This is a genomic window from Pantoea sp. A4, from assembly GCF_000295955.2.
GTDB lineage: Bacteria > Pseudomonadota > Gammaproteobacteria > Enterobacterales > Enterobacteriaceae > Pantoea > Pantoea multigeneris.
The window spans coordinates 1-57,671 of sequence record NZ_ALXE01000019.1; the positions used below are offsets into that span (position 1 = coordinate 1).

The window sequence follows — 57,671 nt, forward strand, 5'->3', positions numbered from 1 at the left end:
GTAGCTCAGAAAGCTCAGGCTGCTAAAAAACACCACAAAGCGAAAAAAGCTGTAGCTCAGAAAGCGCAGGCTGCTAAAAAGCACCACAAAAAAGCAGCTAAAAAATAAGGTCGACTTACCGTCCTTAGCGTTAATGTTAAAACACCCGGTTCTGCCGGGTGTTTGCTTACTGGAGTGACCTAAATGGTGCGTCGCTATCGCTTCGAAATTATTCTGATTGTGATGATCCTTTGTGGCATTATTGCAGCGTGCTTTTTTCTCTAGTCGTTGTGTAGCGTGCTGATTTCCCATGTCAAACTCCCTTTTTTACCGCACACCGACTATAGTTATCGCTCAAGCATAATGGCAATAACCTCTTCCCTTTCTCACCATTGAGAGCACTATGCGTCTGGCTATTCTGTTACTTTTAGGTCTGTTCAGTCTTTCTACTGTGGTACACGCCGACGACGATGACGATTCACCGACGCCCGCGGAGATTAAAGCGCTGTTCTTTGGTCAGGATCATCGCAAAGCGATTACCGATGTCAGTGCTGCACCCTGGGATGCCATTGGCCAGTTGGAAACGGAAAGCGGCAACCTGTGTACCGCAACACTGATCTCTGAACACATTGCGCTCACCGCTGGGCACTGCCTGCTGGCACCTCCCGGCAAATTTGACCCGCCGGTCGCACTGCGCTTCATGTCTGGCCCGAAAGGCTGGCGTTATGAACTGCATGATATCGATGCCCGGGTAGAACCAAGTCTCGCGCGCAGGCTAAAAGCCGATGGTGAAGGTTGGATTGTGCCGCCAGGTGCTGCACCTTACGACTACGGCATTGTCATCTTACGTAACCCACCTTCGGCGATAACGCCGATCCCGCTATATGCCGGTACACGTGATGACTTAACAGCCGATCTTAAGGCAGCAAAACGGTTGATCACCCAGGCGGGCTATCCGGCAGACCATCTGGATAACCTTTACGCACACACCGACTGCCTGATCACCGGCTGGGCACAAAATGCCGTATTGTCACATCAGTGTGACACCCTACCCGGGGACAGCGGATCACCTCTGCTGTTAAACAACGACAAAGGGTGGCAACTGATCGCCGTGCAAAGCTCAGCCCCGGCGGCTAAAGATCGTTATCGCGCCGACAACCGCGCCATCGCGGTGACCTCATTCCATGACAATCTGGAAGCGCTGGCACAAAAATAGTGCTGATACATGGGCTGTTATCACGACAACAGCCCATCGCCTACTTTTTACTGACCGGTTTCAACCCCTTATACAGATCCTGAATACGCCGCATCGACTTCACGGTACGCTGGGCGACCGCCGAAGCCATTGAAAGAATCAACATTTCCAGACACACCAGCACCGAACCATGCAGCGGCATCATGCCATTCTCCTCGCCACGCGGGACGTTAATCACCACATCCGCCTCTTTGACAAACCAGGAGTCTGACGCGTGCGTGAGTAAAATAATCGGAATGTTCAGCCGCTTCGCTTCACGCACAGTGGTCACGCCTTCGCGATGCGCTGACTTTTGCGCCATGATAATCAACACATCACCCCGTTGTAGCGCAAGCAGCTGCTCGGCCAAACCAATGCCGGTGCGGTTCAACGCCACCCCCGGCACGCCAATCCGGCTAAACTGGCGCGCACTGTAATCCGCCAGAATGCCCGAAGCACTGATGCCAAACACCGCCACCTGGCGCGCTTCAATCAACAATGCCGTTGCTTTGGCCACCGCCAGTCGATTCTGCGGCTGGGCAAGATTTTCACAGGCGCGTTTATGCCCTTCGAGCACAAAATCGATCGAGGCATCAACATCACAGCTCATCCCTGTTAGCGTGGTGTTCATCTTCTCTTCCGAGCTCAATGCCGGGCCAAACCACTTCTCCAGCGTTTGCTTGAGATCGCGCAACCCGGCAAAGCCCAGCGCCTGCACGGTACGCACCACCGTTGCATCGGAAGTGCCGGTCGCCGCAGCTATCTCGAGCGCGGTGGATTCCAGCACGGCTTCACGCTGCTCATGTAAATAGCGGGCTACACTCTGTAACCTCGGTGAGAGCTGATGCGCCCGCGCGCGATAACGATCACCCAGAATATCGGTGCGATTCTTCTGCTGCTGCCGTGAAATCATGGTTTAGTTTCCGTTGGCTGTGGCTGGACACTGAGGTGTGACTGCACCACAGCGGCCATCAGTCCCAATGCCGCATAGGTGTTGGAAATCGCCTCCTCGCGCGTCACCAGGATGTAATGGCCACGCATACAGGCATGCAGGAAATCACACCAGCCGGGTAACACCGCATCCATCGCTGCGATTTCATCCTGCGGCTTCCCACCGTTATCGCCACGCCAGGTATCAAAGATAAAATCGGCATCCAGCTCGGGTAACCGTTCAGCGCCGACATCCATTCGTCCATCGGGTGGAATATTTTCAATCAGCGGCGGGAAGCGAAACCCGGCATCACGCAGTACCTGGCCCAGCGCATGGTAACTGTGCATCAGGTTGATTTTGCCATTATTCGCCTGCATCACCGCAACGGTGATATGGCGCGTATCCACCGCTTGTTGTAGCTGATGGATCTGTTCCTGATAGCGGGCTTGCAGCAGAGCCAGTCGCGCCTGGGTCCCGGTTAATGCGGCAAGCTTGCTATAAATACGCGCAGGACCCCCTTTCAGGTGATCAATGCTGACGGTGGGTGCGATCTTTTCCAGCTGTTCTACCGGTACGCTGCGGCCGGGCTCGGTAATAATCAGGTCGGGTTTTGCCGCAACGATTGCCTCAACGTCAATATCTGCCGTGCCTAAATAGGCAATGGAAGAGTTATCAAAATCTACCCCGGTTAACAGCTTGCTGGAACGAAGCGTGTGTGTGCCATCAGCCCGCGTTCGGCCATGGCTGGCAACCGGTAACACGCCCAGCTCAATCAAGGGGATAGTGATATCTAAATCGTGCAGAGAAACAATACGTTGCGGATGTACCGGCACGCTCACCGTACGCCCTAAATCATCGGTAAATGTCTGCATCGCCTCAGCATGAGCTGCACTGCTTAACAACGAAATGACTAACAGGAAAATACGCATACCGCCCTCAAAGCCTCAAAAATGGTCACGCCGCTGCCACAGCAGCAGCAAAAAGAAGGGTGCACCCACCAGGGCAATCACGATCCCGGCAGGTAACTGCAACGGAGCAAAGGCCAGTCGCCCAATACTGTCTGCCATCAGGACCAGGATAGCGCCGATACAGGCACTGCCAAGCCACTGCCCTAATAGTCCAGAACGTAAGACCAGACGTGTCATATGTGGGGCCATCAGCCCGACAAACCCGAGGCTCCCTACGCAGGAGACGGCGGTCGCACTCAGCATCACCGAGGCCACAAAACGCAGCAGAGAAAGCTGCCCCACCCGCACCCCAAGCCCACGCGCTGAGGTTTCCCCCAGCGCCACCACCTCTCCGGCCCGGTGCGTCCACAGCAGAATAACCACTGCCGGTAAACTCCACCCCAAGGCAATGGCTGCCAGCAGCCAACTGCTCCCGCTCAGGCTGCCCGCCATCCACAGCAACGCAGTCTGCACGGTGCGGATATTGGCCGTAGAGATAAAGACACCCAGCCCAGCGGCCAACAGCCAGCTAAACCCAATACCAGTGAGCAGAAAACGCGGGCGCGCAGGGTCTCGTGCAATCAACAACACGCTGAAAGCCACCAGCAATCCCCCCAACGTCCCTACCACTGGACGCCACAGCAGGCTCATTGACGGATACATCAGCATCACTATCAGTACCACCACCGTGGCACCCTCTTTGACCCCGATCAGGCCAGGATCGGCCAGCCCGTTACGGGTATTAGCCTGCATTGCAGCCCCCGCCATGCCGAGCAATGCACCGCACAGCAGTGCCAGCGCAATCCGGGGCAGGCGAATATCCCACAGCACATAATGCTGCGAAGTCGAGAGATGTTCCGGCTGAAAAAGTGCGGTAATCAACGTGGCTTCTGGCATTGCGAGTGTGCCCTGCACCAACGATCCCACCGCGATCGCGCACGCCAGCAATACCATGCCAGTGAGGATCACAACTGCGCTAAGCCGCACGATCAACGCCAGTGGTCCTATCCGCCACACACGCAAACCAACAGCGGGTAACATTGAGCTCATGAACGCCCCCGGCTGGCAAGAAAGATAAACACCGGTGCGCCGATAAAAGCGGTCATCAAGCCCGTTGCCAGTTCCTGCGGTGCCAGCAAGGTACGGGCAACACAATCTGCCAGCAGCAAGATCAACGCCCCCAGCGAGGCGCACAGCGGCATGGCATAACGCATATCCTGTACCACCAGGCGCACCAGGTTTGGCACCACCAGACCAATAAACCCTATCGGTCCGGCAATGGAGACCGCAGCACCGCAAAGCAAGGCCACGGCAATCACGCCTGATAGTCTGACCCGAACCAGATTTAACCCCAGTCCCAGAGCCAGGCGGTCTCCCAGAGCCAGAACGTTAAGTGAAGGCGTTAATCCCAGCGCGATTAACAACCCACCACTCACTGGCCAAAGCGCCGCTTTGATCAGCGTCCAGTTAACACCGGCTAAATCACCCACCAACCAGGTTCGCACGGCGAGCAGCGTCTGTTCATTCAGCAGCAACGTGGCGGCGGTGAGCGCAGAAGCAAAGGCTGAGAGGGCGACGCCACACAGGGTCACCTTTAACGGGGTCAACCCGCCGCGTCCAGCAGAAGAGACGGCGACCACCAGACCAAACAGCAGCGCCCCACCGAGGCAAGCAACCAGCGGGCGTGGGAGGAATACGCCCGTTGTGCTGGTCAGCACTACCGCCAACGCAGCCCCTGCATTCAGGCCCAAAATGTGCGGTTCGCCGATGGGGTTACGAATGATGTTCTGCAACAGTAAGCCCGCCACACCCAGTGCAGCACCGGTCAACAGGGCAGCACACAGGCGAGGTAGGCGAATATCGACAAATATACGCTGGCTAAAGTTTCCGGCATCGTAATGCAGCACCAGCTGGAGTACCTGATGCAACGGCATCGCTCTGGCCCCCAATGACACATGCAACCATGCTGCCGCCAGTAAGCTCACCGCCAGCACCGCTTGCCACATCAGATAGCACGTTCCCGGATGACGAGTACTGGTTGATAGCAGCGACATCAGTGCTGCCCTTCCGTCGTGCGGAAAGGCAAAAATACCGCTTTACCACTCACTGGATTCACCAGCTTTTGCACCGGTGTATCAAATACATGGGTGATCAGTTCCGCGCTGCACTCCTCACCCTCATTCACCACGCCCTGGAGTTTACCCTGCTTGAGAAACACCAGCACATCACCGTAGTGCAGGGCAAAATTGAGATCGTGCAGCACCACGACCACCGTTCGCTGATGCTCACGCGTCAGGCGATGTAGCAGCTCCATGATCTCAACCTGATAGCGGATATCCAGAAAGGTGGTGGGTTCATCCAGCAGGATAATCGGCGTACACTGCGCCAGCGCCATGGCGATCCAACAGCGTTGTCGCTGGCCGCCAGAGAGTGTCGCTACCGGTTGGGTCGCCAGCGCCGTTAATCCCGTCAGCTCCAGCGCTTCCGCGACGATCTGTTCATCCTGTTCCGACCACTGTCGCAGCCATCCTTGCCAGGGAAAACGTCCGCGAGCCACCAGTTCAGTCACGGTTACCCCTTCCGGCAACAGCGGAGACTGCGGCAGAATACCTAACTGCCGGGCGATAGCTTTGGTTGGATGTTGATGGATAACTTTGCCATCCAGCGTGGCGCATCCCGCCATCGGCGGCTGCATCCGGGCAATGGTATTGAGCAGTGTCGATTTGCCACAGCCGTTAGCACCAATCAACACGGTCATTTTATGGGGGGTGATGTTCAGGCTGACGCCATCCACAATCAGCTGCTTTTCGTAGCCGGCACTCAGGTTATTCAGCGCCAGCTGCGGATGTTTTTCCGCACTGTTAACAGGCTGCACGATTTACTCCTCTACGGCAGACCCGCTACCGCTGTGCATGATGCACAGTAAATAAAAATACGTATCATTCGTTGTTCGTGATCTTGCGGGGGATGGCTGTAGTAGTCAAGTGAATCAGGGTTGCTGAAACCCGCGACAAAGCTGCATTTACCCGTCGCATTTAAATCGCAGAGAAAATAATTTAATTCATTAATAAATAAAAGATTATTCGATATTTTAATCTTGCCACTAGTCGATGATCAGATGGCAAAGAGTCTGTAGTGCTCAGCTAATTTTTAGATTTTACTACTACATACCTCATGCCAGAATAAGTCTCAATTGTACAGGCAGATCTACTTTCCGCGTTCGACGTTCGCCAGCCAGACGACTGATTGCCGATATCCGGCGAAGCCGGTCTGACACATCCTGACGAGTAATTCAGGGGAGGATGGTGGAGAAGTCATCGGGAGTTAAGCACCAGTGTAGAATTTTAATCTCTCCCCCTACGGCCTTGTATTGTGCCTCCCCTCACCCAAACTTCCCTGAGTCTTCAATACGTTATCCTGAAAAACACCACCAGACTTGACCTGTAATCCCCCATATTTTTTATGACATTAGCGTTTTGTTTAACAGTTGTTTAACCTTGTGATATAAAACTATCACTCAGGTTACAAACAAAACCCAAAAAACATAATTAATTAACCGAAGTAACCACTCTCAAGTGCCTTGTTTCTCAACCGGGGCGCTTTTTTTTGTGAGCTTTTTAAGACATCAGGATACGAAAACATGCTTCACCATGACGATCCTCCCGCCGGGCAGGTTCTTCTTTCACGCCGCAAAGTTTTACTCAGCGGTGCGATTATCCTTGCCAGTGGTTTAGTAACCTCCTCGCTGCCCGCTTTCGCACTACCGGGTACGCAACCCGCATTCAGCGCCTTTATGCAGATCTCGCGCTTACTGGTCAACCATCAGTTAGATGAGTCCATGGGACAGCGTATGTTGCCGATACTGGCGGCAGAAGAACCTCAGCTCACCGAACAGATCCAACAGTTGATTGCCATAGCGCAGACCCATCAGGCAAACGTGGTGGAAGACTTCTTCCCGGCAATTCCTGAAGGCGCACTGCAGGCGTTGGCCTACAAAATTATCTTTGGCTGGTACACCGGCAGTCTGCAACCTACGCGCACTGCCAAGACCTTTGCGTTTGAACAAGCTATGACGTGGCACACCACCTTAGACGCGATCACCATCCCGTCTTACGGTTTCAGTGGCCCAAATAACTGGCAGCGCAGCAACACACCGGTTCTTCCCGTACCGCAATTCTAACTCTCGCTAAAGAAGATAATTATGGCAACCTCTTCACAATCTCCTGTGGTGATTGTTGGCACCGGCGTGGTCGGTGTGGTCATTGCAGAACAACTGCTGGATGCCGGTATTCCGGTCCTGATGCTGGAAGCAGGTCCGCGCGTGCCGCGCGCTGAAATCGTCGAAAACTACCGTAATCTGCCGCTGGCAGCCAAAGGGAACCCGATTGAGTGTTACCCCTCGCGTGAGTGGGCACCGCATCCTGAACCCGCCGGTCCCGGTAAAGGCTATTTGCAGCTCAGCGGCCCAGACTCCTACGCACAAAGCTATGTGCGCTACGCCGGAGGATCAACCTGGCACTGGGCGGGCACCTGCTGGCGCTTAACGCCAGACGATATGCGTTTGAAGTCGCTGTATGGCGTGGGCCGCGACTGGGCCTTTGACTACGACACACTGGAACCTTTTTATGCCCGCGCCGAGCAGCATCTGGGTATCTGCGGCCCAAGCGATCCCGCGTTGCAGTGGCCTGCACGCCGCTCCACCGCCTATCCCATGCCCGCACTGCCCTTCGGGCCCGGTGAGGCACGTTTCACCGAAGTGGTGAAACAGCACCTGGGGCTGAACAATATTCCCACCGCGCAGGCCCGCAACAGCGGCATGCCTTATGACGACCGCCCAGCCTGCTGTGCCAACAATAACTGCGTACCCGTTTGCCCGGTCGCAGCGAAATATGATGCTTCAACCGCACTGGCACGACTGGAGGTCAAAGGGGCCACCATTCTCTGTAATGCGGTGGTCTGGCGCATTGAAACCAATGCGCAGAATCACATTGAAGCGGTGCACTATTACGACCAGAAACGTGAAACCCATCGCGTCAGTGGCAAGCTGTTTATCATTGCCTGTAACGGGCTGGAAACGCCGAAGCTGCTGTTAATGTCAGCGGATAGCCGTAACCCACAGGGCATTGCCAATAGCTCCGATCAGGTGGGTCGCAACATGATGGACCATCCGCAGATCACCATGACCGTGACGCTGGAAGATCCTTACTGGGCGGGCGTCGGTCCGGTGGTGAACAGCGGCATTATGGAAACCTCGCAGGGGGATTTCCGTTCCCGGCATGCGGGTGCCTATTTCCGCTTTAACAATTTCGCCCGCAATCGCTTTGTCACCTTCGCAGCGTTGAAAAAAGGGCTGGTGGGGAAAGCACTGGATGAAGAGATCCGCCGCATGACCGCCTGCACGGCGGATATCGTGTTGGCACATGAGATCCTGCCGGATGCCAACAACCGCCTGACCTTGTCAGACAAAAAAGACTGGCTCGGCCTGCCAAAACCCGCCATCCATTACGATGTGGGCGAGTATGTGCGCCGTTCTGCGCGCGAATACTCGCTGCCGCTGGCGCATAAAATTGCCGATGCCATGGGCGCCACTGAGAAGAAATTCTCCACCCAGTTTAACCAGAGCAAGCACATCATGGGCGGTTTGGTGATGGGGCATGATGCGGGGAATTCGGTGGTTGACGTTGAGTGTCGTTCTCACGATCACCCTAACCTGTTCCTGCCCGGTGGCGGCAACATGGCCAGCACCGCCTGCGGTAACAGCACCCTGACCATGACCGCGCTGGCGTTCAAGGCCGCTGACGCCATCGTGCAACAAGCGAAGGGGGTGTGAAGATGAATTTCCGTCTGAGCCTGTTTGCCGCCCTGCTGTTTACTGCTGCCGCGAGTGCCGCCCCTGATGCCCCATCCCTGATTAAACAGGGTGAGTATCTGGCCGTGGCGGCGGACTGTACGGCCTGCCATACAACATCAGAACAGCAGCCGTTTGCCGGAGGCAAAGCCATTGCCTCGCCGGTGGGTGAGATCATTGCCACCAATATTACCCCTTCGAAGCGCGACGGGATTGGCAACTACAGTGAGCAGCAGTTCGCGGATGCCCTGCGAAAAGGGGTGCGGGCCGATGGCGCGCAGCTCTACCCGGCGATGCCCTACACGGCCTACGCCACCTTTACCGACAGCGATATCCATGCGCTCTACGCCTACTTCATGCAGGGCGTGATGCCCGTGGATCGTGCCAGTCCGGAGACCCATCTGCCGTTCCCGCTGAGCATCCGCTTCTCGATGCGCTTCTGGAATATGCTGTTCCTGAACCCGCCAGGCTATCAGCCAGACAGCAGCCGATCCGCCAGTTGGAACCGTGGGCGCTATCTGGTCGAGGGCGCAGCCCACTGTAGCACCTGCCATACGCCCCGTGGTTTCCTGATGCAAGAGCAGCAGGCAGATGCGTTTACCGGTGCCGTAGTCGGCTCATGGTATGCGCCGAACGTTACCGGCAATCCTGTCACTGGGATCGGCAGTTGGTCACAGCAGGATTTAGCCACCTATTTGCGTACTGGTCATCTGGCCGGTAAAGCCCAGGCGGCAGGCAGTATGGCCGAAGCCATCAGCCACAGTTTCCAGCATTTGACGGATGACGATATTAACGCCATGGCGGAGTACATCCTCAGCGTGCCGGATCGTCACGCGCCAGCAACCGGCACTTCTCGTTTCGGTCAGGGCCAGCCATACCAGAACTTGTCGGCTTTCCGTGGCGAGGCGTTCACAACTCCCGTCGCGGACGAAGGTGCACGCCTCTACTCCGCTAACTGTGCCTCATGCCACGGCAGCAGCGGCCAGGGTAGCAAAGACGGCTACTATCCGAGCCTGTTTAATAACAGCGCCACGGCACTGGCACATCCGCAAAATACCATCGCAACTATACTGTTTGGTGTGGAGCGCAACACAGCGGCAGGTAAGGTCTTTATGCCGCCATTTGGCACCCAACCCAACGCGATTAACTCACTCAATGACCAGCAGGTAGCAACCTTGTCCAACTGGTTATTACAGCACTACGGCAACAACACAGCAGCGGTAACACCGGAACAGGTGGCTGAAGTGCGCCGTGGTGGCCCGGTATCACCGCTGGTGATGCTGGCTCAAGTGGGTGTTGCTGGCGGCGTCGTGCTGCTACTGGTCGTGCTGGGTGTGGTGCTGTATCGCCGTCGTACCCGGTAAGTATTCCCCTCTGTCGCCCGCCGGTGGGCGACAGGTTGCGTAAAAAGAGAAAATCATGAAGCACTATTCACGCCGACGCGTTTTACAGGTGGCTGGGCTGGTGGCACTGAGCAATGCCGCAGGCCAACTGTTATCTGTACCGCGCGTTTTTGCCGCGCAGCTTACCCCAGCAGCCCCATCGCTGGCGGTGTTTTTGCGCGTGTCACAACAGCTGACGCAGCAGAGTCAGCTTAACCCGACGGTGGCTCAGGCGCTGGTACAGGCACTGAACCTGACGCAAAAGGATTTCCCGGCAGGGTTGGCACAGCTGGATGCACTGTTATCCAGCCAGCCTGCCCTCTTACAGCAGGATAAGCTGGTCTTGCCCGAACAAAATGCCGCCAGTGAAAAACTGGCTAAAAGCATTCTCGGGGGTTGGTACAACGGGGTCGTCGGCAAAGGCAACAATGCCCTCTACGTCACCTATATCAATACGCTGGCGAATCAGGCGGTGAAGGACAAAGTCGTTCCGCCCGGTTTCTCTTATGGCCCTTGTGGCAGTTGGGCGCAACAGCCCTGATTTTTTATTGAGCAATGTCATTTATGAACAATACACTCTCTGCCGATGTGGTAGTCATTGGCGCGGGCGTTAACGGCTCGCTGCTGGCCACCCGACTGGCGAAAGCAGGCAAATCAGTACTGCTGCTCGAATCTGGCCCGAAGATTGGCCGCGACGAGCTGGTAGAACGCTTTCGTTCGTCGGCGTTTAAATCCGACTTTATGTCCCCCTATCCCTATTCGCCAAAAGCCCCGCAGCCGCGCTATACCCCAGAGCCGAACGGCTATCTGGAGCAGACCGGCCCGCACGCGTTTGCGGCGCAGTATATTCGTATTTTTGGCGGCACCAGTTGGCACTGGGCAGCGCAGCTGTGGCGCTTCGTGCCGAATGATTTCCGTCAGCACAGCCAGTATGGCGTCGGTAAAGACTGGCCGATTGGCTATGACGATATCGAACCGTATTACTATGAAGCGGAAGTGATTGCGGGCGTAGGTGGCTCACCCAACAACGGTTCACCACGCAGCAAGCCCTACCCGATGGAACGCGTTCCGGCTTCCTGGCTGCAACAGCGTGTCACCGCGCGTCTGGCACCGGACTTTAACGTGCTGGATGACAGCACCGGACGTAACAGCCACAGCTATGATGGCCGCCCGGCCTGCTGCGGCAACAACAACTGCATGCCACTGTGCCCGATTGACGCGCAGTATCACGGCGGTCTGGCGGCACAGCAGGCTGAAGACAGTGGCGTAAAAGTGATCACCGAAGCGGTGGTGTACCAGTTGGAGCATGACAGCCAGGGGCGCATCGTTGCGGCAAGCTACTATGACTGGAACAAAACCTCGCACCGGGTGACGGCAGAGACGTTTGTACTGGCTGCCAACGCCATTGAAACGCCAAAACTGCTGTTGATGTCCACCAGCGATAAATTCCCGCAGGGTATCGCCAATTCACACGACAACGTGGGACGTAACCTGTGCGATCACCCGGCGATCGGCATTACTTTTGACGTCGATGAAGAGATTTGGCCCGGTCGTGGCCCTGTCAGCCCTTGCTCCATTGGCCAGTTCCGCGACGGTGAATTCCGTAGCGAACATGCACCGTTCCGTATCGATATCTCAAATGCTTCACAGGTTGCCGCCGTGACGAAAGAGCTACTGGCTGAAGGCTATTTTGGTCAGAAGCTGGAAGATCAGATCCGCTTCCGTGCCGCCCGTCGTTTGAGTATTAAAAATGCGCTGGAGCAGTTGCCCGATCCGAATAATCGCGTGACGTTAAGCGCGAAGAAAGACGAACTTGGCCTGCCAACCCCATCGCTGTACTGGAACGTGGATGACTACGTGTTGAAAGGCACCGAGAAAACGCGGGAAGCCTATGATGCGATTGCGGCAAAACTGGGCGGCACCAATATCAAGCACAGTAAAACCGGCGCGTTCTCCAACCGTCAGCACATTACCGGCACCCTCTCCATGGGACTCGACCCGGCCACCAGCGTGACCGATGCCTGGGGGCGCGCCCATGACCATGAAAACCTGTTTATGGTCGGCACCGGCGTGATGCCAACCGTAGGAACCTGTAACGTGACCCTGACCGCCATGGCGCTGGCACTGCGCACCGCTGATAAGATTTTGCAGGAGACGCAACATGGTTAATCGTTTGAAACCTCTGTTGACCTGCACCACATTGGCGCTGATGTTGGCCGCTGCCCTGCCTGCCCAAGCAGACGACCAGGCGGCGCAGATCAAGCGTGGTGAGTATCTGGCGATTGCCGGAGACTGCGGAGCCTGTCACAGCGACGAGGGCAAAGCGGCCTTTAGCGGCGGACATGCCATCACCAGCCCGATCGGCACCATTTACAGTACCAATATCACGCCGTCAAAAGTGGCCGGTATCGGCAATTACAGCGAGGCGCAATTCGCTGCCGCCCTGCGAGAAGGTAAACGTGGCGATGGTGCGCAGCTCTATCCTGCGATGCCCTACACCGCTTACGCGAAGTTAAGCGATGCCGATGTGGCGGATCTCTACGCGTACTTTATGCACGGCGTAAAAGCGGTAGATACCAGGCCGCAAGCGACGGAGCTGCCGTTCCCGTTCAACCTGCGGTTTAGCATGGCGGCCTGGAACCTGCTGTTCTTAGATAATCAGCCGTTCACCCCGGATACCAACAAGTCTGCTGAGTGGAATCGTGGGGCGTATCTGGTTGAAGGTCTGACCCATTGTAGTACCTGCCATACGCCGCGTAACTTCCTGATGGCAGAGCAGGCTGACAAAAATCTCCAGGGAGCTTCACTCGGCACCTGGTTTGCGCCGGATATTACCGCTGCAACGCTGCAACAGAACCAACGCTGGACGCAGCAGTCGCTGGCTGAATACCTTGCCACTGGACACGCAGATAATGGCGCGACCGCAGGCGGCCCGATGCTGGAAGCGATTGATAAGAGCTTCTCGCGCATGACGGAGGAAGATCGTGCAGCCATCGCCAGCTATCTGTTGCCGGAAGCACAAGTGGCTTCAGCTTCGGCTTCGGCTTCGGCTTCGGCTTCGGCTTCGGCTTCGGCTTCGGCTTCGGCAAACAAGCTAACGCCCGTCAGCGGGGATGATACCCCAGCGGCCTTTAATGGGATGAGCAGCGGTGAGAAGTTGTATAACAGCAACTGCGCCGCCTGCCATAACCTGCAAGGCAGCGGGTTGAACGGTTTACCACCGCTGAAAGGTCATCCGGTACTGGAGAAACCCACCGCCGACAACGTCGCGATGGCGATTTTGCAGGGCGTATGGCCAGAGAAAGGCCAGGGCATGATCGGCTTTGCTGGATCGCTGGACGATAGCCAAATCGCGGACATCACTAACTATGTGATGAAAGATATTGGCCACAGTCAGGTGCAGATTACCGCCGATCGAGTGAAAACCCTGCGCAACGGTGGAGCAGCTTCCCCGCTGCTGCTGTTAGCACGTGGCGGTATGGCCGCGGGCGCAGTGGTGGTGCTTATCGCGCTGTTCTGGTGGTGGCGTCGCCGCCGTCACTAATCACAATGGGGTTGTCGCGTCTGCGGCAACCTCCTTTTAGTGGCGCATGTTCTACGTTATCCACTTGCCTGACTTCCCTGCTTGCTCCCTCTCTGTGAACGTTTGCTGGCCTGTATTTTTCCCTTCCCGCCCGGCGTAGCGTTACGCCAGGAAATTGCTTACTATCATCAGTCTTACTCATTCTTTACATACCCGTGGTTTTCTCATAGCTGCCTGAAGATCGGGCGATGGAGAGTCCACGGGGTGCTGACACACAGGGCAGGGAAATGCAGATTTGTTATATATGGACTGAGCGTTACAAGAACTTAATAAACTTCGGGTTGAACCTGAGTAGCGACTATGAATTCAACTTTGATGGGTATCAGATTACTGCCACTACCAAACCGAATATCACCAGCAAATTATATGGTGATAAGATCAGTAATATTAGTGCGTTGGTTGGGATTAATGGCTCGGGAAAAACAACCGCTTTAGAACTTATCTGTCGTTGCTTGAAAGATCCGACATCACTCAGTAATCATTGGTTTGTTATCTATGAATCGGATGGGGAATTGTTTTTATCTACCAATTTAGCATACGAACTTTCCATCCCTGAATTTATTAATATTGATCCTCTGCATTCCGAGACAGATAAATGCAGAGTGATATTCTACTCGAATGTCTTCGATGGAAATTTGCTGGCTTTGCCAGAGACTGTGCACGACCTCTCCGTCAATAATAAAAATGATGCTAAGCTTAACTTTGTCAGAAGGGGAAAAGAATTTGAAAGTGATATTGAAAAGCAGATCAGGTTCATCAAGTCTGATGCTTTCCAGGATTTAAAGCTGACACCACCCGTTGGGATTGAATTTAAAATCTCAGCTTTTCCCGGAATCAAATTAAGGGAAAGGGTAAAGCAAACAAAAACAAATAGTTACGGAAAACAAAGCGGTTATCAAATAGAAGATATCTTACTTAAATTCATTGATATCATTCAGAATGAAAGATCTAATCATCGTGCGGACAAACAGGCTTTTGTTATCAATTTTCTAATGAAGCATCTTTTCATTGAAGATTTCATGGCACACTTAGATAAAGAATCGCCTTTTTTTTGGAAAGTCATTGATTCACTTCGTGAAGAAACATGGGAAGATAGTGATTCCATTTTAAAGATTATCGCCCGACACGCAGATGACCTACAGCCTGACAATCCATACTCTAATAACTACTCTCTCACGAGCACCATTCATTTCCTGCTTAATATTTCAGCTTTAATCTCTTATGCCGATATTGAAATGGATGTTTCCGCTAAAGCTGCGAAAACTGTTTTCTTCATGCCTCTGAACGGGCAAAATTCAAATACTCTGTTAATCATGACCGGGCTATTCAATCGTTGCACGGGATGTTATACACGTTGGGTAGGCCAAAGTTCGGGGGAAAAAGCCTATCTTGATCTTTACAGTGCTATCTGGGCAAGTATCGATCAGGAGATCGAGCAGAAGATTGACGGAACATTGCTGTGTATTGATGAACCGGACCTGTATCTTCACCCGCAATGGCAGGTTCAGTTCCTTGGAAAACTTATCGAAACGCTTCCCTATTTAACAGAAAATAAAATACAAATTATTCTTACGACCCATTCACCGCTGCTATTATCTGATATTCCAAAACAATGCATCAGCATTATGGGCCATAATACTGAAAACACTCCACAAGTGCCCAATACCTTTGGTGCTAATCTTTATGATCTTTATGCTAAAGTTTTTGGCATTGGCTATCAGAGCATGGGAAGTATTGCACGAACATACATAAGTAAAATATTAACCCTCATTGATGCTGATGAAGTATCAGAACAAGATATAAGTATCCTTCATCAAGCCCTTGATATCATTGGCGATGAAATAATCTTATATCACATAAAAGAAAAGTTAAAAAAAATGCATGATATTTTCCAGGATGGTGAAGCATGATAAACATCAAAGAACATATTCGCATGCACAATCCTGATGTACAAGGCGTTCTCGATGGTTGCGAACAGACCTTATGGTTGTATATGGATAAGGGGAAAACATTAGCTCGGTCAATATCAATGCGAGCCGAAGATCTTTTAAATGAAATAAAAAAACACCGTAATACCCAACCACTAAAACAGGTTCAACCTGATGATACTCATATAGAATTCCTTGAATATCTAACGAGCCCGGGAAAACTTGAAGAAATCGTCAAGCTTAAACCCGAAATGATGGAAAAAGAGATCTCGACGATTAGAGGAATCATTGGTGACGAATACTTTTACTCTTTAGATGACGATAAGAGGAAAAGCACTGAATTTGGAAAAAGACTCATTGATGAAGTATTCAAATATGGGAACTATAGAAATTCAAAAACCTTCACCGAGATATACAAATGCCTGTTTTTCAAAAAGGCAACCTGTGTTTATTGCAATTCAACACCTGCTATCATTTTCAAAAATAAAAAAGGACGAGATCAGGCTCTGTTTGAACTTGACCATTTCTATTCAGAAGTTTGCTATCCTTACCTGTCAATGTCGTTTTACAATCACATTCCATCTTGCTCTAATTGTAATGCCAGAATCAAGCTTGCGCAGGAGTTCACTTTAAGCAGTCATCTTCATCCATTTCTAAACTGTTTTGATGAAGAGTACACCTTTAAAACAACGCAAAATATTTTGGGTGGTGAAGCTTTAACGACCATCCATTTAGAAAAGACAACGTCAACACAAGAGAAATTAGCAGTCGATCTTGAGTTAGAAAATCGCTATTTAAATTATCTTACCACAGCATCAGCGCCTGAATTCTCAGAAGGTGTATACGTCAACAGACATTTATTAAGTTCCCGCCATACAGGACAAGATGAACAAAAGCGATTTTTTAAAATGTTAGAACCCAAAGCGCCACGAGAGAAAAATAACATACTGCAAAAATCTTATGCAAAACTGAACAGAGATATTTTGAAAGTCTTTGATGTTGATAAAAATTACCTTAAATCATAAATTTCACATCAATTATTAATGGTCCCGGGAAAAAGAATATCTCGGGACCATAATACGATGATGATTAACCCCCAACCTGCTCCATCGCCTGCACAATACGCTTATCTGAAATCGGATATGGCGTACCCAACTGCTGGGCAAAGTAGCTAATGCGCAACTCTTCCAGCATCCAGCGGATCGCCTGCACTTCGGCGTCATCCAGCCGCTGCGGAGGCAGCTTATTACGCCATGTTTGCCACGCCTGCTCTACCGCCTGCACTTTTAACATGCGCGCACGATCGCTGTGTGGATCGATCGGCAGTTTCTCTAAACGGCGTTCAATCCCGTTCAGGTAACGCAAGACATCCGCCAGATGCGACCAGCCGTTGCCGGTGACGAAACCGCGATACACCAGGCCGCTCATCTGGTTTTTAATATCAGATAATGCCAGCGCCAGCGTCATATCCACACGCCCCTTCAGGCGCTTATTGATGTTAAACACCGCCGTCAGGATCTGCTCGACCTGTTTGGCGATCTCCACCACGGTATCATTCAGCTCGGCACGCACTTTATCGCGCAACTGCTCGAAGTTCTCCTGCTGCCAGGCCGGGCCACCGGCTTCCGCCATCAGCTTATCAATCCCGCAGGCAATACAGTCATCAATCAGATCCAATACCTTGCCGTACGGGTTGAAGTAGAGGCCAAGCTTCGCCTTGTTCGGCAGCTTCTCATGCAGGTATTTCACCGGAGAAGGAATATTCAACAGCAGCAGGCGGCGCTGGCCGCGCCACATCATCTTTTGCTGCTCCAGCTCGCTGTCAAACAGGCGAATCGCCACGCTGTCATTGTCATCGACCAGTGCAGGCCAGGCTTTCACCTTGTAGCCACCGCGTTTCTGCTCGTAGCTTTGCGGTAAATCGCCAAAACTCCAGATATGCAGCCCACTCTGCTCAAGGCCGTCGTCCGCCACCTGCGACAGCGTCTCTTGCACCTTCTGTTTCAGCGCCGCTTTCAGCTCGGTGAGGTCTTTACCCTCACGCAGTTTACGCTGGTTTTCATCCACTACGCGGAAGGTCATTTTCAGGTGATCGGGCACCTGATCCCACTGCCAGTTCTCGCGTTCCAGCGTAACGCCGGTCATGCGACGAAACTCCCGCGCCAGCGCATCCAGCAGCGGTAACTCCCCCACTGTTACCCGACCAAGGAAAGCCTCCGCGTAGTTAGGTGCTGGCACCAGGTTGCGGCGCAGCGGTTTTGGCAGTGATTTGATTAATGCGATGATTAACTCACGCCGCACGCCGGGGATCTGCCACTCAAAACCTGTCTCTTCCACCTGATTCAGTAACGGCAGTGGAATATGTACCGTCACTCCATCGGCATCTGCGCCCGGCTCAAACTGATAGCTTAACTTGAGCTTTAAATTGCCCTGATGCCAGAAGTTCGGGTAGTCGAGTTGACTAACGCCTGCCGCCCCCTCCTTGATCAGCATCTGTTTATCAAAGTTCAGCAGATCGGCATTGTCACGACTGGCCTGTTTCCACCAGCTGTCGAAGTGGCGGGCAGACACCACCTCAGTGCCAACGCGCTGGTCATAGAAGGCGAACAGGGTTTCATCATCCACCAGAATATCGCGGCGACGTGATTTATGTTCGAGGTCTTCAATCTCGCTGCGCAACTTGAGGTTGGCCCGGAAAAAGGCATGGCGCGTCTGCCAGTCACCTTCCACCAACGCATGGCGAATAAACAACTCACGGCTGAGGGCCGGATCGATCTGGCTGTAGTTGACCTTACGGGCAGCCACAATCGGTAAGCCATACAGGGTGACTTTTTCCATCGCCATCACTGCGCCCTGCGCCTTCTCCCAGTGAGGTTCGCTGTAGCTGCGTTTCAGGAGATGTTGAGCCAGCGGTTCAATCCACTCGGGATCGATACGTGCCGCAGTGCGCCCCCACAGGCGGCTGGTTTCAACCAGCTCCGCGACCATCGTCCATTTTGGTGGCTTTTTAAATAACGAGGAGCCAGGGAAGATAGAGAAGCGAGCGTTACGCGCACCGCTAAACTCCTGCTTTTCCGCATCCTTCATACCGATGTGCGACAGCAAGCCGGTGAGAAGTGCGCAGTGCAGTTCACGGAACGGTGCCGGCTCGTTGTTCACAGGCATGCCCAGTTCACGCACCACCTGGCGCAGCTGGGTATAGATATCCTGCCATTCGCGCACGCGCAGATAGTTCAAAAACTCGGTTTTACACTGGCGGCGGAACAGGTTGCCCGACAGGGCTTTCTGCTGCTCTTGCAGATAATTCCACAGGTTGACGTAAGCCAGGAAGTCCGACTCTTTATCCGCAAAACGACGGTGCTTTTCATCTGCGGCCTGCTGTTTCTCCACCGGCCTTTCACGCGGGTCCTGAATGGAGAGGGCTGCGGTGATGATCATCATTTCGCGCACGCAGCCAAACTTCTGCGCTTCCAGTACCATTTTGGCCAGACGCGGATCGACCGGAAGCTGCGCCAACTGGCGGCCCGAAGCGGTCAGTTTGTAATGCCCGACCTCGTTGAGGGTGATCGCACCCAGCTCCTCCAGCAACCGCACGCCGTCCTGAATATTGCGTTTATCCGGCGCTTCAACAAACGGGAATGCAGCGATATCCCCCAACCCTAACGCCGTCATTTGCAAAATGACCGAGGCGAGGTTGGTGCGCAGAATTTCGGGATCGGTGAACTCCGGGCGACTCAGGAAATCATCTTCGCTGTAGAGACGAATACAGATCCCCTCAGAAACACGTCCGCAGCGCCCTTTACGCTGATTCGCCGAGGCCTGTGATACTGGCTCAATCGGCAAGCGCTGCACCTTGGTGCGGTAGCTGTAGCGGCTGATACGTGCGGTACCGGGATCGATAACATATTTGATGCCTGGCACCGTCAATGAGGTTTCCGCCACGTTAGTCGCCAGCACAATGCGACGACCGCTGTGACTTTGGAACACGCGGTTTTGCTCGGCATTGGACAAACGTGCATACAGCGGCAGCACTTCGGTATGCGGCAGATCGCGCTTCATTAGCGCATCGGCGGTATCACGGATTTCACGCTCGCCGCTCATAAAGATCAGAATGTCGCCACGACTCTCCTGCCCCAGTTCATCCACCGCATCGAAAATGGCCTGGAGCTGATCGCGATCGGTATCCTCTGCGTCTTCCACGACCGGGCGATAACGCACTTCTACCGGGTAGGTGCGGCCGGACACTTCAATCACGGGCGCATTGTGGAAGTGACGGGAAAAACGTTGCGGATCGATGGTGGCCGAGGTGATGATCACTTTTAAATCTGGACGACGCGGCAGCAGTTCACGCAGATAGCCCAGCAAGAAATCAATGTTCAGGCTACGTTCGTGCGCTTCATCGATGATGATGGTGTCATATTGCAGCAGCAACCGGTCTTGCTGGATCTCCGCCAGCAGAATCCCGTCCGTCATCAGCTTCACCTGTGTGGTTTCACTGACCTGATCGTTAAAACGGACCTTGTAACCGATACACCCGCCGAGGGAGGTTTCCAACTCTTCTGCAATACGGTTTGCGACGGTACGCGCGGCCAGACGACGCGGCTGAGTGTGGCCAATCAAGCCTTTCACCCCGCGCCCTAAGGCCAGACAGATTTTCGGTAGCTGCGTGGTTTTCCCGGAGCCGGTTTCACCGGCCACAATCACCACCTGATGGTCGCGGATCGCGTCGGCAATGGCTTGCTGTTTCTGGCTGACCGGCAGGTTTTCCGGGAAGCGAATCGTCGGCGTTGCCGCCTGGCGTAGCGCAACACGCTGCTCTGCCTGAACGATGTGCGCCGTCAGTTCTTCAGCGATCTTCTGCTGCGCCGCAGCGCCTTTGGTTTTTTCCGCCCCTTTCAGACGGCGAACCAGCTGTTGGCGATCGCGCAACATCAGCGCATCAAGTCGGGTCCAGAGCGGGGAAAATGGGGTTGATACCGGCGATGACATAATGGTGGAATACCTTCTCGGAGCGGCGCTGCGCCCGGCGCAACGCTGAATCAACTGTTAACTGCGGCTATCCTAGCATATTTTTCCGCACCCCCGGTTAAGCCCCGGCTGCGGTTATTCAATAAATTCGAACATAGGTCTCGAAATATTGCGCTTTATGCTGACGAAAGATGTCCGTACAGTGTAAAGCATTGAGCGGAAAGCCTTCCGCGTAACGTACAGGAAACGACAATGAGCAAAGTATTAGTTCTGAAATCCAGCATCCTCGCCGGTTATTCACAGTCTGGCCAACTGGCTGATTTTTATGTTGAGCAGGCGAAAGCCAATGGTGACGACGTTACCGTACGTGACCTGGCCACTAACCCAATTCCGGTGCTGGATGGTGAACTGGTTGGCGCACTGCGTCCTTCCGAAGCCCCTCTTAGCCCACGTCAGCAGGAAGCGCTGGCGCTGTCTGACGAACTGATTGCTGAGCTGAAAGCGCATGACGTGATCGTGTTGACTGCACCGATGTACAACTTCAACATCCCTACTCAGTTGAAAACCTACTTCGACCTGATTGCTCGCGCTGGCGTCACCTTCAGCTACACCGAAAACGGCCCAGTGGGTCTGATCACCGGTAAGCGCGCTGTGGTTCTGAGCAGCCGTGGCGGCATCCACAAAGACACCCCATCTGACCTGCTGACCCCTTACCTGAAGCTGTTCCTCGGCTTTATCGGTATCACTGATGTGAACTTCGTGTTCGCAGAAGGCATGGCGTATGGCCCAGAAGTCGCGACCAAAGCCGCGACCGATGCTAAAGAAGTGATTGCACAGATCGTTACCGCTTAAGCGAAAAGTTTGTTATCCGTTTTTGCCGGGCCTCGCGCCCGGCTTTTTTTTTATTTGTTTTGCCCGCTCTGATCTTTCAGTAACGACTCCACGTCTTTATCCGCTTTGATATTTATATCGTGCTCGATTTTCACATTCATATTGATGGTGATGGGATCTTTCGGGGCTGCCACTTCGATACGCGGCGTACAGCCGGAAAGTGGCAGGAAGGCGGCCAGTAGCCAGAGTGCCCTTGGGCTCATTTTGCGTCCTTTTGCTCAGGCAGCGTAGCTTGTTGCGCCACGCGGGATTGCACATTATCGCCGAAACGCAGGCTCTGCCATAGCTGGAACAGATTTTCCTGTTGGCGATAGTTAAGATTAACCAGTTGATTACGGTTACTGAAACGGCTGGTGCCCTGGACCTGGGCCTGTAATGTCATATCACCGTTACGGGTCAGATCGAGACGCGTACGCGCCTGATGGATCTCCATATAACGCAGCCAGTCCAGCGCCGCACCCGCCGCAAAGTTGCTACGCGTCAGCGCATCTGCCATGTCTTTATCCAGACGCAGCGTTAACGGGCCGCTGTTGGCAATCCAGCCTTGCTGTACCAGCCACTGGCTATTTTCCAGCCACAGCGGCAGCTCACCGTCAATCCGTCCCGACATCGCTAGCTGTTTGGGTTTCAGCGCGGTAACCAGGTGGCTCATGCTGATCTGGTTGAGTTTCACTGTGGCCGCCTGATGCTGCGGCAGACGCAATTGTGCCAGGGTGATCTCGCCATCCAACATGCGCATGCTGACATCCTGGAGCGAGAGAGGATGAGATTCACTCCACGGCCAGAAGCCCATCAAATCGGCGCGAATGTCATGGGCAGTAAACTGGTTCCGGTATTCGCCAATACGCAGCGCCACCGGATTTTTGATCCCCAACTGCCAGCGCTGGTTTTCCAGCCGGAATGGCAGTGAAAAATCCAGTCCGTTGATTTCGCTGTCCGGCAGCAGCAAGCTCCCCTTCTTCACCAGCCAGTGTCCCCCGGCGCGGAACCCCTGATCGCTGGCCGCAGAAAAGGCCACTTGCGCCTGAAGATCGCCACCGGTGATTTGAAGTTTGAGATCGGGATTCAGCAGCGTCTGGAACACCTTCAACGACTGGGTTGGCCACCAGGCTTCACCGCGTAGCCGTGAACCATCCCAACGGCCATGCACGCGCAGCGGGCCAATCTCCCCGGCCTGCATCGCCCCGCGCCAGATGAAAGCCCCAGGATCGCGCCCTTTGGCATCAAAAGTCATCGCCCCTGGCGGTAATCGGCCACCAAAATCGAAGGTTGTGCCTCTGGCACTCAGGCTGAAGGAACCGCTAAAGGCCGGTTGCCCGGGGTCACGCTGCCAGTTGACGGGCGCGGTAAGCTTCAGCAAAGGCCGATCGACCTGGGCAATACCGTATTTAAATTGGTTAAAACGCGCTTCCATCTGGTCAAAATGGATCAGCGTCTGCTGCCAGCCACCGTTACCCTGCACCTGCCAGCGCGCATTGACCGGGCGCAGTTCACCGCTTCCCCAGTAACGCCAGCGCCATTCACCGCTGTCCGGCCAGAAATTGCTGGCCCCCCCGTCCAGATGAAGCTGTAACGGACCGGCCAATGGATTATTGGCCCGTACAATCGCCTGGAGCCGCCCGTTGATACCTTGTGACGAAAGACGAACGCCAGCCAGCGGCCAGCGCGCCTCCTGGACATCAAAACTGTCTAATACACGTCCGCGTAAACGCAGCAAACTCCCTGGTTGGAAGGCTAGCTGCGGGTCCATTACGGCTCCGCTCAGTACGCCATGCAGCGTGGCATAGAGCTGCAACTCAGACAGTTTACTTTCCCCCGTGAGTTGCAGCGGCAGCTGACTCTCGGTCAGGCTGAGTTTACCCGGCCCAATATTTAACACTGCATTGCCTTTCCCGCCCCGCCCCTGGGTTAACACATTCAGACGTCCGGTAAGGGTGGTGGCATCCAGTCCGGCACGCCAGTTGTCGAGCCGCAACGTCAGGAAACCAGAGAGCGGCTGGCTACTGAGTGGCCACTGATATTGCCCGTTTTCAATCACGATCTGTTGTTGATCAAGGTGCCACGGCAGATGCAGCAAGGGCGCGGTTTGGCTGGCCGTAGTGACCTCTAAAGTGCCCTGCTGTTGCTGCCACTGCAAAGCGAGATTCAGTGGCTGCGGCCAGTCAGTTAATGACAGTGACGCGTTCACCGCACCGCTGAGCGGGGCACCGTCAGCCAGTGGCGGTAACTCAACGTTCCCTTCCAGCGTCACGGGTTGTGGCAGATGGCTGTCCTGCACCTGCAGATGGGAAATGTGCAGCTGTTGCCCGGCGAGACTGGCGTCAAGCTGGAGGTTATCACCCCGAAAATGCACCACCTGCTGCTGTGCATCCAGCTGCATATCCAGCTGTCCCGCGTACTGTTGCCATGGCAGCACTTCAATGGTTGCCAGATGAATATCAGCCCCCGGCAACAACGCCTGCCACTGTTGCAGCGTGCGGGGTGCCTGGTCGCCAGGCGATGAGGAGAGGTTTTGCCAGCACAGGCTATTTAGCGTCAGTTTATCTGCCTGTAATTGCCAGCGCCCCTGCTTCCAGCCCAGCCGGGCGTTGGATAATGTCGCGATGGCACAGTCATCCGCAAGGTATCGAATCTGTTGCAGTACCAGTTGATGCTGGTGAAAACCAATGCCTTTCTCCAGTTCAATGCGCGTATCCGCAGGCAGCCAAAAGCCAGCCAGCCGGGGCAGCCACTGGCTTACGGTCAGGAGCAGCCCCAGCACGAGCACTATTAAAGCCATCACCACAGCAAGCGGGCGACGTAAACGGCGAGAAATCAGCACGATAATCCTGTTCTTAACAAATTCCTGACGATAATGATGACACGGTTTGTCCGCTGATTGAAGGTTAGCTTGTCAGGCGGCAAAAAGGGGAATAAAAGCGTATCCTGTGGTAAGCATTCCCTTTTTTGGAGCCAGATGATGAAAGTTGCCGTCTACAGTACCCGTCATTATGACCAGAAATTCCTTGAGCAAGAGAACCGCCACTTCGGTTTTGATCTGCACTTTTTTGATTTTTTGCTCACCAGCACCACCGCGAAAAATGCCGCCGGCTGTGATGCCGTCTGCATCTTTGTTAACGATGATTGCAGCGCCAGCGTGATTCACGAACTGGCCGCTTTGGGCGTCAAAACCATCGCATTGCGCTGCGCGGGCTTTAACAATGTGGATTTGGCCGCAGCACAACAAGCGGGTATTCAGGTGGTGCGTGTGCCTGCCTACTCACCGGAAGCCGTCGCTGAACATGCCATCGCCATGATGATGGCACTGAATCGCCGCATTCATCGCGCCTGGCTGCGCACCCGTGATGCAAACTTTTCGCTCGAAGGGCTGACGGGCTTCAATATGTATGGCAAAACGGCGGGCGTGATAGGCACCGGAAAGATCGGGGTCGCCACGCTACGTATTCTGAAAGGCTTTGGCATGCGCCTGCTGGCGGTCGATCCGTGGCAAAATCCGGATGCGCTGGCACTCGGCGTTGAGTACGTGAGTCTGGATACGCTGTTTGCAGAATCTCAGGTGATCAGTCTGCACTGCCCGCTCACGCCAGAAAATTACCATCTGTTAAATGCGGCAGCCTTCGCAAAAATGCGCGACGGCGTGATGATCATTAATACCAGCCGTGGCGGGCTGATTGATTCACAGGCCGCCATTGACGCACTCAAACAGCAAAAAATAGGCTCACTGGGGCTGGATGTGTATGAGAACGAGCGCGATCTGTTCTTTGAGGACAAATCCAATGACGTGATTCAGGACGATATTTTCCGCCGCTTATCTGCCTGTCACAACGTGCTGTTTACCGGTCATCAGGCATTTCTGACCGAAGAGGCGCTGAGCGCGATTTCTCATACCACGCTGGACAACTTACAGCAGGTGGCACAGGGTGAGGCCTGCACCAATCAGGTTCTCGCCTGAATGTCTGGCGGGCCGAGTGACGGCCTGCCTGAAACTCAACGTGCGCAGCTACCGCCCAATAACGCTTGTTCGTCACAACGACGGCCATTAGCCAGCTGACACATCCCTACCCGGCTGCCATCCAGTTGACGGGAGAAAGCCAACACGCCACCCGCAGAGGCACACGTCGACTCCGCCATCGAGGCCATAACGACATGAGGCTGAACGTGGGCTGCGGTAGCCTGCTGCTGTGGTTCACTGCTACAGGCGGCCAGCAGCAAAGTGCCTGCGGCCAACAAGAGGTGGGCTGCTTTCATGCGTCAAACTCCGGGGATAAAGGGTTAAGGGCCGGATCAGAATATGTCAGCAGGATTAACGGGTCGAGGGGTGACACAGCTTTTTACAAAATTTTCTTTCGCGCTTTACAAGCAGATTAGTCCTGATATCCAACATGGTGTATCCGATTCGTCATCTCGGACTACTCTCATCTGCTTTAGATAGCCTGCGACTGACGAGCCACAGGCTATTGAGTTATTACCTATCAGCTTGCGGAAATAGCCTTGAACACTTTTTTATTGGCGCTACCAATGTGTTTTATTTCAGCGACGAACAGCTGGAAAAGCAGCTGGCTGGCCTGGTTTTTCCCTAAAGAGAAACTGAAATCTCCTTGAGACTCTGGTTTCACACCAATAAACCCGCCTCTTGCCCCCTCATTTTTTGATGCGGATGTGAATTTTTTACTGGCATCAATACCATTTTGGTAATGCACCAGCAAATCTGCCAGCTTCGCGGGGTTGTTAAATGCTCCTTTTTTCCCCATTTCTCCCTGATAGAAAGCAATGACTTCAGGGCTAAACAGCACCTTTTCAGCGCCAGGTTTTAGCGTAAACTCAAAAACTTCGCCGTTATAACTCAGCGCCTGATTCCGATCGCCTAAGTGATGTTCAACAGGAATGACATTGCCTTCGCGGATTAAACGCGCGATCTCTTCTGGGGCAACATTATTCCTTATTGCATCTTCTAATATATTTTTTTTATTTTCAGACCAGTCTGCAAGACGTTCGCTTTCAGCCTGGGGCATAGACCGGTAAATTTTTAATCCAGAAGCTTCATTATTTTGTCCCGCTGCATTATCCAGACGTTCCAGAATGGCCGCCCCTTCATGCGTATAAATGTCCTGAAGCGATCGCTCATTAGTGCTACCGTAATAATTATTCCAGTCAACCGGTGCATTACCGCCTCCAGCGACTTCTCTCCAGTAGCTTTCCGTTAACACCCTCTGCGTCCGGTTCTCTTCTGGTAGCGCATTATTTCCTAAGATTTCTCTGACCTTATTGCTGTGATGCGTTCGCTGAGCTTCAGTAATTTGCCCCGGTGTGTTAACGAATTTCTTCCAGAAATCCATCAACTTCGTCACACTCTTTTCTCTTTTCTTCTCTTCGTTTAAATACCGAGTGCGTTCCATATCACTAGAAAATTCCAGACCCGGCATTTTTTTCAACTGTTCCAGAAGGTCTTTGGTTTTGGGGACAGATCCTCCGATGCCAAAATACTTATCAACAACCAGCCATTCCCCATGGAAAAGCATTACTGTGCGAAAATCATATCTGTTGGCCTCAGAATAGATAACCCTTTGTCCATCATCTTGTAACCGCGTAGGAACATATTTTTTTTCGGCAATCTCAAGGTATTCATTACCGACCGAATCCTGATACAGGCCAGGCGTGCTTCCCTTACGGGTTAAGCTATTTTCATCATCAATTTCAACCGAATACCGATTAACTGCCTGTTCACTGTCTGCGGCCACATTAAATTTTGATAAAAATGTTTCCGATTGATTACTAAAGAAAAACTCACCATTATGCCAGCGAACTAAGGGAAGCGAACCTTTGATCCAGTTTTCACTGTTTTCGGGTAGCAAACGAAATCCTTTTACTTCCTCATGCCATTGCGCTTTGAAATACTCTCCCGGACTGATCTCCAGGTAATAGTATTCTCCATATGTACTCGCGCCTTTTTTTTCTCCTTCGGCGATGGGTTCAGAAAGCCCGTTTAAAACCTCGCCCTGAGTAATAGCTTTAATAGTGGGAAATTGGCTACTGGCTGAAATCGAGAAGCGTTTACTATTTACAACCTGCGATTTGATGGCGTCATGTAAATGCGTTACAGAAACGAACGGATAGCCGTTACGCTGAGACTTATAAATATGCTGATTAGAAACACCATTAAGTGCATAGTTAGAAAACACCTTTATCTGTTGTAGTTCATTTGGATTTGGATAACGTCCTTCAAGCGCGCCAATAAAATTACCGGCATCATGTAAAACAATAACATTTTTATCTGTACTGATAACCTTACTATTCGGAGCGACAAAAGCATCGATATCATTAGCCATCAGATTGATATCTTCCTGTGCCATATTATCAGTGACACCCACCATTGTGCTCTTATCACCATTCTTTGATAATACTTCAGCGATCACTAAATTCGCTTTTTGAAGTAGTGTGTTTACGTTTTCATGGAGCGTAAGACGTCCGGCATCAGTATCTAAATTATGCGTTTGGCTTGATATAGCTTCATACACTCCCTCATCATTACGAAGTTCAATTTTCTTCAAGGCATCATTAACAAAATTAATATCAGAAAGTTCCTTTATGTCCCCCCATCGCATACTACTCTCTGCCAGTTTATCTGATATAAAATGCTGATTGGCCGGGCTGAATAGAGCAGCTTCCTCCGGGGTGGTATTTGTCACAAAATAGGGGTTGTCGGTTTCAAATATTTCCGCAGGGAATTTTTCTTTATCAACTGCCAGCAAAGACTTATCCCTGACAACCTGATCGGGATTACCTGCATACACCTCATTGGCATGTTTAGCACCGTAATACATATTCAATAAAAAGTCGTGCTCAGCAATATCGCTGGCACGATAGCCTTGATTTTTTTTATAAAAATCCGGAGAGGCTCTTTTAGGATCGGCTAAAGCATCAACACGGCTCATTTGCAACATAAGACTTGTTTGCGGTCGATTCTCATGAGGATTAGCAAGATTAATTTTCATTTCTTCAGATACGAAACCGTGATAATGCACCCCTTTATCTATCTCCAGAACCACAGTTTGCCCACCACCAATACGATCGGCAATAAAACCACTCACCGTGCGTTTATTGACCAGGCCTTTAACACTATTTTTAATTTCTACAGCTAACATCGCATAATTAGAGCCAACAATTTCAGCATCTATAGTTGGTTTATAATTGACCAGCGGATCCACAACCGTCGGAATAGAAATTTTGTCACCATTATCCTGAAAAAAAGTTGTTGTACCATCACGAGATTCGATGAAATCCAAAACCTCAAAACTCCCTTCCTGATGCAATACGTATTTGTGATCAAGGATGCCGATTTCTACTCTCGTCTGATGCTCCTGCCCATCTGGCGTAATCCTTTTCGCATCAAAACTGTCGAATTGCGAATAATGGTTTTTCATAAACCCTACAGAATTTTCTGCTCGCGATTCGGTATCAACAGAACGCAGGCCATTGAACGTATCAGGGAATACCTGTTGTGCCTCATTTGAACGTGTGGCGATAGAGGATGCCGTGCTTTCACTTTCCATTAACTCCCATTGATGTTGTTGCAAAGGAATTTCATGAATAGACCGTAAAACAGGGCCAGTTGCCCCCCCCACAGCCTGAGTCGGTTCACCATTTAACATGAAGATGGTTTCCAGCCCGTTGCCCATCGCTGTGGCTCGTCCGGCAGACGTTAACAGGTCTCGGTTCCATAAAGTCTCGCCAACAATCGCTTTCGCTGGCCTTAGTTTTAATTCGTTATTATTTTCTAGATCCCAGCGAATATGTCTTTCTGCTGATTTCGATATGGCTGGTGTATCATTAGTCAGACTCTCTTCAGCGGGATTATCAGCATAGACCTGATGTTCATTGCCATCAACTTCATGATTATCATCTGCTTCTTTCAGCGTCTGCAATTCGTGCGTTAAAGCTGGATTTTCAACCAATGAACGAGTCAAATAGTCTTTGACCTCACGTACATGCTCTTTTAAATTTCGTCCCAATTCCGGCACGGATTCCTTAATACTATGGGCACTCATCATCAGCATGATCAGTGCCTGATTAGCATCATCCCATCGATTTTCTTTCATGGCCTGCTGATAGGTGTGCAGCGCCTTTTCAATTGCCCAACTGTTAGTCCCTACATGTGTTATGGTTGTCAGCGTGCTGGCCAACGGGTGGCGTATTTTTCCTAACATTGCTCCCGCCATAAACAAGCTGTCCATGGTTATAGTTTCAGCATCAGCACCCTCCACTACATCATCAGCCAGTACAATGGCTTGTCCTATAAATGTGGGAGAATTGCGGACCACCGTCATAGCAATCTCTTTTATCTGGCTTAACACTTGAGCACTGCTGCTCTTTAAAGCAAGAAAGCTGTCGGTGTTTCTTGCCATTTCAAGATGATGCCTGAATTGACGACAGTTTTTTTCCAGCAGTATTAACTCTGAAGGTGTGAGTGAATTTTCATAAGTTGAATCACTTTCATTTGCTATACTTTCAAGTCGCGAATAGAAATCATCAGCACTCTTTATTAACTTTTCAGCCTCAATAGCACGGAATTTTTTTGTTGCTAAAGAAATGTATTGATTATTTTCTTCAGTGAAATATTTTTTGGAGTCAAGAAGAGCCTCTCCCATTTTTAGTTGCGTAGTTGCATGAATAACAAAAAAGTTATTAGCATCAAAGAAATCCTTCATATTATCTCTTAATGATTTTTTCTGTTCCCTGTTCAACTGCATTTTGTCAGAAAGCCGGGCTGCATATATGTCGATAGCATCATTTTTGTTATCCGCCCCACCGATCTCCGCTCGTAACGCCTGATTATAAAAAAGATCCAGTATACTGACGTTAACTCTTGCTATTGACTGATGCTGCTCGCCATCGCTGCCTCTGAATGAGCCCGCAATAACCCCAGCGTTTCTTGCACCAAGGTTATATTGAATTTCTTCCCTGGCGTACATCAGCCATGGCCATCTTTCTTCATCAATTGCAAAATACTGGCAGAGCTTTTTGCCGAGAAATTCTTCTTGTGTAGGCTGGGCAATCATTAGCAACTTTTGTTGCTGTACCAACGCATAGGCTTCCGTTTTGTAAAATGCGTTAAGCACTTCTTTAACAACAGCACGATAAAAAAGAGACTCATCATACGTTTTAACAGCGATCCCTTTGTCATACCCAGCCAGTGATCCAGGTAATTTCCGGTGGTAATCAACCGACCTTTTTACAGACTGCATTAATACTACTGAGTCATTGAGCTTATAATTCCCAGTTGCCAGCTGATTTTTTACCTCTGCGACATATTCTTGAATTTTTTTGTTGAAATTATCCGAAGAAAATTTTAGCAATCCATTTCCATCTTCTGAATCACGAATATCCAGAACAAAAATCTCATAAGAGGTTAATGAAGAAATATCTCTCTGAAAATATGGCACGTTAGTTTCAACCGCAATAGATTCGATCTCTATTGCCCCCTCATTTTCACCATCATAGTCACGGATTGACTTGGTAAAATAATCAGCCATAAGATCGCTTACATCAGAAAAATACTCAGACAAAGTTTGTCCTTTTTTACTTTGAACATGATGTTGCTTGATATAAACGTTTTCTTCACCATCGCTATCAGTGACAGTGATCTTTGCACTGATCCCATCTGTTAATTTCAGTTCTCGTAGATAATTACTTTCCCATTCAGATGTTTTATTTGTGCTTTTAGAGCTCTTCAAGCCTTCAAGTTTTATATCATCTATGGCAAATTGAAATGCATCATCTAACCGATTCTTGATTTCTGAATAATCAGCACCATTTAAGTTACTGTATGACCTTCTGGTGATGATAAAACTCGTTAAGTTCTGCACTAAGGGTACAACTGTCGTTGCGACTGTAGTTACAGGTGGCAACGTAACAACATGTAAGTTTTCACCTCGCAATTCTTTAATTAACTTAATTGCACTATCCCGGGAGAATTTATCAGGTGTCGTTATCCCATAATAATTAAGTAAACTCGATACCTTTACCTTCCCTTGTTCATTGACATCAATATTTTTTTTAATCTCACCACTATCATAATTAAAGAAATCATTGATGTTAGTCTTAACAAGATAGGCTTTGCGAGGTATGTAATTCCCATAGCTTCTGGGGTCAATATTATGATGAAAATCAGACAGAATATTATAAGGTCTGGCGTAATAAGTTTTACTTCTCCCTTGCTGGCTTTTCCCAGAAATTTTTACTGAAAAACGTATCTCTTCGCCACTGCTTTTTTTAAATGCAAAAGTGCGTAGCGTCAATTTCAGCTGATCATTATATCTTATAAGATTGTTTCTTTTAAAAAAAACACTTTTATCAAATGCGCTGAGTAAAGGGTAATCTTCTGAAGTATAACCTGGATTATTTCCTGTTGTGTACCACTTACGTAGTAATGTCAAATATTCCCCGCCACGAGTAGCGAAAGGCTTTAACGGTGAACTTCCATGAATATCAATATAGCTATTGAGGAAGTGGATGTCGATTTTTGTAGCGGATAATTGTTGCCTGACTGCACTTAAAAGAATCTGCTGGTCGTTCTGTGCCAGGGTATTGTAGACCACACTCCTCTTTTGTACAGGAAATGCAGACGCTCCTTGTAATACATTGGGTAAATCAGGTATCCAACCGCTGACCTTCCCGGCTAAGTCTAGCAGAGGAGCCATGAATGATTTTGTTCCTGAGCCCGGGTTCCCATATTCATTTTTTTCTTTTGCTTCAGAATGAGATTTATCTACAGGCAGAGAATAATGATTGGTATTTCCTGTGGCATTTTCATCAATAGCACCATCATTGGAACTGGCGGCGCTATTATGCTTGTCTGTTTCTTTATCATTGCGGTAAGAAGCCTGGGATAAAAAAGAAGGTGAATGTGTGATTACAATATTTGATGACATACAACCTCACTGAATTTAATTTTTATGCTTTTTTGACATGCAAGCAATCAGTGAATCAGCCAATTGAAAATGTTCATTCGGGGAAAGAAATAAATTATCTGTAAAAATAGTTATTAATTTAACCGGCGTTAATTTATTAGATGATTTAAATTAAATTGAGGTGAATTGTACAAGGATTTTTTAAGCGCACAGATGTTTATCTGTGCGCTTAAATTTTAAATATTCGCGACGTCGATATACAGGGCTTTATCGATGTTGGTTGAAGAGACAGTGGCTTCGCTGAACGCGTACTCTGCCCTTTCACCGCTGCGATCCAACGGCAGGGATTCAAAATCAAACAGGTTTTTATCCGCCAGCTGACTCGGGCTGACGTTTTGCAGCGACTTAAACACGCTTTCTACGCGACCGGCGTCTTTTTTATCCCACTCGGTGAGCATCGCTTTAATCGCCTGGCGTTGCAGGTTTTCCTGCGAACCACACAGGTTACAAGGGATGATCGGGAAGTTTTTCTCTTCAGCAAAGCGGATCAAATCTTTTTCGCGGCAGTAGGTCAGCGGACGAATGACCACGTTACGGCCATCATCTGAACGCAACTTAGGTGGCATACCCTTCAGGCGTGCACCGTGGAACATGTTCAGAAACAGCGTTTCGACCATGTCATCCATGTGGTGGCCCAGTGCGATTTTGGTAGCACCAATTTTCTCCGCAAACGAGTAAAGCGTGCCACGGCGCAGGCGCGAGCACAGGCCACAGGTGGTTTTCCCCTCTGGCACCTTCTCTTTCACTACTGAATAGGTGTCTTTATCCACGATGTAGTAAGGAATATTCAGGGTTTCAAAATAGTCCGGCAGGATATGCTCCGGGAAGCCAGGCTGTTTCTGATCGAGGTTAACCGCAATCACTTCAAAGTGGATCGGGGCCACTTTCTGCAAGCTGAGTAAAATATCCAGCATGGCGAATGAGTCTTTACCGCCACTCATGCAGGCCATGACCACATCACCCTCTTCAATCATGTTGTAGTCGGTAATCGCATTGCCAACGTTGCGGCGCAGGCGCTTGGCTAGCTTGTTGAACTCAAGGGTTTCTTTACGGGTATCAGTGTGATTCATGGTCGCTCTGGAACTCTGATGACTTGCCTGACGGCGGGCGCAGGTAACGGAATAAACGCACATTATACGTAAGTTTATGCGCAGTGAAACCAGAGCGCCGCCGAAAGGCCTAAAAAGCCATGTGAGTAAGCGCGATTTAACGATACGGCGGAGGAACAAGAATCGGTGGCAGCTCCGGCTCGGGCCCATCGGGTTGAGGGATCGGCTGGGGATGCGGCAGCGGCTCGGGAATGGGCGGTGGGTCAGTAGGAATCGGTTCGCTCATGATAAAGGCTTGCATACCGTTCTCCTTAACAGGGGATGATATTAAAGCGTAGAGCACAATTAACCGGAGTGGCGAAGCGGCAAAAAAAAAGGCCAGCGGATACGAGCTGGCCTGTGATGAGTGACGTCTGCTATGCAAAGACTCGAACACTAAGTGAGACAATATGGAGTACAACGTCCATCGCCTGACGTTGTATTCACCTGCGAGAGAGAGTTTGCCCCGGTTAGCGTTAGCGAATATTGATATAGATCAGGTTTTGTTGCCTCTTCTGCATTTATAACCACTTACGTCGTTTTAACCAGGCTGACATCCCCACCACCAGGACAACCAGCAGGAAGCAGAACACGGTGAAGCCCAAATGCCACGATCCACCGGGAATACCGCCGAGGTTGACGCCGAACAGCCCGGTGAGGAAAGTGGTGGGCAGGAAAATCATCGCGAGCAGCGACATGGTATACGTTCGGCGGTTCATCGCCTCTTGCAGCTGTGAAGAGAGTTCATCCGCTAATACTGCGGTGCGCGCCACACAGGCATCAATGTCATCTAACCCACGTCCAAGACGATCCGCAATGTCTTGCATACGCCGACGATTAATATCATCCATCCACGGCAGTTTTTCACTGGCGAGGCGCGAGAACACATCGCGCTGTGGTGCCATATAGCGGCGCATAACGATCAGCTGCTTGCGCAGCAGCGCCAGCTCACCGCGTGCCGGAAGGCGCTGATCGACCAGTGCATCTTCCAGTTCGATAATTTTATCGTGCAGCTCTTCAATAAACTCGCTGGCCTGGTCGGTCAGGCTGTCGCAGATATCCACCAGCCAGTCTCCGCCATCCACCGGGCCATTACCATTTTGCAGGTCGGTCAGCACTTCATCGACGGCATAGACCTTGCGCCGACGCGTAGACACAATCAGTTTGTCGTTAATGAACACCCGCATCGCCACCAGTTGATCGGGACGAGAGTCACTGTTGTGATTGATACTGCGCAGCACAATCATGAACCCATCGCCAAGGCGGGTGACGCGTGGGCGCACACTGTCGCCCGCCAGAGCATCACGCACCGCATCCGGGATCAGCGGGGTCGATTGCAGCCATTCTGCACTGCCCCGATGCGTATAATTAAGGTGAAGCCAGCAGGGGCGCTCACAATGAATAACGTCTTTATCATCAATGGCAATCAGACCACCCTGGCCATCTAACTGGCAGGAAATAATGGCATCAGAAACCTGTAGCGCTTTACCTTCAATCACGTTCAAAACATCGCCTCTCTATCTAAATCAACAGGATACAGTTTAGCGATCCCCTTCCGACTTGCAATCTTTGCCCTGTGAGGAAAAGTGACAAATGCGGAAGATGGAAACACTCCGGGCCAATGCAACGACGCCTTCAAGGCCTTAAAACAGGTTGTTAGCGAACGGCAAATCAGTGCTTCTCGATCCACAGCTCCCGGCTGTAGGCCACATCTTCGGGATTATTGATCGGATAGCCTTTTACCCAAGGTTTAATGAGCCGCGCGTTGGTGTATTGATATAACGGTGCAATCGGTACTTCATCACCCAGGATTTGCTCGGCCTGGTTATAGTCTCGTTCACGGGCGCTGGCACTGGTCGCCAGGCTGGCCTGCTTAAGCACGGCATCATAGGCGGCATTATTGAAACGTGGAATGTTGCTGCTGTTACCGCTGGTAAGCAGGTTCAGGAACGTGGAAGGCTCATTGTAATCACCTATCCAGGAGGCGCGGATCACATCAAAATTGCCGCTGTTACGGCTATCAAGGTAGGTTTTCCACTCCTGGTTTTGCAGTTTTACCTGCACGCCGAGATTTTTCTTCCACATTGAAGCCACGGCAATCGCGATGCGTTGATGGTTTTCCGCCGTGTTGTACAACAAGGTAAGCTGCAAGGGGTGATCTGGCCCATATCCCGCGGCGGTCAACAGCGCTTTCGCCTGCGCATTCAACTCCTGCTGGCTGTGTTGCTCTAGCCATGAAGGCTGCGGCTTAAACCCGGCGGTCACATCTGGCGTAAAATGCCAGGCAGGCTTTTCCCCGGTGCCCAGGACTTTTTCGGCAATCACCCGACGATCAATACTCCATGACAGCGCCTTGCGCACGCGCACATCCTGAGTGGGGCCTTTTTGCGTATTAAACGCGTAGTAATAGGTACCGAGTTGTGCGGGTGTATAAACCTGCCCCGGCAGACTTTTGCTCAACATGGCATACATGTTTTTCGGGAACGATTCGGTAATGTCGATATCGCCAGCACGATAACGTTGTGTCGCAGCCGACTCTTCGTTAATCGGCAAGAATGTCACCTGGTTGATAACCGTCTGCTTGTTATCCCAGTATTGTGGATTACGCTGCAACACCAGCTTTTCGTTGATCACACGCTGTTGCAGCGTATAGGCACCATTTCCCACTAACTTCGCCGGATCGGTCCAGTGTTCACCCAGCCGGGTTATCTCGCTGGCGGGCACCGGAAACAGGGCTGCATTAGCCACCAGGCTCGGAAACCACGGCACGGCACGTTCCAGCGTCACTTGTAAATGGGTGTCATCCAGCGCTTTGATCCCCAGGGTATCAGGAGCACGTTGCCCTTTGCTGATCGCAGCTGCGTTTTCAATCCCGCTCAGTGCGGCAAACCAGGCCAGCGGTGAAGCATTCGCAGGGTCAACCAGCCGCTGCCAACTGTAGACAAAATCACGTGCTCGCAGTGGCATGCCATCAGACCAGCGCGCATCGCTGCGCAGGGTAAAGCGCCAAATTTTGTTGTCCTGCGTCTGCCAGCTTTGCGCTACGCCCGGTACAATCGTGCCATCTGCGGCCTGATTGGTCAGCCCTTCAAACAGATCGCGAATCACCTGAATCTCCGGTAGCCCCTGTGCTTTCATCGGGTCGAGAGAAACCGGCTCATCCTTAAGGTGACGCACAATATCCTGATTGGCAGCCAGCTGAGCACCTGCCGGAACATCTGCCGCGACAGCCGTAAAGGGAAGGCTTAACACTACGCCCCACCAGCCTTTCTTCATGATCTATTCCTTGTTAAAAGTACACTTTCCCGTCACGCACGGTGACCGCGGGTTCACAGTCAGCCGCCAGCCAACTGGCCCCATCCAAATCAATTTCATCCGCGACCTGCGCCAAAGGCAATGCTGCGCGCATGGCACGTGAAGTGCCCAGACTGCAACCCGCCAGCACTTTTAACCCCTGTTGATGTGCTGCCTCAGCCAGTGCCAGGGCTTCCGTCAAGCCACCCGCCTTGTCGAGCGTGATCACCACCATGTCATAACAGGATTGCAGTGCCGGAAGTTGCTCCCGGCTGCGACAGCTGGCATCGGCGGCAATCGGCAGGGGATGAATGAAATGGCTGAGTGCGGCGTCTTTTCCCACCGGCAGTGGCTGAATCAGAACCTGCACCTCGAGATCGGCCAGCAACTGGCAACGCGTCGCTAGCCCATCTGCACTCCAGCTTTCCATCGCATCGACGAATAGCGTCGCTTCGGGCACCGCTGCCCGAATGGCAATCAGGCGTTCGCTGATCAGATGTTCATCCAGCCGGATACGCAGACGATCAAAACCATGCTGCCACAGCGCGCTGGCGCTGCTGGCCATCGCCTCTGGCGTATCAATATGAATACGCCGGGCGGTGTTCATCATCGCAGACATCGCCGGGGTACTGCTTTGCGCCCTTTCCCACTGCCACAGCGCACTATCAATCGCATTGCGTGCAGCGCCTGCCGGCAGCTGCGTTTGCAGCTCCTGGCGGGAAATCCCCTGCTGTAACTGGGGTAACAAGCTGCCAATTTGGGCCAGCACGCTCTCTTCACTCTCCGCGAAACGTGCCTGTGGCGCGGCTTCTCCCGTGACTTTGATGCCGTTCTTCTCCAGTTCCACCACGATCACCGTGATATCGCTGCGGCGTTGCCCGGCCAGCCTGAGCGGCACATGCAGTGGCCATACTTCGGGATAACATTTTACCTGATACATCCTCCCTCTCCCTCAGTCCGGTTGCATTGGTTCTAGCATGGCAGAAAGGCAAGAATAGCGCTCGTAAACCCCTAAAAAATATGTCATAAACTGAACCTGAATTTGCATTGATGACTCGCACGCAGAGTTATTCCATCAATTAAAAGGAAAGAACATGTCTCAGAACGTACATTTTCAGGGTAACCCTGTCCCAGTAGCCGGTGAGTTTCCACAGCAGGGTGCCCAGGCTAAACCTTTCTCTCTGGTTGCCAAAGACCTCGCTGACGTTGGCCTGGCGCAGTTTGCCGGTAAGCGTAAAGTACTGAACATTTTCCCAAGCATTGATACCGGCGTTTGCGCCGCTTCTGTGCGTAAGTTCAACACCGAAGCCGCAAACCTGGCAAACACCGCTGTGCTGTGCATCTCTGCTGACCTGCCGTTTGCTCAGGCACGTTTCTGTGGCGCAGAAGGCCTGGAGAATGTTGTGACCCTGTCTACCCTGCGTGGCGCAGAGTTCAAACAGGATTACGGTGTCGCGATCAGCGAAGGCGCACTGAAAGGCCTGACTGCACGTGCAGTCGTGGTACTGGATGAGCAGGATAAAGTGGTTTACAGCCAACTGGTGAACGAAATCACCGAAGAGCCAGACTACGAAGCCGCACTGGCAGCACTGAAATAAGTGCCGTTGTGGATGGCCAATCGGCCATCCACACTTTGTTTACTCCCCTTCTCCTTCGCCGCGTTTCTGGCTCAATCCATACTCACGCAATTTATTCGCAATCGCGGTGTGCGATACACCAAGACGTTTCGCCAGCTTTCGCGTGCTGGGATAAGAGAGATAAAGACGTGTCAGCACCGACCGTTCAAAACGGCTGGTAATCTCATCCAGCGAGCCTTCAATCGCCCCGTCATCCATGCGCATATCAAGCGACTGTTCCGGCAGCACGATATCTTGTGGGCGCAACTCATACCCTTCCAACTGGGTCAACGCCCGATAGAGCGCATTTTTCAACTGCCGCACGTTACCCGGCCAGTTATAGCGCGTCAGGAACGGTGTCAGTTGGGTCGACAGACGCGGACGTGGAATGCCCTGTTCATCGGCGAAGCGTGCCACAAACAGTTCGGTCAACGGCAGGATGTCCTGCGGACGCTCCCGTAGCGGTGGGAGATTCAGCGTCAGAACGTTGAGGCGGTAAAACAGGTCTTCACGGAACTCCCCGTTCTTCACCAGCTCAATCAGGTTTTTCTGCGTGGCGCAAATCACGCGCACATCAACGTGCACCTCATGTTCTTCACCCACACGGCGGAAAGTACCGTCGTTGAGGAAACGCAAGAGTTTGGTCTGCATACGCGGCGACATCTCGCCAATCTCATCCAGCAAGACTGAACCGCCGTTGGCCTGTTCAAAGAAGCCTTTTTTACCTTCCAGCGCATTGGGATAAGCGCCCGCAGCGTGACCGAACAGTTCGCTTTCCGCCACATCATCGGGCAGTGAAGCACAATTAAGCGCGAGGAAGGGCTTTTTGCCGCGCGCGCTGCGCAGGTGGCAGGCACGGGCGAGCATATCTTTGCCGGTGCCGGTATCACCGATGATGAGTAATGGCGCGTCGTGCATCGCCAGTTTGCGCGCCTGATCAACCACCTGACGCATCTTCGGTGCCACCGCCACGATATGCTCGAATTCGGACTCGTCCGTGACCATCAGTTTTTGCAGTTGCTGCCCCATGCGCGCGGTGGATTTAAGCATCACCATTGCGCCCACCAGTTGCCCCTCTTCGGCCTGATCGGCACTGAGGTAAACGGGGCGAGCTTCCATCAGGAAATCACGTCCTTCAATCACCACATGCTGTGCCTGGGCTTCAACACGCTCACTCTCCAGCCAGCGCAGAAAGTTAAATCCGGTGATCAGGTTAATGGCATTGTGATTGCGGATTTTCTGCTCATCCAGATTAAACAGGTTTTGTGCCGCCGGGTTACTCAGCTCAACCTTGCCCTTTAGATCGATAGAGAAGACCGGCTCTGGCATCGCAACCAACAGTGCGCTCAGCGAGCGATGCTCACGTTCAGAGGGCATGTAAGCCACCGTGCGCACATCTGTCACGCCAGGCGTACGCCGAATTTCCGCCATCAGATTACTGAAGGCGGTAAATTCCAGCGCGCTAAAGTTGAGGTAAATTCGTCCGAGAGAGGCAATTTCAATGCCACGCAGATCGATATTGCGCGCGACGAGGAGATCGAGCAGTTCACGCGCCAGACCGATTCGGTCCTGGCAAAAAACTTCAAGACGCATAGCGGAGGCCTTGTACTGATATTGATAATGAAATCATACGTCAATACAGGTCGGATCAGGAAGGGGGCTGTCAGGAAAAGTTGACAGCCCAGACATTATCCGCTGTTTTTATCTGCACCTCGGGCGCGGAGCTGAGTTACCAGCTCGCGGCGGAAATCGCCTAAACGCGGTTTGTCATTCTCCAGCCACGGCAGTGGACGGCACAGCTCCATCGCTTTAACCCCAAGACGGGCAGTTAACAGCCCCGCCCCAATGCCCTGCGCAGCGCGTGCGGAGAGCCTGGCGGCCAAATCCTGGGACATCCAGTCCATACCCACTTCGCGCACCAGCTCTGAAGCACCCGCAAACGCAATATTAAGCAAGACCAGACGGAACAGGCGAATACGGCTAAAGTAGCCCAGCTCAATGCCATACAGCGCGGCAATGCGGTTGACCAGCCGAATATTACGCCAGGCAATAAAGGCCATATCCACCAGTGCCAACGGGCTCACGGCAATCATCAATGCGGACTCTGCTGCATGTCGGCTGATTTCACGTCGCGCCTGGCGGTCCAACACCGGCTGGACGATTTGCGCGTACAGCCGTACTTCTTCGCTGTCGTTGTGAGTCTCATGCAGCGCCGCACGCCAGCGTTGCAGCGCCTGATGACCCTGATCAAGCCCCGCCTGTTGGGCAAGTCCCTCACAGAATACCCGGCCCTGGCCGATGCCCTGGCTGTGCAACAGCTCACGACCTCTGTCACGGGCCTCTCCACGCTGGCGCAGGCGGCGCATACGTTGCCACTCACTGCCCAACGCGCCTGCACCGGCCAGTACAATCAGCCCACCGGCACTGCCCAACCCGAGCGCAAACCAGTCATGGGTTTGCCAGGCATCGTGCATCCACTGAACGCCTTGTGCAACCACGCTCACCGCCAGCAAGCCGCATCCCAGCGCGACCATCCGACGCCACAAGCTGCGTTTTGGCCGAAGTGCAGCATCCACCGCCTGTTCTGCTGCATCCGGAGTAACCTCTTCCAGATCCGTTTCCGGCTCACTGACAAAACTATCACTGCGCTCGTCAAACACCTGATTTGGCTTGATCTCAACGTCCTGTTTTTGCGCCAGCGTCTCTGTAAAGTCGAGGCGGGGTTTAATCGGCGTCTGTGTCATCGCAGTTTGTCTCCCAGTAAAAATTCCAGTGCGGCATCAAGGCGAATATGCGGCAACGGTTGATCGGTGGTGTGTGCCCGTGGGCGGAACTGCTCGAACTGGAAACCCTGCTCCTGCCAGAACTGCGGCCCCGGCAAACGCGGCGGGACTTCGCCGGGATAGACGGTAAGCGGCGCACCATCACTCAGCCTTGCTCCGCGCAGAGCAGGAATCGTCTCTCCGTTATGGCTCACGGTGCCACTTTCCGTTGCCTGTACCGAAGCGAGGCCCAGACAGTCAATGCTGATACCTTCAAATGCCGCATTTTGCCAGGCGTCCTGTACCAGCTGTTGCAGCAACGACACCATGTTGCCATGTTGGTCGGCGGTGATGTGATCGGCTTTGGTCGCCGCGAACAGCAAGCGATCGATTACCGGCGAAAAGAGGCGGCGAAACAGCGTTCGCTGACCGTAGTGAAAACTCTGCATCAGTTGCGTCAGCGCCAGCCTCATATCGTTAAACGCCTGCGGGCCGGTATTCAGCGGCTGTAGGCAATCGACTAATACAATCTGGCGATCAAAACGCAGGAAATGATCGCGATAAAACCCTTTCACCACATGCTGGCAGTACCATGCATAGCGCGTCTGTAACATGTGCAGATGCGTACCCTTCTCAGCCTGGGCCAGCTTACTGGCCGGGAGCTCATCCAGTCCGGGTAACGGGAAAAATTGCAGTGCCGGAGCACCGGCCATATCACCCGGCAAAATAAAACGCCCAGGCTGGATGAAATGCAGTCCGGCCTGCTTGCACTGGTGCAGGTAGTCGGTCCAGGCGGCGGCGATCTCCGCCAGTTGGTTTTCATCAGCAGGGGCGAAGGGATCAAACCCCTGACAGAGACGACGCCATGTCGCGGCTAACTCGCCCCGCTCACCTTGTAACAGGCCGACCATCTGCCGTGACCAACTGAGATAGTCCTGTGCCAGCATGGGTAAATCGAGCAGCCACTCACCGGGATAATCGACGATCTCCAGATATAACGTGGCGGTGTCACGCAGGTGGCGCAACAGGGAATTTTGTGGCCGATAGCGCAGCGCGAGCTGCATTTCGCTTATGCCTCGGGTCGGCGTTGGCCAGGTTGGCGGGGTAGAATAGAGCTGCGCGATCCCTTCATCATAGCTAAAGCGTGCGGTGCCCATGTCGCGCTGTGGCACCCGTTTAACGCCGAGCAAACGTTGATCGCGCACCACGGAAAACAGCGGCAGACGCGCACCGCTGTTGACGTTAAGTAGCTGGTTAACCAGCGAGGTAATAAATGCGGTTTTACCGCTCCGGCTCAGGCCGGTGACTGCAAGGCGAAGATGGCGGTCAGTACCGCGATCCATCAGTTCCCGCAGCTGGTTTTGCAGATTGATCATCGGACTCCTTGATGAAGCGTGACGCCAGGCGGCGCATCACTTTACTCAGCACTGGCTCAAGTGCCAGTGAGATCAGCAGGCGCAGCGGGCGGCGTGCGACCGATTTTACCGCCCAGCCCGTCACTCCCGCTGGGCCGTAAGTCACGGCTGAGATAATGATAAATTTCGCCACCGACTTCAGCGCCGGGGCTGCGCGACGACGCAGGTTAGCGTGTTGCATCATTGTACCTCTTTTTTAGACATAACCCGCTGGTGCCAGCGGGCTTATAGTTGCCGGAAACGACTACGAACGCCGAAGGTTTCGGACGTGACGTAACGTTCCATTTCTCTGATGCGTTGCTCGTCACGCTGCATGTCCCGCGCCAGTTCATCAAGCAGTTGACCCGGTGCCGGAGTGCTGGCTTCCTGGTCGCTGACCGCTTGCGGTTTTTCATCCAGGACAAAGCCCAGGACGAAATAGAGCGTAATGGTGATGGCAAACAGGCCAAAGAACAACGACAACACCACAATCACCCGCAGTAACAGCACCGGAATGTCAAAATACTCTGCCAGTCCGGCGCACACACCGCGTACTTTACCCTTTTCCGGCAGACGCCACAGTGTACGTCCATTCATTATGGCTGCCTCCAGTTCGGGTGTTCTGCATCCAGAATCGCTTCCAGTGCCAGAATACGCTCACGCATCCGTTGCGCATCCTGATTGAGCTGTTGCAACTGCTGAACATCGCCAGCCGCCAGTGAGTTACCGTTACGTTTGTTGCTGTAGTGCAGCCACAGCCAAATTGGGGCGACAAACAGCACAAAAATGGTTAACGGAATAGCAAGAAACAAGGCGCTCATGGACTCTCCTTAATCACGCGTTGATACGTCAGTGTTATTCACTACGGTTCATTTTGGCTTTCAGCGCAGCAAGCTGCTCGCTGATCTCATCATCGGCCTGCAACTCGGCAAACTGCTGGTCGAGGCTTTTACTTTTGCCAAAACGCTGGCTTTCCGCTTCTGCTTCCATATGGTCAATACGGCGTTCAAACGATTCGAAGCGCGCCATGGCTTCATCAATCTTGCCGCTGTCGAGCTGGCGACGCACATCACGTGAGTTGCTGGCAGCCTGATGACGCAGCGTCAGCGCCTGCTGGCGTGCGCGAGTTTCACTGAGTTTTTTCTCCAGCTCACCAATTTCACCTTTCAGGCGATTCAGCGTCTCTTCAACCTGCACGACTTCATCACGCAGTGATCCGATCAAGTCGGTCAGTTTCTGTTTTTCAATCAGTGCGGCACGGGCCAGATCGTCTTTTTCACGACGCAGCGCCAGTTCAGCCTTTTCTTGCCATTCAGCCTGCTGCACTTCAGCCTGTTCAATGCGGCGTTGCAGATGTTTTTTTTCTGCCAGCGCACGCGCAGAGGTGGAACGCACTTCAATCAGCGTATCTTCCATCTCCTGAATCATCAGGCGGACCAACTTTTGCGGGTCCTCGGCACGCTCCAGCAAGGAGTTGATGTTGGCGTTCACAATATCGGCAAAGCGAGAAAATATACCCATTCTGGTGCTCCTCAAAAAAGCGGGTTTAATATGCTGCATAAGCTAATACAAAAGCCGTGCCAGTTTTTATATTACTGATATTTAACAACTTTAAAATTTTACAGCGTCCAGGACTTCACGTAAGGTAGTGAAATTGATTAATCATTAGTGAAATTCATTATGGCCTCTGCAACTGATAATCTGTTAGGCGAGTCGGATAACTTCTTAGCCCTGCTGGAGCAAGTTTCGCGCCTCGCGCCGCTGGAAAAACCCGTGCTGGTGATTGGCGAACGCGGTACCGGTAAGGAGTTGATCGCCAGCCGTTTGCACTATCTTTCCGAACGCTGGCAGGGGCCGTTTATTTCACTGAACTGCGCGGCGCTGAATGAAAACCTGTTGGATTCCGAGCTGTTTGGTCATGAAGCGGGCGCGTTTACCGGCGCACAACGCCGCCACCTCGGGCGCTTTGAGCGCGCTGATGGCGGAACGCTGTTTCTGGATGAGCTTGCCACGGCCCCGATGCTGGTGCAGGAGAAACTGCTACGTGTGATTGAATATGGTCAGTTAGAACGTGTCGGCGGCAACCAGTCTTTGCAGGTTAACGTGCGCCTGGTGTGTGCCACCAACGAAGATCTTCCCGCGCTTGCCGCAGCAGGAAAATTTCGCGCGGACTTGCTAGACCGGCTGGCTTTTGATGTGGTGCGACTGCCACCGTTGCGCGAGCGGCGCAGTGATATTTTGCTGATGGCAGATCACTTTGCGATTCAGATGTGCCGTGAACTGCGTCTGCCGCTGTTTCCAGGGTTCACGCCTCAGGCAGAACAAACCCTGCTGGGCTATCACTGGCCGGGTAATGTGCGCGAATTGAAAAACGTGGTTGAGCGTTCAGTGTATCGCCACCACAGCAGTGAAATCCCGCTGGATAATATCATCATCAACCCGTTCGCCGGTTTGAGTGCTGAACCTGTTCATGAACCAACGCCAGTGACAGCTGCCCTGCCCACTCTGCCGCTGGATTTACGTCAGTGGCAAAATCAGCAGGAACAGCAGTTGGTTGAACTGAGCTTACGACAGGCGCGCTATAACCAAAAACGCGCCGCCGAACTGCTCGGTGTGACCTATCATCAGCTGCGGGCGATGATGAAGAAGCACGGCACTGAAACGCAATAAATACAATTAGAATCAATTTTTTATGTTGGAATATCCCGGTATTTAACCCTGCAACTGCCATAGAGATAACTCTATGTTTTATCGAGACGTTAAAAATAGTTTTGGGATTTCACTTATGCCCGCCCACCAGCAGGTTTTTTTAAATGTATAAATAACGCTCATTTTGATACTAATATGTAAACATTGAAATGAGGTTTGAAATTTATCCCCCTGGATCACTTGCCTGGTGCTTTTGTTATCGGGCTTCTTTTTGAATCTTCAGGAAATAAATCGCTCAATTTGAGCTTTTTATAAATTTCTTTATGCGACTATCACCCTACAACATAGAGTTTAAGCCTTGAAATGAGTTTGCCCGCCACTTACCGTGTCGGGCTTTTTTTTTCCACAGAATTTAGACTACGCATTAATCGTCACCACATCATCTATGGCGTCAATCCCAATTGCTGCTCGGGGACTCTTTATCCGGCTGCGGTCACGGCTGGAAATATTCTGACTTTTATTTCCTGATAACTCACTTTGCTACGTTCCGCTTAGTAACTCCCTGTACATTCCCTCTCGCTCTGCGCCGCCACCTCGTCCGGTGGGTGAAAATGAGAGTTTTATCTCTTACGCCAGTGCAGAGCGATTCAGCTCTATGCTTACCGAGCTTGCCGTAAGCGATGGTTACCCCGATAGTTTCAGTTCTGACGGCTATCGGTTTTTTTTTGCCCGCGATTTTCACTCACCTCGACCTGTATTCCCATCCCATCAAAGCATAGTGCGCACCGCTCACGTAGGTTGTTGGCGGCCTCAGTGATGCTGGCAACCTCAGCTTCGTCTTTCTCGACGTCGGCATTTACAAGCATGCCGTCCAGGTACCCAATAAGACGTTTCCAGTCTGTTTTGACCTGGGCGATTGCGTCATGTTGCGTCCTCATCTTGGTGGATTTCGGGCATAAAAAAGGCCGCCCTGGCGACCTGTAGAATCATTTTTTGTAACTGATCAGTTCAATACCTTCTTTAGGGTGTCGTTTTTTCAATTCAGTCAACAATGCTGATTCGGTATCTCCATTTATAGTCAAAAAGGCTATATGCGTACGATATTTAGCTTTAGTGGCTGGCTGTATTCTGTCGTAGCGGATATCTTTAAATTTTGCTTGCATATCATCTCTCCATTTAATTGAGCTTCCACATCAGTAACGGCAGATATGACACTTTCTTTACTCATTTTGATTCCATCCACTCCACTCTTTCGCAAGCTTTACCACCAATCACTGGTTCACAATTTCACCGTTATTTCCGGGCAGATCCGGAATGTTGCGGCACCACTACAGGAGGCTGCATATCAACGGGCGCAGGGGCTGTCTGTTGCGCCACCGATGCAGATGCCTGCGCAAACTGCTGTTGTGACATCAGGGAAATCTATTGCTGTTGCACCTCGATACCAGCGTCTTTGTTGTCACGTCCAGACAGAGAAAAACAGCCCAGCGCCAGAATGGATGCTAAGAGAGAACGTTTCATGAAGATTCTTAGTTGGGGATGATGGTAATACCTGAGTGTTCACAGTGATGAATGCAGCAACCCGGAAGTTTTCTTAAAAGCCTTCGAAATAAAGCATTAGCATCGTTTTGCTTTGACTCACTTCCACCTCGCGCATAACCTGTTTCCCTTACAATTATGTGGAGCTGATTATTATGCAAAAGAACTGGAAGTCTCTGGTCATAATCACTGTTGGACTTGCCCTGGCTGGCTGCTCAACTGCACAGAAAATCTCACGCCCAGACGGGAAAAATGAATATTTGATTCAGTGCGGAGCAAGCTCAGGTTGGGATGTCTGCTACTCAAAAGCAAACGAAGTGTGCCCTGCTGGATATACAGACCTGGATAAAGATGGCGGATTTAACCGCAAAGAACTGCGAATTTTGTGCGCAAAATAAAACCGCCAAATTAGAAAGCCCCCCAGACGGACCTTATTACCTTTTCCTTTAGTCAGCTATCCAGGGATAGTCTGGTGTCTCAACGAACGTTTCATGAGCCACGTTCTCTTTTGAGCGTCTATCTCGTCAGCAAGGGATCGCTACGCAGAAGTTACTGGAGCACAAACGGTCATCTCAAACCGACCAATACAAGGATGATCGTGATTTGGACTGGGTTAAGGTCACCGCCTGAGTTTAGGGGAAATAAATTTCCCCTTTAGAAACAGAGAGTAAAATTCACACGCCATGATGAAAAAACATGGGGTTGAAAGACAGTGACCGGCGTTATTGCAGGTTCAACTCATCCTGCCGGACGATGGATTTAGACACCAGCCCATAGTCGATGGCCTCTTTGGCTGGCATCCAGAAATCCCGGTCGATGTCATTTCGCACGCGTTCCAGCGGTTGGCCGGTCTCTTTGGCGATAAGTTCAGCGATGCGTTCCCTGATCCGAATGATTTCCCGCGCCTGAATTTCAATATCTGAAGCTTTGCCACCCACGCCACCGCTGGGCTGGTGAATCAGAAAACGGGTATTGGTCAGACAGAAACGACGCTCTTTCGGCACGGATAAAAACACATTGACCGCTGCACTACCGACCCAGCCACTGCCAATCATGTTCACCGGCGCTTTAATGAAGCGGATAACGTCATGAATCACATCGCCGGATTCCACATGGCCACCGGGAGAGCAAACCAGCAGGTTGATAGGATCAGTTGACTCTTCTGCCAGCGCCACCAACTGCTTCACAATGCTGTAGGCCAGCGTGTCGTTGATCTCGCCAAATAGCAGTACCGTACGCGATTTGAATGCCTTCTCTTCCAGAAAAGCCTCGTTCTGAGGCACTTTGACTTCCGTTTTCTCTGCCATAACCGCTCTCTCTCATGAATGATGTCAGACCAAAGCGTAGCAGCCGTTGCGCAGAAACAGGAAAAAACGGGGTGGAAAATGATGCTGTAAGCAGCTTTACCGCTATTGAAGCCATCGGTAATCCACTGCGCCCGACCTTGGTTCGTGTTCTGGCGGTTGGCAGTGAGCATATTGAGCACATCACAGTGGTGCAACTGGCAAGAGGATTTCCCTCTCGGCCATCCGATTCAATCAATAATTGATGTCACTTTGAGATACAAGATAGGTATTAACTTCACTTATTGAACACTCCTCATCTGAAGCGACATTTTGCGTGATCACTTCAAATTTTCTTCCATCATTGGCGTGGAAAACAAATCTGAAAACATTGGTATACAGGTGGTGAGGTTTTTTCTCTGAGGCAAGCAACTTCACCTCCGTCTTAGACTCGTCTAGATCTGGAATATCAATAATTTTTGCATTTTTCAGCCAGACTTCTGCCATATTCATCGGCCACGAACGGCAGTCATTCTTTACGGGTTTCGCGTTTGAAAAGAACGGAAACAACACTAAAACAATCAACACTGAATTGAATTTAATCATTATTTAACTACCTCAACAATCCTGTCTCCACTGTTCCATATTCTTTGTCTGATGAGTAGCGGCATAATGATACAACCATCAGAAGCTTCTCCAGGGTGGAGATTACTGTCACCGTGGATAAGAAAGCCAGAACGACCAAACATCCGATTGTGCGCATCAGGCTGTAACCTTCAGATCAGTCAAAACAAATATAAACGTATCTCTATAATTCATAGATGTCCGATGAGCTAAGGGAGTCTACTTCTGGCACGACCTTGATTTCAAGGTCTAATGTCAATGTATGAATTACTGGCAAACGGAACGCCCGATAATTTTAACGTTATGCATAAAATGGATCTGGATAAGATGTGAAATTTTCAAAGTTAAACATTTCACACCTGAAGTTTAAGAATATTCTCATTCCATTTAATATCTTAAATTTTTGTCAGGATAATACATATACAGCGAGCTTCTCTTCATTCGCTGAAAGTGGAGTGTATCCACAGGGAAGGCTTTAACAGCAGGTGCGAATGTCATTCTGTCGCGAGATGATGGATGTATATTGCTCCAACAGCGGAAGGACGGTACATGGGGACTGCCTGGCGGATTGCTAGAACCAGGTGAATCTTTAGAGGAAACTGCCGTACGAGAAGTCAAAGAAGAAACCAATCTTAGTATTAGCGCCCTTAGTTTCCTATTAGCACGCGATCTTTGAATTCTGCATATTGAGGAACGTTAGTCTGGATCGGCTCGCTAAGGCAGTCTAGTTAGATAGAGTGGCTAATAAACCCGCGACTGACGTCGAGGAACGGGCAAAGTCAGACACATTGAGGGGGCATCAGCAAAAGCTCGGGCTGTTGCTCACTCTTCTTAAGCACCTGAAAGCCACTTAAGACCGAACCAAAACCATTACGCCTATCGAGGACAACTCCACTGATCGCCATAATCATGCCCCTCGCACCAACGCCCCCCCAGCAACAAACAAAAAAAGCCCGCGCAAGGCGGGCAACAATACTGGAAGCAATGTGAGCAATGTCGTGCTCTTCTTCGGTAGAGCCACCGTCGAAGCGCAGATGAATAATAATCATTCCTATTATCATCTGTAAAGCCCTAATTGAGAATTTTTCTCATCTCCACACAGAGTCTGTGCTTAATCCGTGTACGCATTGTGCAAAAATCCCCCTGCCGCATCAGGATTTTTGGGCGTCTTGTCAGTTTGCGGTACACTCAAGCTATTGCCGGACTAACGTAACCTTCTATGTCTAAACTCATTCTCTCACTGCTGCTTGGCTTAAGCGTTTTCAGTGGTTGCGCCTGGTCTGCACCCACGGGCGATATTCGCCAAAGTGGCTTTGTCTACTGTGTTAATGGCACGCTCAACACCTTTAACCCGCAGTTAGCCAGCAGCGGGCTGGTGGTGGATACCCTCGCGGCCCAGTTGTATGACCGCTTGCTGGATGTTGATCCCTACACCTATCGCCTGATGCCGGACCTGGCACAAAGCTGGGAAGTGTTAGACGGCGGAGCGACGTATCGTTTCCATCTGCGCAACGATGTCCAGTTTCAACACACCGCCTGGTTTACTCCAGGTCGCAATATGAATGCCGACGATGTGGTATTCAGCTTCTCGCGCATGTTTGATCGTCACAACCCCTGGCATGACGTTAACGGCGGCAACTATCCCTACTTCGATAGCCTGCAATTTTCTGATTCAGTGCAGAGCATTCGCAAACTGGATAGCCACACCGTTGAATTTCGTCTGAACAGTCCGGATGCCTCCTTCCTGTGGCACCTTGCCACCCACTATGCGCCGGTTCTCTCCGCCGAATATGCCAGCCAGCTAAGCGCCGCCGGGAAACAAGAGCAACTGGATCGCATGCCTGTCGGCACCGGCCCATTCCAGCTGAGTGAATACCGCACCGGGCAATATATTCGCCTGGCGCGCAATCCGGCTTACTGGCGCGGCGTGCCGCGTCTGCAACAGGCGGTGATTGATTTGGGGGTTGGCGGCACAGGCAGATTATCGAAGCTCCTGACCGGCGAGTGCGATGTCCTGGCCTACCCCGCAGCAAGCCAGCTCCCGATCCTGCGTGATGACTCGCGGCTGCGCATGACGCTGCGTCCCGGAATGAACATCGCTTACCTGGCATTTAACACACGCAAAGCGCCGCTGGATCGTCCAGAGGTACGCCATGCGCTGGCGCTGGCCATTAACAACGAACGCCTGATGGAGTCCATTTACTACGGCACAGCGGAAACCGCAGCCTCGGTGATCCCACGCGCCTCCTGGGCCTATGATAATGAAGCGAAAATTACCCCGTGGGACCCGCCTCGCTCACGCGCTGAACTGGCGGCCTTAGGGATCAAAAATCTGCACTTGCGCCTGGCGGTGCCCGTAACCTCACAGGCATGGAACCCGAGCCCGCTGAAAATGGCGGAACTGCTGCAAGCCGATCTCGCCCAGGTGGGCGTTACCGTCAGTATTGTTCCCGTCGAGGGGCGTTTTCAGGAAGCGCGTCTGATGGCGATGAACCATGACCTGACCCTGACGGGCTGGTCCACGGACAGCAACGACCCGGACAGTTTCTTCCGTCCGCTGCTTAGCTGTGCCGCGATTGCTTCGCAAACCAATTACGCCCACTGGTGTAACGCGGATTTCGATGCGCTACTGCAACAGGCGCTGTTGTCCCAGCAGCTTTCATCCCGCATTGATGATTACGATCGCGCACAACAGATGCTGGCACAGGAGCTACCGATACTCCCTCTGGCCTCCTCTTTACGCCTACAGGCCTATCGCCACGACATTCACGGCCTGGTACTCAGCCCGTTTGGTAACAGCTCCTTTGCCGGGGTTTATCGCGATGCGCGGGAGGAACCATGATTATCTATATCTTACGTCGCTTTGTGCTGCTGACGATTACCCTGTTCTTGCTCTCCCTGGTGAGCTTCAGCCTGAGCTACTTCACGCCGGATGCGCCATTACAGGGCGCTTCGCTGTTTGATGCCTGGTGGTTCTGGTTTAAAGGCCTGTTACAACTCGATTTCGGTGTCTCCAGTACCAACGGTCAGCCCATCACCGATCAACTGCTGGAAGTCTTCCCGGCCACTCTGGAGCTGTGTATCCTGGCTTTTGCGTTAGCGCTGTTAGCGGGTATTCCGTTGGGGATCTGTGCGGGTGTGATGCGCAAAAAGTGGCAGGATAAAACCATCAGCGCCCTGGCGCTTATCGGCTTCTCCATGCCGGTATTCTGGCTGGCGCTGTTGTTTACCCTGCTGTTCTCCCTCGACCTGGGCTGGCTACCGGTGTCCGGGCGCTTCGATCTGCTCTACCCGGTACAGCATGTCACGGGGTTTGCCCTGATTGACGCGTGGCTGAGCCACTCTCCGTGGCGTCATCAGATGATCGTCAGCGTGCTGACTCACATGGTTCTGCCGGTCACCGTGCTGGCCGTTGCACCGACCACCGAAGTGATCCGCCTGCTGCGCGGCAGCACCAGTGAAGTGATGGAGAAAAGCTACGTCAAAGCCGCCGCCACGCGCGGCCTGTCGCGCTTTACGGTAATCCGTCGCCATGTGCTGCACAATGCGTTACCCCCGGTAATTCCGCGCCTTGGGTTGCAATTCTCCACCATGCTGACGCTCGCGATGATCACCGAGGTAGTATTTAACTGGCCGGGTGTCGGTCGTTGGTTAATTAACGCCATTCGCCAGCAGGACTATGCCGCCATTTCGGCGGGCGTGATGCTGATCGGCACCCTGGTGATTGTGGTCAACGTGCTAACCGATATTCTCGGCGCAGCCCTTAACCCGTTAAAACACAAAGAGTGGTACGCGCTGCGCTAAGCGCTCGGGCGCACCGATAACGCTTGTCGGTGTGCCCCTCTTTTCCCCGCCAAAATCTCCTCCCGCCCACCGGAAGCACAAATCCAGGCTATTCTTCGTCAAGAGTCGCGCACATTTACGGCTATTTTCTTGTGCCTCAGCACCCTGAACTGCCTTTGATCACACTGAATAAATCATTGCACTTAACTTCAGTCCACGGCTGTTTGCCTGGCTGCAAAACAGAACAGGGATAAGCACAACGCGCATGACGCTATCCCTGCGTATCCACTTTGCATTGAAAGAGGTTATCGGATGGGGATGAGATCGCAACCCGGTTGGGGCGCTGAATATCAGCCTGATGGCGCAGTGCGTTTTCGCCTGTGGGCACCGGGACAGCAGCACGTCGCCTTACGCATTCAGGGTGAGGATCGGGCGATGGACGCAGAGCCAGAGGGCTGGTTTTCCCTCCAGTTACCGGGAATAGCCCACGGCGCTGAATACCAGTACGTGTTAGATGACGGCACCGCAGTGGCAGACCCCGCTTCACGGGCGCAGCGGGATGATGTGGAAGGTCCGTCGCTGGTTATCGATCACCGCAACTGGCAGTGGCAGGATCAGCAGTGGCAAGGCCGTCCGTGGGAAGAGACTGTGACCTACGAACTGCATGTCGGGACTTTTACCCCGGCAGGCACTTTTGCCGCCGCCAGAGAAAAACTGCCTGAACTGGCCGCGCTGGGTATTACCGTGATCGAACTTCTCCCGCTGTCCCACTTCGGTGGATCGCGCGGTTGGGGCTATGACGGTGTGCTGCTGTACGCTCCCCACGCCGCCTACGGCAGCGTCGAGGAGGTAAAAGCGTTTGTGGATGCCGCACATCAGCTTGGCCTGAGCGTGGTACTGGACATCGTCCTCAACCACTTTGGCCCGCAGGGCAATTATTTGCCGCTGCTGGCACCCGACTTTTTCCATGCCGATCGTATTACCCCCTGGGGCGCAGGCATTGCCTATGAGCATGCGCCCGTGCGCGACTATATGCTCCATGCGCCCCTCTACTGGTTGCAGGAGTATCACTTTGATGGGCTGCGGTTTGATGCCATCGACCAGATCAAAGATGCCTCATCGAAACATATTTTGGTCGAAATCGCCGAACACATTCGTGCCGCAATCCCGCAACGCGCCCTTCATTTGACCACTGAAGATAATCGCAATGTTATCTTCCTGCATCCACGCGCGGCGGATGGCAGCTTCCCGCTGTTTAACGGCGAATGGAACGATGATTTCCACAATGCCGCCCACGTGCTTGCCACCGGAGAAACGCACGGCTACTACCAGGATTTTGCCGAGCAGCCGGAAAAACTGCTGGCGCGCACGCTGGCAGAGGGCTTTGCCTGGCAAGGTGAGTTTTCCCCACACAGCGGCGAACCACGCGGGGTGAAGAGCAGCGGCCAGCCGCCCACCACCTTTGTCAATTTCATCCAGAATCACGATCAGACCGGCAATCGCGCCCACGGCGAAAGGCTCCTGAGCCTCGCGGGCGTGGAGCGCACTCAGGCTCTGCTGGCAACCCTGCTGCTCTCGCCGCATATTCCGTTGCTGTTTATGGGCGAAGAGTACGGAGAAACCCGACCGTTTCTGTTCTTTACCGACTTCACCGGCGAATTAGCTCGGGCGGTACGGGAAGGACGGGCTCGCGAGTTTGCCGGGCACAGCGGGCATGAAGGTGAAGATGTTCCCGATCCCAATGCCGTCACCACCTTTACCGATTCCAGACTGGACTGGCAGCGGCGAGCCAGCGCCGAAGGAACGGCCTGGCTGGCATTAACTCAACAGCTGCTGGCACTGCGGCGACAACACATCATTCCGCATTTGGCAGGCGTGCGCGGCAACAGCGGCACTGTCCTCGCGGCCGAGGATGGATTTCTGGCGGTCAGCTGGCAGTTCGCCGGCGGTCAACTTAGCCTGGCGTTGAACCTTGGCCCCCACCCACAATCCATTGGCGAAATACGGGGTGAAACCCTGTTTGCCTTACCTGCGGAGACGGATACGCTTGCCCCCAACGGCGTGATCGTGCGCTTTGCCCCTCGGGAGGTTGCATGACGATCCCTTGCGCGACTTATCGTTTGCAGTTACGTAACGGCATGACTTTCGACCGGGCAACCGCGCTGATCCCCTACTGGCAGTCTCTGGGAATCAGCCACCTGTACCTTTCCCCGGTGTTTACCGCGCCCGAGGGTTCCACGCACGGCTATGACGTCAGTGATGCCAATGAAATTGATCCCCGTATAGGTGGGCGTGCAGGCTTTGACCGGCTGGTGGCCGCATTGCACCAGGCCGGACTGGCGCTGATTCTCGATATCGTCCCCAACCATATGGCCGCCTCACTCGAAAACCCCTGGTGGCGGGATGTGATCGAGCACGGGGAACAGAGCCGCTATGCACACTACTTCGATATTGACTGGTCGCGCCGCCTGACTTTGCCGTTTCTCGGCGACAGTTTCGAAGCTGTGCTGGCCGCAGGAGAGATCCGCGTTCTGCCCGATCCAAACACGGGTAAGCCCGTGATGGCCTATTTCGATAACTACTACCCGCTGACTCCAGACAGTTGGCAAGGTCGTGAGCAGGAAGTGTTAGCCCTGACCGAGACCCCGGCGCTGGCGGCCCTCCATGCGCAGCAACCCTGGCAACTGATGAGCTGGCGTGACGCACACCGCGAGCTCTCCTATCGACGTTTCTTTGAAATCACCGGATTGGTTGGGGTTCGCGTTGAAGACGACGAGGTGTTTGACGCAACGCATCAGTTAATTCTTGAACTGGTACACAGCGGCGCAGTGGCCGGACTGCGCATTGATCACATTGACGGACTGGCCGATCCACAAGGCTATGTCACCCGCTTGCGTCAGGCGTGTGGCGCTGATTGCTACATCACCGTAGAGAAAATTACCGCTGAAGGCGAACAGTTGCCGGAGGACTGGCCGGTTGCCGGGACTACCGGCTATGAATTTATCGCCACGCTGGCGCAGGCACTGGTGGATAACAGCCAGGTTGCCAAACTGCAGGCCAGTTGGCAGCAGATTTCACAGCGAAAAATTTCGCTGGCCGAGGATCTACGGGCCGCCAAACAGCTGATGGTCACGCATAATTTTAGGGGGGAATTCACCACGCTGGTGTCGATAGCGCTGGGATTGGCTCACCATGAGCACGCCCGCGTGAGTGAGAGTGCGCTGCGTGATGCGCTGCGTGAAGTGTTGATTGCCTTTCCGGTCTATCGCACCTACGGCACCGCGCAAGGCTTACCGCCTGCCAGCGCCCGTCTGCTGAGTCAGGTGGTTGCAGGTATTCAGCTGCATGACCGCGCGGCGCTGGACTTTATTGTCACCGTGCTCAGCGGCGCAGTCTCACCTTCCGCCGTGGTCACCGCCACCGAGTTTCGCCTGCGTTTCCAGCAACTGACCGGCCCGCTAATGGCAAAATCCGTTGAAGATACGCTGTTTTTCCGCCAGTGTGCCCTGCTGGCGCTGAATGAAGTGGGAGCCGAACCTTTGCCACAGCGTTTCTCCGTCGCTAATTTTCACCAGCGCATGCAGGAGCGCCTGACAGCACAGCCGCAGGGCATTTCTACCACCGCCACGCACGATACCAAGCGCGGAGAAGATGCGCGTGCGAGGTTGTATAGCCTGAGCGAGGCACCGGAACAGTGGGCAGAGAGTGTCAACCGCTGGCGGCAACAGCATCAGCTGCATGTCATCCCGCTCGCCGATGGCCCAGCCCCTGAACCCGAAGTGGAGTGGATGCTCTACCAGGCGCTGGCGGGTATCTGGCCTAATACACAGCATCCAGAGGAGCCCCTGAGCCTCCAGTCGCTGGAAGCACGCTTCCTGCCCTTCGTTGAAAAAGCACTGCGCGAAGCGAAACTGCGTACCGACTGGAGCGAGCAAAATGCGGAGTACGAAACCGCCGTACTTAACTACGCGCGCCAGCTACTTTCACCGCTCAATCACGCTTTTTTACAGGACTTTCACACCACCTTACAGCCCTTTATTGAAGCCGGGAGAGTCAACAGCCTGGCCCAGAGCGCCATCAAACTCACTGCCCCCGGCGTGCCGGATATTTATCAGGGGAGCGAAGTCAGCGATCTCAGTCTGGTTGATCCAGATAACCGCCGGGAGCCGGATTTCACCCTGCTGCAACACTGGCTGACGCAGCCCGATGCACGCATACAAGAGGGCTGGCGCAACGGCGCGTTTAAACAACAGTTCACGGCACGCCTGCTGCACCTTCGCCAGAGCAAACCCGAACTCTTTCGCGCCGGTGACTATCAACCGTTGGCTCTGTCCGGCCCTGCGCAACACCTGCTGGTGGCTTACGCTCGTAGCTTGGGCACCGACAGTGTGATTGTGATTGTGCCGCGTCTGCCTTTGCATCCGACCCGTTGGGAAGCCACCGCCGTCAATCTGCCTGCCGCGCTGGCATTTCATCACTACCGCGAGTGGATCTCTGGCATCAGCTATCACGCCCATGACCGGTTCCCGCTCGACAGTTTTAACCCTAAAGTGCCGCTGGTGCTGGTGCGGCAGAATTAAAACAACAATTTGCGCAATTGGCTGAGGGAGAAGAAGAGATGTCAGACGGTAAACGTTTCGAGATCACGGCAGGAATGAGTCATGTCCTCGGTGCCACCTATGATGGCGACGGCGTTAACTTTGCCCTGTTCTCGGCACACGCGGAACGGGTGGAGCTGTGCCTGTATGATCCCAGCGGCAAGCATGAAATCGCCCGGATGGATCTGCCGGAAAATACCCATGAAGTGTGGCACGGCTACATTCCAGGGCTGGAGCCGGGCGCACTGTATGGCTATCGCGTGCATGGCCCTTTCGATCCGGAAAATGGCCATCGCTTCAATGCCAACAAACTTTTGGTCGATCCTTATGCGCGCGAAATTGCCGGTGATATTCAGTGGAATGCGGCGCATTTTGCCTATGAT

At 52.5% G+C, this 57,671-nt stretch carries 46 protein-coding genes and 2 pseudogenes (1 of these 48 running past the window's edge); 22 read left to right on the top strand and 26 right to left on the bottom strand.

Annotated elements, in window-relative coordinates; translation table 11 throughout:
• Nucleotides 1–382 precede the first annotated feature (382 nt).
• Entirely contained in the window at nt 383–1,195 is an 813-nt protein-coding gene (locus B880_RS0104515) for a trypsin-like serine peptidase (protein ID WP_017346186.1), read from the top strand.
• A 40-nt stretch (nt 1,196–1,235) separates the two neighbouring features.
• Here the strand turns inward: B880_RS0104515 and B880_RS0104520 are convergent, their stop codons facing one another.
• From B880_RS0104520 to B880_RS0104540, 5 genes are read right to left on the bottom strand one after another with little or no spacing between them, the layout of a single operon-like run.
• The gene (locus B880_RS0104520; RefSeq protein ID WP_017346187.1) at nt 1,236–2,126 is read right to left on the bottom strand and encodes a MurR/RpiR family transcriptional regulator; all 891 of its coding nucleotides are present in this window, start codon (nt 2,124–2,126) and stop codon (nt 1,236–1,238) included.
• The gene (locus tag B880_RS0104525) at nt 2,123–3,073 is read right to left on the bottom strand and encodes an ABC transporter substrate-binding protein (RefSeq protein ID WP_017346188.1); all 951 of its coding nucleotides are present in this window, start codon (nt 3,071–3,073) and stop codon (nt 2,123–2,125) included. The genes B880_RS0104520 and B880_RS0104525 overlap by 4 nt, the downstream gene beginning before the upstream one ends.
• Nucleotides 3,074–3,088: 15 nt before the next feature.
• Entirely contained in the window at nt 3,089–4,141 is a 1,053-nt protein-coding gene (locus tag B880_RS0104530; protein ID WP_017346189.1) for a FecCD family ABC transporter permease, read from the bottom strand.
• A complete protein-coding gene (locus B880_RS0104535; RefSeq protein WP_017346190.1) occupies nt 4,138–5,145 on the bottom strand; it encodes an iron chelate uptake ABC transporter family permease subunit in 1,008 nt (335 codons plus the stop codon). Before B880_RS0104535 ends, B880_RS0104530 begins: the two co-directional genes overlap by 4 nt.
• Nucleotides 5,145–5,966 carry an ABC transporter ATP-binding protein gene (locus B880_RS0104540; protein WP_017346191.1) on the bottom strand — a complete coding sequence of 274 codons (822 nt, stop codon included), beginning with the start codon at nt 5,964–5,966 and terminating at the stop codon, nt 5,145–5,147. The genes B880_RS0104535 and B880_RS0104540 overlap by 1 nt, the downstream gene beginning before the upstream one ends.
• A gap of 765 nt (nt 5,967–6,731) precedes the next feature.
• Here B880_RS0104540 and B880_RS0104545 point away from each other — a divergent pair.
• From B880_RS0104545 to B880_RS0104580, 8 genes are all read left to right on the top strand, one after another.
• Nucleotides 6,732–7,271: a sugar dehydrogenase complex small subunit gene (locus B880_RS0104545; protein ID WP_017346192.1), complete on the top strand. Its 540-nt coding sequence runs from the start codon at nt 6,732–6,734 to the stop codon at nt 7,269–7,271.
• A 21-nt stretch (nt 7,272–7,292) separates the two neighbouring features.
• Nucleotides 7,293–8,921, top strand: coding sequence for a GMC family oxidoreductase (locus B880_RS0104550; protein ID WP_017346193.1), 1,629 nt, complete (start codon nt 7,293–7,295; stop codon nt 8,919–8,921).
• Between the two features lie 2 nt (nt 8,922–8,923).
• Entirely contained in the window at nt 8,924–10,303 is a 1,380-nt protein-coding gene (locus tag B880_RS0104555; RefSeq protein ID WP_017346194.1) for a cytochrome c, read from the top strand.
• 55 nt (nt 10,304–10,358) lie between these two features.
• Complete coding sequence (locus tag B880_RS0104560) at nt 10,359–10,862, top strand: sugar dehydrogenase complex small subunit (protein WP_017346195.1); 504 nt, start codon at nt 10,359–10,361, stop codon at nt 10,860–10,862.
• A 23-nt stretch (nt 10,863–10,885) separates the two neighbouring features.
• Nucleotides 10,886–12,490: a GMC family oxidoreductase gene (locus B880_RS0104565; RefSeq protein WP_017346196.1), complete on the top strand. Its 1,605-nt coding sequence runs from the start codon at nt 10,886–10,888 to the stop codon at nt 12,488–12,490.
• Nucleotides 12,483–13,865, top strand: a complete 1,383-nt coding sequence (locus B880_RS27230) for a cytochrome c (protein ID WP_017346197.1) — start codon at nt 12,483–12,485, stop codon at nt 13,863–13,865. Before B880_RS0104565 ends, B880_RS27230 begins: the two co-directional genes overlap by 8 nt.
• Before the next feature lie 227 nt (nt 13,866–14,092).
• Nucleotides 14,093–15,814: an AAA family ATPase gene (locus tag B880_RS0104575; RefSeq protein ID WP_017346198.1), complete on the top strand. Its 1,722-nt coding sequence runs from the start codon at nt 14,093–14,095 to the stop codon at nt 15,812–15,814.
• Nucleotides 15,811–16,857, top strand: a complete 1,047-nt coding sequence (locus B880_RS0104580) for a hypothetical protein (protein WP_017346199.1) — start codon at nt 15,811–15,813, stop codon at nt 16,855–16,857. Before B880_RS0104575 ends, B880_RS0104580 begins: the two co-directional genes overlap by 4 nt.
• A 64-nt stretch (nt 16,858–16,921) precedes the next feature.
• Here the strand turns inward: B880_RS0104580 and hrpA are convergent, their stop codons facing one another.
• The gene (hrpA, locus tag B880_RS0104585; protein WP_017346200.1) at nt 16,922–20,821 is read right to left on the bottom strand and encodes an ATP-dependent RNA helicase HrpA; all 3,900 of its coding nucleotides are present in this window, start codon (nt 20,819–20,821) and stop codon (nt 16,922–16,924) included.
• Between the two features lie 231 nt (nt 20,822–21,052).
• On the opposite strand from hrpA, the gene B880_RS0104590 reads away from it, so the two are divergent.
• Nucleotides 21,053–21,652, top strand: coding sequence for an FMN-dependent NADH-azoreductase (locus tag B880_RS0104590; RefSeq protein ID WP_017346201.1), 600 nt, complete (start codon nt 21,053–21,055; stop codon nt 21,650–21,652).
• A gap of 50 nt (nt 21,653–21,702) precedes the next feature.
• On the opposite strand, the gene B880_RS0104595 is transcribed toward B880_RS0104590, so the two are convergent.
• Both B880_RS0104595 and B880_RS0104600 read right to left on the bottom strand, forming a co-directional pair.
• Nucleotides 21,703–21,894 (bottom strand): YnbE family lipoprotein, encoded by a 192-nt coding sequence (locus B880_RS0104595; RefSeq protein WP_017346202.1) that lies wholly within the window; start codon nt 21,892–21,894, stop codon nt 21,703–21,705.
• Nucleotides 21,891–24,518: a YdbH family protein gene (locus B880_RS0104600; protein WP_036645389.1), complete on the bottom strand. Its 2,628-nt coding sequence runs from the start codon at nt 24,516–24,518 to the stop codon at nt 21,891–21,893. The genes B880_RS0104595 and B880_RS0104600 overlap by 4 nt, the downstream gene beginning before the upstream one ends.
• Nucleotides 24,519–24,650: 132 nt before the next feature.
• Between B880_RS0104600 and B880_RS0104605 the strand changes: the two genes are divergently transcribed.
• Complete coding sequence (locus B880_RS0104605) at nt 24,651–25,643, top strand: 2-hydroxyacid dehydrogenase (RefSeq protein ID WP_026042424.1); 993 nt, start codon at nt 24,651–24,653, stop codon at nt 25,641–25,643.
• 35 nt (nt 25,644–25,678) lie between these two features.
• Here B880_RS0104605 and B880_RS0104610 read toward each other — a convergent pair whose 3' ends face one another.
• The 6 genes from B880_RS0104610 to ycjG form a co-directional block, all read right to left on the bottom strand.
• Nucleotides 25,679–25,939, bottom strand: a complete 261-nt coding sequence (locus tag B880_RS0104610) for a putative hemolysin (RefSeq protein ID WP_017346205.1) — start codon at nt 25,937–25,939, stop codon at nt 25,679–25,681.
• A gap of 224 nt (nt 25,940–26,163) precedes the next feature.
• Nucleotides 26,164–32,619 carry a hypothetical protein gene (locus B880_RS0104615; RefSeq protein ID WP_157060506.1) on the bottom strand — a complete coding sequence of 2,152 codons (6,456 nt, stop codon included), beginning with the start codon at nt 32,617–32,619 and terminating at the stop codon, nt 26,164–26,166.
• Nucleotides 32,620–32,834: 215 nt separating this feature from the next.
• Complete coding sequence (gene ttcA, locus B880_RS0104625) at nt 32,835–33,728, bottom strand: tRNA 2-thiocytidine(32) synthetase TtcA (RefSeq protein WP_017346208.1); 894 nt, start codon at nt 33,726–33,728, stop codon at nt 32,835–32,837.
• Nucleotides 33,729–34,267: 539 nt separating this feature from the next.
• Nucleotides 34,268–35,251: a zinc transporter ZntB gene (gene zntB / locus B880_RS0104635; RefSeq protein WP_017346210.1), complete on the bottom strand. Its 984-nt coding sequence runs from the start codon at nt 35,249–35,251 to the stop codon at nt 34,268–34,270.
• Nucleotides 35,252–35,417: 166 nt separating this feature from the next.
• The gene (locus B880_RS0104640) at nt 35,418–37,022 is read right to left on the bottom strand and encodes a peptide ABC transporter substrate-binding protein (RefSeq protein WP_017346211.1); all 1,605 of its coding nucleotides are present in this window, start codon (nt 37,020–37,022) and stop codon (nt 35,418–35,420) included.
• A 13-nt stretch (nt 37,023–37,035) separates the two neighbouring features.
• Complete coding sequence (gene ycjG / locus B880_RS0104645) at nt 37,036–37,980, bottom strand: L-Ala-D/L-Glu epimerase (RefSeq protein ID WP_017346212.1); 945 nt, start codon at nt 37,978–37,980, stop codon at nt 37,036–37,038.
• A gap of 154 nt (nt 37,981–38,134) precedes the next feature.
• On the opposite strand from ycjG, the gene tpx reads away from it, so the two are divergent.
• Nucleotides 38,135–38,638 carry a thiol peroxidase gene (gene tpx / locus B880_RS0104650; protein WP_017346213.1) on the top strand — a complete coding sequence of 168 codons (504 nt, stop codon included), beginning with the start codon at nt 38,135–38,137 and terminating at the stop codon, nt 38,636–38,638.
• A 39-nt stretch (nt 38,639–38,677) separates the two neighbouring features.
• On the opposite strand, the gene tyrR is transcribed toward tpx, so the two are convergent.
• From tyrR to pspA, 7 genes are all read right to left on the bottom strand, one after another.
• Nucleotides 38,678–40,249: a transcriptional regulator TyrR gene (gene tyrR, locus B880_RS0104655; protein ID WP_017346214.1), complete on the bottom strand. Its 1,572-nt coding sequence runs from the start codon at nt 40,247–40,249 to the stop codon at nt 38,678–38,680.
• 95 nt (nt 40,250–40,344) lie between these two features.
• Nucleotides 40,345–41,400, bottom strand: a complete 1,056-nt coding sequence (locus tag B880_RS0104660; RefSeq protein ID WP_017346215.1) for a YcjF family protein — start codon at nt 41,398–41,400, stop codon at nt 40,345–40,347.
• The gene (locus B880_RS0104665) at nt 41,397–42,794 is read right to left on the bottom strand and encodes a YcjX family protein (RefSeq protein ID WP_017346216.1); all 1,398 of its coding nucleotides are present in this window, start codon (nt 42,792–42,794) and stop codon (nt 41,397–41,399) included. Before B880_RS0104665 ends, B880_RS0104660 begins: the two co-directional genes overlap by 4 nt.
• On the bottom strand, nt 42,745–43,014 hold the full coding sequence (gene pspD / locus B880_RS0104670; protein ID WP_017346217.1) for a phage shock protein PspD: 270 nt from the start codon (nt 43,012–43,014) through the stop codon (nt 42,745–42,747). The genes B880_RS0104665 and pspD overlap by 50 nt, the downstream gene beginning before the upstream one ends.
• Nucleotides 43,015–43,058: 44 nt before the next feature.
• Nucleotides 43,059–43,412: an envelope stress response membrane protein PspC gene (pspC, locus tag B880_RS0104675; RefSeq protein WP_026042425.1), complete on the bottom strand. Its 354-nt coding sequence runs from the start codon at nt 43,410–43,412 to the stop codon at nt 43,059–43,061.
• Nucleotides 43,409–43,633 carry an envelope stress response membrane protein PspB gene (gene pspB, locus B880_RS0104680; RefSeq protein WP_017346219.1) on the bottom strand — a complete coding sequence of 75 codons (225 nt, stop codon included), beginning with the start codon at nt 43,631–43,633 and terminating at the stop codon, nt 43,409–43,411. Before pspB ends, pspC begins: the two co-directional genes overlap by 4 nt.
• Nucleotides 43,634–43,667: 34 nt before the next feature.
• Complete coding sequence (gene pspA, locus B880_RS0104685; protein ID WP_017346220.1) at nt 43,668–44,333, bottom strand: phage shock protein PspA; 666 nt, start codon at nt 44,331–44,333, stop codon at nt 43,668–43,670.
• 159 nt (nt 44,334–44,492) lie between these two features.
• On the opposite strand from pspA, the gene pspF reads away from it, so the two are divergent.
• Entirely contained in the window at nt 44,493–45,482 is a 990-nt protein-coding gene (pspF, locus tag B880_RS0104690) for a phage shock protein operon transcriptional activator (RefSeq protein WP_017346221.1), read from the top strand.
• Nucleotides 45,483–46,159: 677 nt separating this feature from the next.
• On the opposite strand, the gene B880_RS0104695 is transcribed toward pspF, so the two are convergent.
• Nucleotides 46,160–46,399: a hypothetical protein gene (locus B880_RS0104695; RefSeq protein WP_017346222.1), complete on the bottom strand. Its 240-nt coding sequence runs from the start codon at nt 46,397–46,399 to the stop codon at nt 46,160–46,162.
• 48 nt (nt 46,400–46,447) lie between these two features.
• Nucleotides 46,448–46,624 carry a hypothetical protein gene (locus tag B880_RS26865; RefSeq protein WP_017346223.1) on the bottom strand — a complete coding sequence of 59 codons (177 nt, stop codon included), beginning with the start codon at nt 46,622–46,624 and terminating at the stop codon, nt 46,448–46,450.
• A 531-nt stretch (nt 46,625–47,155) separates the two neighbouring features.
• Here B880_RS26865 and B880_RS0104710 point away from each other — a divergent pair.
• Both B880_RS0104710 and B880_RS27305 read left to right on the top strand, forming a co-directional pair.
• Nucleotides 47,156–47,398 carry a hypothetical protein gene (locus tag B880_RS0104710; protein WP_036645395.1) on the top strand — a complete coding sequence of 81 codons (243 nt, stop codon included), beginning with the start codon at nt 47,156–47,158 and terminating at the stop codon, nt 47,396–47,398.
• Nucleotides 47,399–47,484: 86 nt separating this feature from the next.
• Nucleotides 47,485–47,630 (top strand): annotated as a pseudogene (locus B880_RS27305) (integrase); the annotation flags it as partial.
• Nucleotides 47,631–47,722: 92 nt separating this feature from the next.
• Here the strand turns inward: B880_RS27305 and B880_RS0104715 are convergent.
• Complete coding sequence (locus tag B880_RS0104715) at nt 47,723–48,307, bottom strand: ATP-dependent Clp protease proteolytic subunit (RefSeq protein ID WP_017346226.1); 585 nt, start codon at nt 48,305–48,307, stop codon at nt 47,723–47,725.
• A 71-nt stretch (nt 48,308–48,378) separates the two neighbouring features.
• On the opposite strand from B880_RS0104715, the gene B880_RS26620 reads away from it, so the two are divergent.
• A complete protein-coding gene (locus B880_RS26620) occupies nt 48,379–48,549 on the top strand; it encodes a hypothetical protein (protein WP_017346227.1) in 171 nt (56 codons plus the stop codon).
• On the opposite strand, the gene B880_RS0104725 is transcribed toward B880_RS26620, so the two are convergent.
• Nucleotides 48,539–48,889 (bottom strand): hypothetical protein, encoded by a 351-nt coding sequence (locus B880_RS0104725; RefSeq protein ID WP_017346228.1) that lies wholly within the window; start codon nt 48,887–48,889, stop codon nt 48,539–48,541. The genes B880_RS26620 and B880_RS0104725 overlap by 11 nt on opposite strands.
• A 508-nt stretch (nt 48,890–49,397) precedes the next feature.
• Here B880_RS0104725 and B880_RS25930 point away from each other — a divergent pair.
• A pseudogene (locus B880_RS25930) lies at nt 49,398–49,583 on the top strand (NUDIX domain-containing protein); the annotation flags it as partial.
• 103 nt (nt 49,584–49,686) lie between these two features.
• Here B880_RS25930 and B880_RS24735 read toward each other — a convergent pair.
• Entirely contained in the window at nt 49,687–49,956 is a 270-nt protein-coding gene (locus B880_RS24735) for a hypothetical protein (RefSeq protein WP_192841072.1), read from the bottom strand.
• A gap of 170 nt (nt 49,957–50,126) precedes the next feature.
• Between B880_RS24735 and sapA the strand changes: the two genes are divergently transcribed.
• From sapA to glgX, 5 genes are all read left to right on the top strand, one after another.
• The gene (gene sapA, locus B880_RS0104740; protein ID WP_017346230.1) at nt 50,127–51,749 is read left to right on the top strand and encodes an ABC transporter substrate-binding protein SapA; all 1,623 of its coding nucleotides are present in this window, start codon (nt 50,127–50,129) and stop codon (nt 51,747–51,749) included.
• Entirely contained in the window at nt 51,746–52,711 is a 966-nt protein-coding gene (gene sapB, locus B880_RS0104745) for a putrescine export ABC transporter permease SapB (RefSeq protein ID WP_017346231.1), read from the top strand. Before sapA ends, sapB begins: the two co-directional genes overlap by 4 nt.
• 291 nt (nt 52,712–53,002) lie before the next feature.
• A complete protein-coding gene (gene treZ, locus B880_RS0104750) occupies nt 53,003–54,787 on the top strand; it encodes a malto-oligosyltrehalose trehalohydrolase (RefSeq protein ID WP_017346232.1) in 1,785 nt (594 codons plus the stop codon).
• On the top strand, nt 54,784–57,270 hold the full coding sequence (treY, locus tag B880_RS0104755) for a malto-oligosyltrehalose synthase (RefSeq protein WP_017346233.1): 2,487 nt from the start codon (nt 54,784–54,786) through the stop codon (nt 57,268–57,270). The genes treZ and treY overlap by 4 nt, the downstream gene beginning before the upstream one ends.
• A 38-nt stretch (nt 57,271–57,308) precedes the next feature.
• A protein-coding gene (gene glgX / locus B880_RS0104760; RefSeq protein ID WP_017346234.1) for a glycogen debranching protein GlgX crosses the window boundary here: on the top strand, nt 57,309–57,671 show its beginning. Its footprint extends 1,713 nt past the window's final position; the window shows 363 of its 2,076 coding nt (coding positions 1–363); the start codon lies at nt 57,309–57,311; its stop codon lies off the right edge, out of view.

Excerpts from the sequence above, each read along its gene's own strand:
- B880_RS0104610 (WP_017346205.1), bottom strand. The coding sequence starts at position 25,939 with ATGAAAGCAGCCCACCTCTTGTTGGCCGCAGGCACTTTGCTGCTGGCC.
- B880_RS0104580 (WP_017346199.1), top strand. The coding sequence starts at position 15,811 with ATGATAAACATCAAAGAACATATTCGCATGCACAATCCTGATGTACAA.
- B880_RS0104525 (WP_017346188.1), bottom strand. The coding sequence starts at position 3,073 with ATGCGTATTTTCCTGTTAGTCATTTCGTTGTTAAGCAGTGCAGCTCAT.
- B880_RS0104530 (WP_017346189.1), bottom strand. The coding sequence starts at position 4,141 with ATGAGCTCAATGTTACCCGCTGTTGGTTTGCGTGTGTGGCGGATAGGA.
- sapB (WP_017346231.1), top strand. The coding sequence starts at position 51,746 with ATGATTATCTATATCTTACGTCGCTTTGTGCTGCTGACGATTACCCTG.
- pspB (WP_017346219.1), bottom strand. The coding sequence starts at position 43,633 with ATGAGCGCCTTGTTTCTTGCTATTCCGTTAACCATTTTTGTGCTGTTT.
- B880_RS0104545 (WP_017346192.1), top strand. The coding sequence starts at position 6,732 with ATGCTTCACCATGACGATCCTCCCGCCGGGCAGGTTCTTCTTTCACGC.
- B880_RS27230 (WP_017346197.1), top strand. The coding sequence starts at position 12,483 with ATGGTTAATCGTTTGAAACCTCTGTTGACCTGCACCACATTGGCGCTG.
- B880_RS0104560 (WP_017346195.1), top strand. The coding sequence starts at position 10,359 with ATGAAGCACTATTCACGCCGACGCGTTTTACAGGTGGCTGGGCTGGTG.
- B880_RS0104715 (WP_017346226.1), bottom strand. The coding sequence starts at position 48,307 with ATGGCAGAGAAAACGGAAGTCAAAGTGCCTCAGAACGAGGCTTTTCTG.
- B880_RS0104710 (WP_036645395.1), top strand. The coding sequence starts at position 47,156 with ATGCAAAAGAACTGGAAGTCTCTGGTCATAATCACTGTTGGACTTGCC.
- ycjG (WP_017346212.1), bottom strand. The coding sequence starts at position 37,980 with ATGTATCAGGTAAAATGTTATCCCGAAGTATGGCCACTGCATGTGCCG.
- pspD (WP_017346217.1), bottom strand. The coding sequence starts at position 43,014 with ATGCAACACGCTAACCTGCGTCGTCGCGCAGCCCCGGCGCTGAAGTCG.
- treZ (WP_017346232.1), top strand. The coding sequence starts at position 53,003 with ATGGGGATGAGATCGCAACCCGGTTGGGGCGCTGAATATCAGCCTGAT.
- sapA (WP_017346230.1), top strand. The coding sequence starts at position 50,127 with ATGTCTAAACTCATTCTCTCACTGCTGCTTGGCTTAAGCGTTTTCAGT.
- B880_RS0104520 (WP_017346187.1), bottom strand. The coding sequence starts at position 2,126 with ATGATTTCACGGCAGCAGCAGAAGAATCGCACCGATATTCTGGGTGAT.
- B880_RS0104565 (WP_017346196.1), top strand. The coding sequence starts at position 10,886 with ATGAACAATACACTCTCTGCCGATGTGGTAGTCATTGGCGCGGGCGTT.
- pspF (WP_017346221.1), top strand. The coding sequence starts at position 44,493 with ATGGCCTCTGCAACTGATAATCTGTTAGGCGAGTCGGATAACTTCTTA.
- treY (WP_017346233.1), top strand. The coding sequence starts at position 54,784 with ATGACGATCCCTTGCGCGACTTATCGTTTGCAGTTACGTAACGGCATG.
- tyrR (WP_017346214.1), bottom strand. The coding sequence starts at position 40,249 with ATGCGTCTTGAAGTTTTTTGCCAGGACCGAATCGGTCTGGCGCGTGAA.
- B880_RS0104550 (WP_017346193.1), top strand. The coding sequence starts at position 7,293 with ATGGCAACCTCTTCACAATCTCCTGTGGTGATTGTTGGCACCGGCGTG.
- B880_RS0104535 (WP_017346190.1), bottom strand. The coding sequence starts at position 5,145 with ATGTCGCTGCTATCAACCAGTACTCGTCATCCGGGAACGTGCTATCTG.
- B880_RS0104665 (WP_017346216.1), bottom strand. The coding sequence starts at position 42,794 with ATGATCAATCTGCAAAACCAGCTGCGGGAACTGATGGATCGCGGTACT.
- B880_RS0104640 (WP_017346211.1), bottom strand. The coding sequence starts at position 37,022 with ATGAAGAAAGGCTGGTGGGGCGTAGTGTTAAGCCTTCCCTTTACGGCT.
- ttcA (WP_017346208.1), bottom strand. The coding sequence starts at position 33,728 with ATGAATCACACTGATACCCGTAAAGAAACCCTTGAGTTCAACAAGCTA.
- B880_RS24735 (WP_192841072.1), bottom strand. The coding sequence starts at position 49,956 with ATGATTATTATTCATCTGCGCTTCGACGGTGGCTCTACCGAAGAAGAG.
- B880_RS0104695 (WP_017346222.1), bottom strand. The coding sequence starts at position 46,399 with ATGAGGACGCAACATGACGCAATCGCCCAGGTCAAAACAGACTGGAAA.
- B880_RS0104725 (WP_017346228.1), bottom strand. The coding sequence starts at position 48,889 with ATGATTAAATTCAATTCAGTGTTGATTGTTTTAGTGTTGTTTCCGTTC.
- B880_RS0104660 (WP_017346215.1), bottom strand. The coding sequence starts at position 41,400 with ATGACACAGACGCCGATTAAACCCCGCCTCGACTTTACAGAGACGCTG.
- B880_RS0104605 (WP_026042424.1), top strand. The coding sequence starts at position 24,651 with ATGAAAGTTGCCGTCTACAGTACCCGTCATTATGACCAGAAATTCCTT.
- B880_RS26865 (WP_017346223.1), bottom strand. The coding sequence starts at position 46,624 with ATGCAAGCAAAATTTAAAGATATCCGCTACGACAGAATACAGCCAGCC.
- tpx (WP_017346213.1), top strand. The coding sequence starts at position 38,135 with ATGTCTCAGAACGTACATTTTCAGGGTAACCCTGTCCCAGTAGCCGGT.
- B880_RS0104575 (WP_017346198.1), top strand. The coding sequence starts at position 14,093 with ATGGAGAGTCCACGGGGTGCTGACACACAGGGCAGGGAAATGCAGATT.
- B880_RS0104590 (WP_017346201.1), top strand. The coding sequence starts at position 21,053 with ATGAGCAAAGTATTAGTTCTGAAATCCAGCATCCTCGCCGGTTATTCA.
- B880_RS0104615 (WP_157060506.1), bottom strand. The coding sequence starts at position 32,619 with ATGTCATCAAATATTGTAATCACACATTCACCTTCTTTTTTATCCCAG.
- B880_RS0104555 (WP_017346194.1), top strand. The coding sequence starts at position 8,924 with ATGAATTTCCGTCTGAGCCTGTTTGCCGCCCTGCTGTTTACTGCTGCC.
- hrpA (WP_017346200.1), bottom strand. The coding sequence starts at position 20,821 with ATGTCATCGCCGGTATCAACCCCATTTTCCCCGCTCTGGACCCGACTT.
- B880_RS0104515 (WP_017346186.1), top strand. The coding sequence starts at position 383 with ATGCGTCTGGCTATTCTGTTACTTTTAGGTCTGTTCAGTCTTTCTACT.
- pspA (WP_017346220.1), bottom strand. The coding sequence starts at position 44,333 with ATGGGTATATTTTCTCGCTTTGCCGATATTGTGAACGCCAACATCAAC.
- B880_RS0104595 (WP_017346202.1), bottom strand. The coding sequence starts at position 21,894 with ATGAGCCCAAGGGCACTCTGGCTACTGGCCGCCTTCCTGCCACTTTCC.